50 protein-coding genes, 1 tRNA gene and 1 pseudogene (2 of these 52 running past the window's edge) are annotated in these 56,074 nt (G+C 70.0%); 17 read left to right on the forward strand and 35 right to left on the reverse strand.

From position 1 onward, the window contains the following. From ACE101_RS26490 to ACE101_RS26520, 7 genes and pseudogenes are all read right to left on the reverse strand, one after another. Positions 1–228: the 5' end (the start) of a hypothetical protein gene (locus ACE101_RS26490; protein ID WP_379136133.1), read on the reverse strand. Its footprint begins 1,548 nt before the window's first position; 228 of the gene's 1,776 nt are visible here — the first part of the coding sequence; the start codon lies at positions 226–228; the stop codon falls past the left edge of the window. 975 nt (positions 229–1,203) lie between these two features. Further along, positions 1,204–1,491: a hypothetical protein gene (locus tag ACE101_RS26495; RefSeq protein WP_379136135.1), complete on the reverse strand. Its 288-nt coding sequence runs from the start codon at positions 1,489–1,491 to the stop codon at positions 1,204–1,206. 337 nt (positions 1,492–1,828) lie between these two features. After that, positions 1,829–2,482 (reverse strand): annotated as a pseudogene (locus ACE101_RS26500) (recombinase family protein); the annotation flags it as partial. A gap of 725 nt (positions 2,483–3,207) precedes the next feature. Continuing rightward, the gene (locus ACE101_RS26505; protein ID WP_379136138.1) at positions 3,208–4,125 is read right to left on the reverse strand and encodes a Rha family transcriptional regulator; all 918 of its coding nucleotides are present in this window, start codon (positions 4,123–4,125) and stop codon (positions 3,208–3,210) included. Positions 4,126–4,519: 394 nt separating this feature from the next. Further along, positions 4,520–4,948, reverse strand: coding sequence for a hypothetical protein (locus tag ACE101_RS26510; RefSeq protein WP_379136141.1), 429 nt, complete (start codon positions 4,946–4,948; stop codon positions 4,520–4,522). A gap of 391 nt (positions 4,949–5,339) precedes the next feature. Further along, positions 5,340–5,555, reverse strand: coding sequence for a hypothetical protein (locus ACE101_RS26515; protein ID WP_379136144.1), 216 nt, complete (start codon positions 5,553–5,555; stop codon positions 5,340–5,342). Positions 5,556–5,719: 164 nt separating this feature from the next. Beyond that, positions 5,720–6,043 (reverse strand): hypothetical protein, encoded by a 324-nt coding sequence (locus ACE101_RS26520; RefSeq protein WP_379136147.1) that lies wholly within the window; start codon positions 6,041–6,043, stop codon positions 5,720–5,722. A 217-nt stretch (positions 6,044–6,260) separates the two neighbouring features. On the opposite strand from ACE101_RS26520, the gene ACE101_RS26525 reads away from it, so the two are divergent. Then, positions 6,261–7,805, forward strand: coding sequence for a trypsin-like peptidase domain-containing protein (locus ACE101_RS26525; protein ID WP_379136149.1), 1,545 nt, complete (start codon positions 6,261–6,263; stop codon positions 7,803–7,805). Between the two features lie 82 nt (positions 7,806–7,887). Here ACE101_RS26525 and ACE101_RS26530 read toward each other — a convergent pair whose 3' ends face one another. Both ACE101_RS26530 and ACE101_RS26535 read right to left on the reverse strand, forming a co-directional pair. Then, on the reverse strand, positions 7,888–9,591 hold the full coding sequence (locus ACE101_RS26530; protein ID WP_379136152.1) for a DUF6538 domain-containing protein: 1,704 nt from the start codon (positions 9,589–9,591) through the stop codon (positions 7,888–7,890). Positions 9,592–9,689: 98 nt separating this feature from the next. Beyond that, positions 9,690–9,779, reverse strand: a tRNA-Ser gene (locus ACE101_RS26535). 120 nt (positions 9,780–9,899) lie between these two features. Between ACE101_RS26535 and ACE101_RS26540 the strand changes: the two genes are divergently transcribed. After that, positions 9,900–10,277 carry a hypothetical protein gene (locus tag ACE101_RS26540; RefSeq protein ID WP_379136155.1) on the forward strand — a complete coding sequence of 126 codons (378 nt, stop codon included), beginning with the start codon at positions 9,900–9,902 and terminating at the stop codon, positions 10,275–10,277. Between the two features lie 43 nt (positions 10,278–10,320). On the opposite strand, the gene ACE101_RS26545 is transcribed toward ACE101_RS26540, so the two are convergent. Further along, on the reverse strand, positions 10,321–10,971 hold the full coding sequence (locus ACE101_RS26545; RefSeq protein ID WP_379136158.1) for a TetR/AcrR family transcriptional regulator: 651 nt from the start codon (positions 10,969–10,971) through the stop codon (positions 10,321–10,323). Between the two features lie 77 nt (positions 10,972–11,048). Between ACE101_RS26545 and ACE101_RS26550 the strand changes: the two genes are divergently transcribed. From ACE101_RS26550 to dxs, 5 genes are all read left to right on the forward strand, one after another. Then, positions 11,049–12,587, forward strand: coding sequence for an FAD-dependent monooxygenase (locus tag ACE101_RS26550; RefSeq protein ID WP_379136161.1), 1,539 nt, complete (start codon positions 11,049–11,051; stop codon positions 12,585–12,587). An 84-nt stretch (positions 12,588–12,671) separates the two neighbouring features. Next, positions 12,672–13,844 (forward strand): phosphoserine transaminase, encoded by a 1,173-nt coding sequence (locus tag ACE101_RS26555; RefSeq protein WP_379136164.1) that lies wholly within the window; start codon positions 12,672–12,674, stop codon positions 13,842–13,844. Positions 13,845–14,143: 299 nt separating this feature from the next. Then, complete coding sequence (gene serA / locus ACE101_RS26560; RefSeq protein WP_379136166.1) at positions 14,144–15,739, forward strand: phosphoglycerate dehydrogenase; 1,596 nt, start codon at positions 14,144–14,146, stop codon at positions 15,737–15,739. A 179-nt stretch (positions 15,740–15,918) separates the two neighbouring features. Then, positions 15,919–16,203, forward strand: coding sequence for an exodeoxyribonuclease VII small subunit (locus ACE101_RS26565; RefSeq protein WP_379136169.1), 285 nt, complete (start codon positions 15,919–15,921; stop codon positions 16,201–16,203). An 83-nt stretch (positions 16,204–16,286) separates the two neighbouring features. Beyond that, positions 16,287–18,287, forward strand: coding sequence for a 1-deoxy-D-xylulose-5-phosphate synthase (dxs, locus tag ACE101_RS26570; protein ID WP_379136170.1), 2,001 nt, complete (start codon positions 16,287–16,289; stop codon positions 18,285–18,287). Positions 18,288–18,446: 159 nt separating this feature from the next. Here the strand turns inward: dxs and ACE101_RS26575 are convergent, their stop codons facing one another. Then, positions 18,447–19,253, reverse strand: a complete 807-nt coding sequence (locus tag ACE101_RS26575) for a tetratricopeptide repeat protein (RefSeq protein ID WP_379136172.1) — start codon at positions 19,251–19,253, stop codon at positions 18,447–18,449. 108 nt (positions 19,254–19,361) lie between these two features. Between ACE101_RS26575 and ACE101_RS26580 the strand changes: the two genes are divergently transcribed. Continuing rightward, positions 19,362–20,741 carry a leucyl aminopeptidase family protein gene (locus ACE101_RS26580; RefSeq protein ID WP_379136175.1) on the forward strand — a complete coding sequence of 460 codons (1,380 nt, stop codon included), beginning with the start codon at positions 19,362–19,364 and terminating at the stop codon, positions 20,739–20,741. Positions 20,742–20,853: 112 nt separating this feature from the next. On the opposite strand, the gene ACE101_RS26585 is transcribed toward ACE101_RS26580, so the two are convergent. Both ACE101_RS26585 and ACE101_RS26590 read right to left on the reverse strand, forming a co-directional pair. After that, positions 20,854–20,994: a TFIIS helical bundle-like domain containing protein gene (locus tag ACE101_RS26585; RefSeq protein ID WP_379136178.1), complete on the reverse strand. Its 141-nt coding sequence runs from the start codon at positions 20,992–20,994 to the stop codon at positions 20,854–20,856. Between the two features lie 89 nt (positions 20,995–21,083). Then, positions 21,084–21,980 carry a histone deacetylase family protein gene (locus ACE101_RS26590; RefSeq protein ID WP_379136181.1) on the reverse strand — a complete coding sequence of 299 codons (897 nt, stop codon included), beginning with the start codon at positions 21,978–21,980 and terminating at the stop codon, positions 21,084–21,086. Between the two features lie 413 nt (positions 21,981–22,393). Between ACE101_RS26590 and ACE101_RS26595 the strand changes: the two genes are divergently transcribed. Both ACE101_RS26595 and ACE101_RS26600 read left to right on the forward strand, forming a co-directional pair. Further along, entirely contained in the window at positions 22,394–24,388 is a 1,995-nt protein-coding gene (locus ACE101_RS26595) for an autotransporter assembly complex protein TamA (RefSeq protein WP_379136184.1), read from the forward strand. Then, on the forward strand, positions 24,388–28,743 hold the full coding sequence (locus ACE101_RS26600) for a translocation/assembly module TamB domain-containing protein (protein WP_379136187.1): 4,356 nt from the start codon (positions 24,388–24,390) through the stop codon (positions 28,741–28,743). The genes ACE101_RS26595 and ACE101_RS26600 overlap by 1 nt, the downstream gene beginning before the upstream one ends. A gap of 111 nt (positions 28,744–28,854) precedes the next feature. Here ACE101_RS26600 and ACE101_RS26605 read toward each other — a convergent pair whose 3' ends face one another. The 7 genes from ACE101_RS26605 to ACE101_RS26635 all read right to left on the reverse strand — a co-directional run bounded on the left by ACE101_RS26605 (position 28,855) and on the right by ACE101_RS26635 (position 35,817). Further along, on the reverse strand, positions 28,855–29,637 hold the full coding sequence (locus ACE101_RS26605; RefSeq protein WP_379136190.1) for an ABC transporter permease: 783 nt from the start codon (positions 29,635–29,637) through the stop codon (positions 28,855–28,857). Continuing rightward, complete coding sequence (locus ACE101_RS26610; RefSeq protein ID WP_379136192.1) at positions 29,634–30,545, reverse strand: ABC transporter permease subunit; 912 nt, start codon at positions 30,543–30,545, stop codon at positions 29,634–29,636. Before ACE101_RS26610 ends, ACE101_RS26605 begins: the two co-directional genes overlap by 4 nt. Further along, positions 30,545–31,636, reverse strand: a complete 1,092-nt coding sequence (locus tag ACE101_RS26615; protein WP_379136195.1) for an ABC transporter ATP-binding protein — start codon at positions 31,634–31,636, stop codon at positions 30,545–30,547. Before ACE101_RS26615 ends, ACE101_RS26610 begins: the two co-directional genes overlap by 1 nt. A gap of 92 nt (positions 31,637–31,728) precedes the next feature. After that, the gene (locus ACE101_RS26620) at positions 31,729–32,049 is read right to left on the reverse strand and encodes a GYD domain-containing protein (RefSeq protein ID WP_379136198.1); all 321 of its coding nucleotides are present in this window, start codon (positions 32,047–32,049) and stop codon (positions 31,729–31,731) included. 100 nt (positions 32,050–32,149) lie between these two features. Next, positions 32,150–32,515 carry a hypothetical protein gene (locus tag ACE101_RS26625; protein ID WP_379136201.1) on the reverse strand — a complete coding sequence of 122 codons (366 nt, stop codon included), beginning with the start codon at positions 32,513–32,515 and terminating at the stop codon, positions 32,150–32,152. 516 nt (positions 32,516–33,031) lie between these two features. After that, positions 33,032–34,606 carry a DHA2 family efflux MFS transporter permease subunit gene (locus tag ACE101_RS26630; protein ID WP_379138951.1) on the reverse strand — a complete coding sequence of 525 codons (1,575 nt, stop codon included), beginning with the start codon at positions 34,604–34,606 and terminating at the stop codon, positions 33,032–33,034. Positions 34,607–34,632: 26 nt separating this feature from the next. Continuing rightward, positions 34,633–35,817, reverse strand: coding sequence for an HlyD family secretion protein (locus ACE101_RS26635; RefSeq protein WP_379136203.1), 1,185 nt, complete (start codon positions 35,815–35,817; stop codon positions 34,633–34,635). 156 nt (positions 35,818–35,973) lie between these two features. Here ACE101_RS26635 and ACE101_RS26640 point away from each other — a divergent pair, with 156 nt between their 5' ends. Next, the gene (locus ACE101_RS26640; protein WP_379136205.1) at positions 35,974–36,627 is read left to right on the forward strand and encodes a TetR/AcrR family transcriptional regulator; all 654 of its coding nucleotides are present in this window, start codon (positions 35,974–35,976) and stop codon (positions 36,625–36,627) included. Here ACE101_RS26640 and ACE101_RS26645 read toward each other — a convergent pair. From ACE101_RS26645 to ACE101_RS26685, 9 genes are all read right to left on the reverse strand, one after another. Then, positions 36,582–37,625 (reverse strand): ATP-binding protein, encoded by a 1,044-nt coding sequence (locus tag ACE101_RS26645; RefSeq protein WP_379136207.1) that lies wholly within the window; start codon positions 37,623–37,625, stop codon positions 36,582–36,584. The genes ACE101_RS26640 and ACE101_RS26645 overlap by 46 nt on opposite strands. Further along, complete coding sequence (locus ACE101_RS26650) at positions 37,622–38,200, reverse strand: SpoIIE family protein phosphatase (RefSeq protein ID WP_379136209.1); 579 nt, start codon at positions 38,198–38,200, stop codon at positions 37,622–37,624. The genes ACE101_RS26645 and ACE101_RS26650 overlap by 4 nt, the downstream gene beginning before the upstream one ends. After that, complete coding sequence (locus tag ACE101_RS26655) at positions 38,197–38,610, reverse strand: ATP-binding protein (protein ID WP_379136211.1); 414 nt, start codon at positions 38,608–38,610, stop codon at positions 38,197–38,199. Before ACE101_RS26655 ends, ACE101_RS26650 begins: the two co-directional genes overlap by 4 nt. Continuing rightward, complete coding sequence (locus tag ACE101_RS26660) at positions 38,607–39,071, reverse strand: ATP-binding protein (protein WP_379136213.1); 465 nt, start codon at positions 39,069–39,071, stop codon at positions 38,607–38,609. Before ACE101_RS26660 ends, ACE101_RS26655 begins: the two co-directional genes overlap by 4 nt. Continuing rightward, positions 39,049–39,438 carry an STAS domain-containing protein gene (locus ACE101_RS26665; RefSeq protein ID WP_379136216.1) on the reverse strand — a complete coding sequence of 130 codons (390 nt, stop codon included), beginning with the start codon at positions 39,436–39,438 and terminating at the stop codon, positions 39,049–39,051. Before ACE101_RS26665 ends, ACE101_RS26660 begins: the two co-directional genes overlap by 23 nt. After that, positions 39,438–40,298 carry an STAS domain-containing protein gene (locus tag ACE101_RS26670; RefSeq protein ID WP_379136219.1) on the reverse strand — a complete coding sequence of 287 codons (861 nt, stop codon included), beginning with the start codon at positions 40,296–40,298 and terminating at the stop codon, positions 39,438–39,440. Before ACE101_RS26670 ends, ACE101_RS26665 begins: the two co-directional genes overlap by 1 nt. 14 nt (positions 40,299–40,312) lie before the next feature. Further along, entirely contained in the window at positions 40,313–40,687 is a 375-nt protein-coding gene (locus ACE101_RS26675) for a response regulator (protein WP_379136222.1), read from the reverse strand. A gap of 121 nt (positions 40,688–40,808) precedes the next feature. Further along, positions 40,809–42,014, reverse strand: coding sequence for a methyl-accepting chemotaxis protein (locus ACE101_RS26680; RefSeq protein WP_379136225.1), 1,206 nt, complete (start codon positions 42,012–42,014; stop codon positions 40,809–40,811). A 481-nt stretch (positions 42,015–42,495) separates the two neighbouring features. Then, positions 42,496–43,182: a Crp/Fnr family transcriptional regulator gene (locus ACE101_RS26685; RefSeq protein WP_379136228.1), complete on the reverse strand. Its 687-nt coding sequence runs from the start codon at positions 43,180–43,182 to the stop codon at positions 42,496–42,498. A 186-nt stretch (positions 43,183–43,368) separates the two neighbouring features. Between ACE101_RS26685 and ACE101_RS26690 the strand changes: the two genes are divergently transcribed. Continuing rightward, a complete protein-coding gene (locus ACE101_RS26690) occupies positions 43,369–44,085 on the forward strand; it encodes an MgtC/SapB family protein (RefSeq protein WP_379136231.1) in 717 nt (238 codons plus the stop codon). On the opposite strand, the gene ACE101_RS26695 is transcribed toward ACE101_RS26690, so the two are convergent. The 3 genes from ACE101_RS26695 to ACE101_RS26705 all read right to left on the reverse strand — a co-directional run bounded on the left by ACE101_RS26695 (position 44,082) and on the right by ACE101_RS26705 (position 47,955). Next, positions 44,082–45,110 (reverse strand): DMT family transporter, encoded by a 1,029-nt coding sequence (locus tag ACE101_RS26695; protein ID WP_379136234.1) that lies wholly within the window; start codon positions 45,108–45,110, stop codon positions 44,082–44,084. The genes ACE101_RS26690 and ACE101_RS26695 overlap by 4 nt on opposite strands. 106 nt (positions 45,111–45,216) lie before the next feature. Continuing rightward, on the reverse strand, positions 45,217–46,545 hold the full coding sequence (locus tag ACE101_RS26700) for a nucleotide sugar dehydrogenase (protein WP_379136237.1): 1,329 nt from the start codon (positions 46,543–46,545) through the stop codon (positions 45,217–45,219). 132 nt (positions 46,546–46,677) lie between these two features. Further along, a complete protein-coding gene (locus ACE101_RS26705; RefSeq protein WP_379136239.1) occupies positions 46,678–47,955 on the reverse strand; it encodes an SIR2 family protein in 1,278 nt (425 codons plus the stop codon). Between the two features lie 302 nt (positions 47,956–48,257). Here ACE101_RS26705 and ACE101_RS26710 point away from each other — a divergent pair, with 302 nt between their 5' ends. Continuing rightward, the gene (locus tag ACE101_RS26710; protein WP_379136242.1) at positions 48,258–50,129 is read left to right on the forward strand and encodes an ABC-F family ATP-binding cassette domain-containing protein; all 1,872 of its coding nucleotides are present in this window, start codon (positions 48,258–48,260) and stop codon (positions 50,127–50,129) included. A gap of 346 nt (positions 50,130–50,475) precedes the next feature. Here ACE101_RS26710 and ACE101_RS26715 read toward each other — a convergent pair whose 3' ends face one another. Next, entirely contained in the window at positions 50,476–51,405 is a 930-nt protein-coding gene (locus ACE101_RS26715) for an oxidoreductase (protein ID WP_379136245.1), read from the reverse strand. A 132-nt stretch (positions 51,406–51,537) separates the two neighbouring features. Between ACE101_RS26715 and ACE101_RS26720 the strand changes: the two genes are divergently transcribed. The 3 genes from ACE101_RS26720 to ACE101_RS26730 all read left to right on the forward strand — a co-directional run bounded on the left by ACE101_RS26720 (position 51,538) and on the right by ACE101_RS26730 (position 53,363). Further along, positions 51,538–51,738, forward strand: coding sequence for a ribosome modulation factor (locus ACE101_RS26720; protein ID WP_379136247.1), 201 nt, complete (start codon positions 51,538–51,540; stop codon positions 51,736–51,738). A 55-nt stretch (positions 51,739–51,793) separates the two neighbouring features. Next, the gene (locus ACE101_RS26725) at positions 51,794–52,165 is read left to right on the forward strand and encodes a hypothetical protein (protein ID WP_379136250.1); all 372 of its coding nucleotides are present in this window, start codon (positions 51,794–51,796) and stop codon (positions 52,163–52,165) included. A gap of 175 nt (positions 52,166–52,340) precedes the next feature. Next, positions 52,341–53,363, forward strand: a complete 1,023-nt coding sequence (locus ACE101_RS26730; protein WP_379136252.1) for a DUF808 domain-containing protein — start codon at positions 52,341–52,343, stop codon at positions 53,361–53,363. A gap of 46 nt (positions 53,364–53,409) precedes the next feature. Here the strand turns inward: ACE101_RS26730 and ACE101_RS26735 are convergent, their stop codons facing one another. Further along, positions 53,410–54,543, reverse strand: a complete 1,134-nt coding sequence (locus ACE101_RS26735; RefSeq protein ID WP_379136255.1) for a carboxylate-amine ligase — start codon at positions 54,541–54,543, stop codon at positions 53,410–53,412. 20 nt (positions 54,544–54,563) lie between these two features. Beyond that, positions 54,564–54,983, reverse strand: coding sequence for an RNA polymerase sigma factor region1.1 domain-containing protein (locus ACE101_RS26740; RefSeq protein ID WP_379136258.1), 420 nt, complete (start codon positions 54,981–54,983; stop codon positions 54,564–54,566). 197 nt (positions 54,984–55,180) lie between these two features. Between ACE101_RS26740 and ACE101_RS26745 the strand changes: the two genes are divergently transcribed. Further along, a protein-coding gene (locus ACE101_RS26745) for a cytochrome P450 (RefSeq protein ID WP_379136261.1) crosses the window boundary here: on the forward strand, positions 55,181–56,074 show its 5' portion. 501 nt of this gene lie beyond the right edge of the window; only the first 894 of its 1,395 coding nucleotides appear in the window; it begins with the start codon at positions 55,181–55,183; its stop codon lies off the right edge, out of view.

The following is a 56,074-nucleotide window of genomic DNA, read 5'->3' on the forward strand; positions in this document are numbered from 1 at the left end:
AAGGGCAGGATTGAGGGAGGCAAGGCCCTCCGCGAGCATCTTCAGGCTGTTGTCGATAGGAGCCTGTTCAGGACGTGCGAAGTTGTCGTAGGGCTTCGCCTGAGGCTTGAGGGCAACGAAGGGGGAAGAGTCGTCACGAACAAGGTCACGCGAACGCTGCTGAACGATCTCTGGACGTGAACCCTCGGTTTCACCTTCGATGGGCGATAAGCCGGATTGTAGAGGCATTGATATGTAAGTTCCTGCGATGTTGTTTGGTGTGAGAAGATGCGACGCTGTTGTTGTGAAGTGCTGAAATAAACGCACGAAAAGCCTCAGGCGAAGCCAGGGCCTTTGTATCGTCTTGCGATGCAGATTTCGGGGGGGTGAGGTAGGGGAACCTGCCAGTAAGCTAGGCTTATAAAGCTTTGCTGATTGCCGGGAAAGATCGATCAGGTGTATTGCTAAGCTGGAACAGCGTCATGAATGACGCGTTTGCTCATTGTCATGCCTTGGTGCAATTAGGCGTGACTGTTAAGTGAAGGATCGACACTCATTACGGCCTTAAGCACGCACAGGCGCCCGGTAACGGTCCTAACCCCTTGCCGGGCGCTCTGCTGTGCAGCCTCCGGGCATCGTCAGGACAGCCTTGCCCTCTTCCTTAGTGGCTCACCCCCACGTCCAGCCTCATGATAGAGGTTCGATCGGCGGAGGTTCAGGCCGTCTCCATCCTTGAACCTGACGGCCAACCCTTGGATGTCACCAGCAATCAAACGACTGATATAAACGGAGCGCTTCTTAGGGCGAGATGTCCTGAGAAAGACGTAGCATCGACCAAACCCATTGCAACGCGTGGTCCAAGCACAGATGCCGTACTCAGATATGATGCGATCGTAATCTGATCTGTTGAGCCATGCATGGGTGTCTGAGTTGTTGATGTGTACGCCTACAACGGCTGTGCCATCTGTGTCCGTTTCGTGTAGAAGATCATGCGTAATCTGTTTCGACATTGGTCCATTTAGCTCGATGGTTCGACTCGCCATGCCAAGCGCCATCGCCCCTATTCGAAAGGGTGATCACGGCTTCGCGTGGGTGTTGGGAGAGATGGTCTGAAGAAGTTCGGTGAGGTGGTCGCCTAGAACGGCCGTTTATGACCGGAGAGGTACTGACCCACTCGGGAATAGAGAACGGCCGTTTATGACGGGTATGTCTACAGCGAAAAGGCTAATCTCCGCCGTGTGGGTCCTCGAAGCTCGAATAGGGAGCTAAGCGAGGCCCGACGCTGGCGTTCTCAGTCACCGTGAGGCCCGCAGCGATGCCTACAGTGGAACGCAGGGTGATCGCATCGGACCCCTCATGACGCATCGCAAGAGGGGTACTGGGATCGATGCCCTCACTCAGCAGCTTGCGGGCTGCACTGAGGAAAGGGGTACGGGCAGAGTTCAGAATGGTCCGGTCATCGAGGCGCACATCATAGCGGCCCTTGGATGCCGGAGTGACAGTGATGATCATTGGTTAGGGTACATCCGTATGACTAAAAACAAAGGCCCCGTCCCAGTGTTTCAGGGAGGAGCCTCATGGTGGTCGTTTAGTGTTAAACCAGGTGTGCATACGAATAAAAATTAGACGTACTACACCATATATGACACAGACGAGACAGCATTTCAGGCGTTTATTGCCTGAAGTGCAAGAGAATGATGATTACTGAGGAACCTAAGAAACTCTGATCTTACTCAGCCAGCTAGGCGACTGGTGAGGTTGATGACGGAACGAGCCGTCCACTTGCCTCCGCGAGGGGTTGCGATGTGGCGCGTCAACAGCGCACTTGTGGCAGAACCCTTGAGGGCAGTCAGGCACGCCCCTCACTCAGGACGCGATGTACACTTCCGACCCCAATGCCGAGGTGAGTGGCGATCTTCGCCATGCTGAGGCCCTGAGAGGCGAGCGCCTTGATCTCATCAGCCTTGGCCCTGGCGGTCGGCTTGCGGCCCTTGTAGGCCCCTTCAGCCTTCGCCTTGGCGATCCCCTCGCGCTGCCTTTCGAGCATCATCTCACGCTCGAACTGAGCCACGCCAGCAAGGACGTTGAGCATCAGCTTGCCGGTAGGCGTTGAGGTATCGACCCCAAGGTTGAGGATGCGCAGGGCTACACCCTTGCCCTCCAGCGTCTCGATGATCTTGCCGAGGTGGGTGACAGAGCGGGCAAGGCGATCAAGCTTGGTGACCACCAGCGTGTCCCCGGAGCGAGAGCAGCGCCCGATCACGCTGCCATCGGGCACGGCTCCAGGAGTTTGATTTTACAGCATTTTCTGCGACGAACCGGTATCCGCTTCGTCGGAAGATGCTCGAGCGAAGTCCAAGGCTGCTTCGAGGTTCGGCCGTGAGGCGACGGACGACACCTGCTCCTTGAACAGCTTCTCGCAGCCAAGGGCGGTCAACTCTCTCACCTGTGCATCGAAACCGGCTTCCTGCTCCAGGGTCGAGGTACGAGCGTAGCCGATGAGCATGGCGGGCCATCCATTCCACTGATGTCTTAAACATGGAAGCAGAGTGCATTCCAGAACGCAAGACCATTTATGTGGAATAGGTATCAGCCGAGCTTGGAATGTTCCACACGAGCAAGCCCTATTGGAATGACATGCACGGAAGCAGTGGTTGGCCCTTAGCATCGACCACTCTGGATAATTCCCAGGGTAGGTGTTTGGCCTCAGAGAATTCTCAGACCAGCCACCTCAGTGAAACCGAAGGGGGGCACGGGGGGACTTCCGGCGTGTTCGATCTGTCGATGTCCACTCACATTTTTCTGGTGAACTTTTAGGACCGCCTTAAGTGCTACCGAGAATAAATGGATGCCATCCTAGTGAGGCATTGGTGATCAGGGAAATGAAGGCAGCAGCATTATGGACAGCCATTGTGTTGGCCGTAAGCCTTGGCATCACCATCATCACCCATACAAGACACTCTGAGGAGTATTTTGTTGGGGTGGTGTTCCTCCTAGGCTCAGTCGCTCTGACCATCTGGAGGCTCAGGAGAGGTCACATTAAGTGACACTTCAACGATCCCTATAAGGGCACTCTCAGTCCACTTATAGATACACCTTAAATACAATCATTATTAACAACTCTATTAAACACTTTATATACAACTTTATATAAACTGTTTTTCTCGTTATTCCTAGTGGTGGTGGTAATTGCCCCTCAGGGCACTTTTCTCTTTGTGTCGTAGGGCTTTAGCCCATCCTAAGAGTGGCCTTCAGGCGCTCATAGGCCACCTGACGAGCCTCGTACTCCTCAGCCCACGCACGAGCCGCAGCAGCAGGGTTTGAGAAGTCAGGGAGGGACGAAGCCTGCTTGGACTCAAGCTCCTGCCAGTGGTCCACGATGCGGGCTCTAAGGGCCACGCTGTAGCCCGAGACGAGGATGAGGCATTCCCGCTTGGGGAGCCGGAAGATCGGGTAGCTCTGCCCATTCTGTGGGTTGCGATGGGTCTGCTCAAAACTGAGCACACCCCCCTCCCCGTGTAGCTCCTCCAGCATCACGCGAATGTCTCGCATCACGTTCCGGTGCTCTTTCCCAGTCAGGTCAGCAATCTCAAGGCTGCTCATGGTGGGCTCAGTGGCCCCGTGGTTCGTGAGCGTCGTCAGCATGTTCATTGGATGGGTCTCCTTCACGAGCCTTGAGGCGGGCTCCTGAACGTCCCTGCTTCGTGATGATGACTTCATGACCGCGTTCTCGGCCGAGAGGCGTTCCACCTTGGCCTGTAGGAGCGTCACAGCCTTGAGGATCAGTTCGTCCTCAGACATCTCCCCGGTGACCACCTTCTCCTCACCCTGCACGTACATGCCATCCTTGCGGATCGCAGGGAGGACCGTCTTGGTGACCCAATCTTGGAACTCAGCAACCGCAGGCTTCCGCTTCCTGGCCCGCATAACGAGGCGGTACAGCCCTGCCTCGGTGATGAGGTTGGTAAGGCGGTGCCCTAAGTTGAACTGAGCCTTCTCCTCAGCAGGCAAGCTGCGGAGCGCCATCGTGACATTGCCGTGCTCCGTGAAGGCGCACACGTCAGCAGCCACGAACCACAGGCGATCGCCGCGCATCTCACACCGGAGGTCCAGGCCGGCGAACTTGAAGGTCTTGGTATCGGTCATTGTCAGGGCCACGAAGGGGCATGCACGCCGGACATGCATGGGCCAGGGCTCGCTGTACGATACGACAAACCTCCACATTGACGGCTGACAAAGAGATGCCGGCCGCGGTTGAAGCCAGGGCCGGCAGTCAGGGTCTACATGGTGTGCGGATGGGGGAAATCGCGCACGTTGGATAGACGGCTCAAGGTGACCTTCTAATCCCGGAAGGGCTGCGGAGGGGGCCTTCTCAGCAATCTGGGTCAGGGAGGTGAGCAAGGATGTCCAATCTTCGTTCCTGGCTAGGGTAGTAGCCGGAGCACCCTAAACGGCCGCTGGTGACGACCCCCTGCGCCTCTAAAGAGCATTCTATTGGCAGAGGGCTCTCTGGTTGCCGTCCCGCGCCAAGTATGATGCCTCACATCCCCCACTTCTTCAGAACGTTATCGGCCCATGAGGGGTCGAGACGGATGTGCTCAACAACCTTCTTGTTCACGTTCAGGACGCGAGCAATCTCAGTCGCAGCCATTCCCTTCTTCGACAGGGCCAAGACAGCAGGGATGTCGTCTCGTTGGAACGTAGGCTTGCGTCCCCGGGGTCCTGTCCTGATCGCCTCAAAGACGTCATCTTCGTGCTGCACTACCTCTTGGCGCTTGGCAGGAGCAGCTTTGGATGACCGACGTGCTTCCGCTCGTTGGGTTGGCGTAGATACTGGCTTGAACTGCACAGCCTGCATCTGCACGAGGTTCTGAAGGATATCCGCGATGGCTGCGAGAGGTCCGACAACGGGAGCAAGGAACTGCTCAGAGTGGATATTGCCAACGAGTTGATTGCTATCTGCCGACACGTTGTCATATCTCCAGAGCTTAAAGGTACATGATTGCGCTTGGACCCGGGCACGCGCAGCGAGAACAGAAGCAGTCAGGGAGTTCTAGACTGCGTCCATTGCTGCGCTGCCGGCATCGAGGGTGTGTGTACTTAACAGCACGGAACCCTGTAGAGCGTCAATGGACCTGAACGCTAAACAGGATGCCACTAGATTTTCTGTCTCGTGCTGTCGCCAATCTGTTCAGTCACTTGTTGCTGAGTGTGGCGGTAGGAAAAAGTTTTGTGGCGGCTTGTAAACAAAGGTGCCGCTGAGGAGATGCTGGGGGTGGCGCAGGACGGTCGTTGAGAGTTCTAGCTAGGCAGGTAGCGGAGTGAGACTGAACGGCCGTCCTTGGTAACCCCCTGCTCCTCTAAACGGCATCTCGCTCGGTGATGTCCTCCTGGTGCTCTTGCCCCAGCGGGCTCACCTGCTTGCGGAAGGGACCTTTATCGATGGTCCAACCCTGACCACGGGTCCAGAAACCTTCCCACCGATCATAACGGCCGAAGGATAGGCCAACCTCATCCAACTGGAAGAAGAACGAGCCGCAAGCGATCGCGATACCGTAATCGGTCTGAAGGTGCATTTGCGTGGAGCCTTGGATGTCTCGCTTCCACTGTAGAGCGGACGCAGGACGGTATCCATGCAGACATTCCAGACATCAACTAGGCCGAAAGGCTTAAATCTATGCATATGTGGGTAGATATTATGATCTTATTGTACTCAAACCATTGACCCGACTCAAGCAAACTATGCATGTGTGGGTATGTTTTCCAGCCACACCTTAAAGATACGTGCTTGCCTCTCCCGAGTGCGTGCCAAGAGACCACCCAGAGCCTCCCGCGAGACAACAACCATCGCCACTTGGCCGCGCTTGGTTGGGATGAGGCTGTAGCCCCACTCGTCACCCGTGAGGGCTTCCTGTCTGCGGTGCCTTGAGGTGTCAGGGTGCCACCCGATGGCCTCCCCTGCGTCCTGCTCTACGAGCCAGAGGTGACCCTTCTCGACCACTGCCCGGACCGTGAAGGCTTTCCTGAGCCCCCTGATGCCAGGACTGAACTTGAGGGTGAGCACGCGATGGGGTTCGCTCTCGCACCCTTCACGATTCATGTTGTTCTCTCTGAGTGTTGATCGCTGGTTATAGCGAGACGAGAAAGGCGCCAGTGCAGGCGGCTAATACGAATGAGTGTGCAACACCCATCCACTGAAACCACGAGTGGATACATTTCTGGTTTGACAACCTAGTCGCTGGGCGCGAACGTGCAATGAGATGTCTCGGGGCGGCCCTTCGATGCGCGGGATTGCGTTTGCTCTTGTTGCTGGATTATCTGTCTGCCCTGCGGCTGCTCAAGTGCGGACACCAGAGTTCACTCGGGCTGAGACCGCTTTCAACGAGGGAAACGACCTCAGGTCCCGAGTAATCGCTCAAGTGCTATTGATTGCAATTGGGCATCAGAATTCTGTTCCGACTGAGAACTTCAGCCTGCGCACCTTTAGCGCGATCAAGAGATTTCAAGAGCAGAACGGTCTCTGGCCTGACGGCGTGCTTACCAAGGCCACCTCTGATCGGATGTTTACGGCAGCAGCGCCGATGCTGAGCATGTGGAACTTCAAGCTGCTATCGCATCCCTGGCGTGGTCACCCGATCTGGATGCCTCAGGGCTTATCTCTTCATCCTGCGCCTAACAAGAACGGCCTCGCGTTTGACGATTCCCTTGGTCGCCTGAACGTCAAGTACAATTACTTTCCATCTATAAGTATTGATCTTGTTTATTCAGATACGCTCGAAAGGAAGAGGCGCAATCGATACACCATCAACTATTCAGTTATCAAAGATGGATGGTTCGTTATCTCCGCCTCTTCTCCAGAGGATAGGGACGAGTATTTGCGGTATCATCAGGACGGAGATGGGGTGCTCGGCTTCTCACTCTTCTGGAACAACGCAAACGGAAACGTTAGCGGCGAGCGCATTGCCATTCTGATGTCGGCCTCCCTCGGGTCGGTGATGAATGGGCGGCCTATGGTCGAGCCACCCGGAGCCACGCAGACGGCTCCTCAGGTCGCCAACACACCGCCGCTGTACGTGCCGGTTCCTGCCCAGCCAGTGGCACGAGAGAACCCGCCTACTCCTTCGGCGGTACCTCCATCCACTGCCGTTGCGCCTCCTGCTCCCGCGCCTCCTCCGCCAATGAAGGCTGAAGAGAAGAGCTTCTCAACGGGTTCCGGCTTCTTCGTAGACGCAAATGGCAACTTCATCACCAACGCTCATGTGATCAAAGATTGCAAGATCGTTGTGGTGAAGCTCAATGATGGCAAGTCGCCTCATAAAGCACGAATTGTTGCGACGGATAACAGCAACGACTTGGCCCTTCTGTCGATAGAAGACGCCAAGGGAGGCAAGTTTGCACCTCTAAGGATGGGCACAAGGCTGGGTGAGGGTGTCGCTGCTTTCGGGTATCCTCATGCCGACATCCTGGCGAGTTCTGGTAACTTCACGCTGGGAAACGTGACGGCTTTGTCGGGCTTAAATGATGACAGTCGGTACTATCAGATATCGGCACCTGTGCAACAGGGCAACTCTGGTGGACCGTTACTGGACAATTATGGGAATGCTGTAGGGGTTGTTGCTGCGAAGTTGAACGTGCTTAAGGTGGCTATCGCTTCTGGCGACTTCCCTCAGAACATCAACTTCGCCATCAAGAGCACGATGCTCGCGACGTTCTTGGAGTCGAACCAGATCACGACCCAACCCGGCACGACTACAGGAACCAAGCTCGATCCCGCGGACCTTGCTGATACTGCCAAGGCTATGAGTGGGTTCGTGTCCTGCCAGTGACAGCGCCTGGACCAACGGTGACTTCATCCAATCATTGCCCGTGATGGGCTAGTGATCTTGAGTGATGCTGGCCTTGATTGCCTCAGTTATGCAGGTGCGTGAGTGTCAGCCCCGGGTAGCGAACCTTCTCAATCTCCCGATACAAGGTCGCAGCCTTCAATCCCTTACCATAGATCGACTCCTCACCTTCGCTATCTCGTCTCCACCCACCAAGTGCCCTCACCCGCTCAAGGCCGATCTCTGCCTCTCGAAGGGCATCCCGATAGTTGTGCCTGAAGCTGTGGAACGACACGCCTGTACCAGCCATGCCGAGCTTGCCTAGGAAGCGGCGCTTATCGTTGAACCACTTCGAGAACGTGCCGGACAGGTAGCCCATCGAGTCGGGCTTGATCTCCGGGAATAGGCGCTTCTCTCCTCTGCCCCGCTTAGCCTCCACGAACTTGAGGAAGCCGATACGCTGAAGCTCAGGATGGACAGGGACGAACCTCTTGCCCGCCTCTGTCTTCACCCGTTTCTTGTCGGCTTCGTCGCCTCCTGGCTCCTCATCGTCGTTGATGAGGATGACAGGTACGCCCTCGTACTCGGTCACATCCTCAACCCGTAGCTGGCAGCATTCCCCCAGCCTCATGCCCGTCCAGAGGGACAGCAGGGGGACCCAGAAGCGCCCTCGACGTGGCACGTTCGGTCCAGGCTTGGCGTACCCTTCTTCGTCATCCTGACAGCCGGTGTAGAGCGGTGCCGTGAAGATGGCCTGAAGCTGGGCGATGCTGAAGGGGTGGCGTAGGTCTCGCTCATCGCGATCATCAGGAAGGGCAAGCCCCTGAGCCGGGTTGCGCGTCACACGCCACGTGTTCACGCCCCATTTGAACAGGGCTGAGAGGTTGTGGAGGTAGTTGTTGACCGCTGACACCCCCAACCGCTCCAGCTTCTCCGCATCGGCTACCTTGGCTGCATCCTCAAGGGACAGGTCAGGGAATCGCTGAGAGGCGTTCTTTGGGAGCCGCATGATGACATTGCGGATGCGCTCGCAGTCCGTCCGGTGGATGCTGTCCACGGGAGTGTCAGGCCCAAGAAGCTCCCTCATCGCCCGGAAGACGGTCTGATAGGTCTTGAGCGTGCCAGGAGTGCGCCTCCTCGTCGGGTCGTTGAGGTACGCGGTGATGAGGTCTTCAACGGTGCAGGAGCGGGGCGTAGAGGCTGCTTTAGGCGGCTGAGGGGTATCGACCAGTTCGCCGTCATTGCGAAGCTGGAAAGCATCGTTCGCCTTCTTGCAAGCCTTCAGGAACTCGTAGGCGATCCGCTTCCAAGACTCTGAGCCGGGTCTGGCGATCACTCCCTGCTCAATCAGGAAGCCTGAAAGGCCGAAGTCGCCATACGGCCCATCTGTGCTGCCGGTAGCGACAGCCTGCCGAAGGTACGCTTCGGTGTGCTTGAGGTTGAGGCGGTCATCCTCAAGCGCCCTGGGATCGATCCCCGATCGCCTATCGTCTTCATCCGCTGCTAACTCACGGCTCAGCCACAGCGCCGCCAACCGTGCTGCTTCAGAGTGGGAGATGACATCCTCCTCACCACGAAGCTGGCGCCTTGCAGTCTCAAGCTCCCTGTCGAACTCCACGGACTTCAGGCGAGCGCGACGGACCGCCTCAGCACGATCAGCGGTCCCGAGAGCAATCCACTTCTGCCCGCTACGGCCACCAGGGATGGCCTCTCGCAACTCGGGAGGGACGTACCCACGGAATGCGTAGGTGCCGTTCTTACGGCGGACAAGGCGGGTCTCAAGGCCCATCGCGAGGGGGTGACCTGTAGCAACAACCTGTAGCACAGGTGCCGCCTAACCCCTTGTCTGTCAACGCTTCTCAGTGGGCCAGATACTTAGAAGAGCCCTGGCGGAAGGGGTGGGATTCGAACCCACGGTGGGGTTGCCCCCACGGCGGTTTTCAAGACCGCTGCCTTAAACCACTCGGCCACCCTTCCGCAGCGTGGCATCCGTCATTGGACCGGCGCCCGGTCCCCGTCAATCCCGATGGCGATGCTCTGCCGAAGGCCATGGCTCCCGCTCTTTAAGAACAAAGGCCGAACACCTATATCAACACCATGAGTGAGAACAGCTTTTCCGGATCGGTCGAGCGCCAGGACGGCGCTTGGCGGGTGCTGCCGATCGAAGGCCGGTTCGAGCTCGTGTACGAGGATGGCAAGGGCGCCTGGACGGTGCGTCATCTCGCGGCCCACGAGCTCAAGATCGGACCCGGCAAGGTGCTGGTCGGCGGGACCGACCGGGACCGCGATGCCTATCGGGGCTTCCGCGCCGACCGCATCCATCGCTTGACCGACCGCGATTCCGGCGAGCGCGTCGAGCGCAACATTCTCGACTGGCTCGTGCGACGCGCCGAGCGTCTCCGGCGCAGCCGCACCGCGGCCCTGCGGCGCTCCGCGCCCGCGGGGAAACCCGGCCGCCACGCCGTCCCGGCGTGAGATCGGTCAAGATCTTCGGGGACGGCATCGTTCCGGCGGGGGCTCAGGCCCGATCCGCCGGTGCCGCCGGCAGCACCCAGTCCAGGAAGGCCTCCACCACGGCGCCCGTGTCGAGGGGCTCCTCGGCTCCGTAGAGGCCGTTCCAGATCGTGGCGAGCACCCCGGGCGCCGCGAGCAGCATCGGGAAGCGCACCAGCGCGTCGCCGGACAATTCACCCCGCGCCGCCGCCGCCTGCGCGTGCCGCCGGATCGCCCCCATCGCCGGGTCGATCACGACGCGGCGATAGGCGGCCGCCACGTCCGGGAAGCGTCCCCCCTCCGCCACCACGAGACGGATCAGGTCCGCGCGGCGCGACGTCTCGAGGCTGCGGAAGGCCGGCAGCAGCGTGCGGCGCAGGAAGTCCCGCAGGGTCTCGCCCGGTGCCGGACCCTGAAGGCTCAAGCCGCCGACGAGATCGGCCATCACCTCCTGCAGAACGCCCTCGAACAGGGCCTCCTTGTCCCGGAAATACAGGTAGAGCGTGCCCTTCGCCACGCCCGCCCGCTCCGCCACGTCGATCATCCGGGTGCCGGAGAAGCCGCGCTCCACGAACACCACGAGGGCCGCCGCCACGATCGCGCCGCGCGTGCGGGCAGTCTTGTCCGGGCTCGGGCCGCGGCGGACCCGCCCGGCGCCCGGCCGTCCGCCCGTCACCCCGCCCTCGCTGCGGCGGCAGCCCGGATTGCAAAAATGACCCTCCGGTCATATCGTGTCTCCCGGAGGGTCCGACCATGTCCGCTTCCGCACATTCCCCGATCCTGCCCCCGATCCTGATCGTCGGCGCCGGTCCCACGGGCCTCGTCCTCGCCCTGCGGCTCGCCCGCCACGGCGTGCCGGTGCGGATCATCGACCGGGGCCAGGGTCCCGGCGAGGCCTCCCGCGCCGTGGTGGTCCATGCCCGGACCCTGGAATTCTACCAGCAGCTCGGCTTCGCCGACGAGGTGGTGGCCGGCGGCATCCGCATGGGCGGGGTTCATCTGCGCGAGGACGGGGTGGAGGTGGCCTCCGTCCGCTTCGACGATCTCGGCGCGGGCATCAGCCCCTTTCCCTTCATGCTGTGCTTTCCCCAGGACGATCACGAGCGCTTCCTGCTCGCCCGGCTCGCGGAAGCCGGCGTCGCGGTGGAATACGGCACCGAACTCGTCGCCGTCTCGCAGGAGGCGGAGGGCGTGCGCGCCCTCGTCGACCGGGCGGGCCGGCGGGAGAGCTGCACGGTCGCCTATCTGTGCGGCTGCGACGGCGCGCGCAGCCGGGTGCGGCAGGCCCTCGGGCTGGAATTCCCGGGTGGCACCTACGCGCAGGTCTTCTTCGTCGCCGACGTGCGCCTGAGCGACCCGCCCGGCGAGGACGTGTTCGTCAATCTCGGCGCCGACGCCCTCGGCCTCGTCCTGCCCGTGCGCTCCAGCGGCATGCACCGGCTGATCGGCATCGTGCCGCCGGATCTCGCCGGGCGCGACGGGCTGACCTTCGCCGATCTCCAGCCCCGGGCCGAGCGGCTCCTCGGCCTGCGCGTCGCGGCGGTGAACTGGTTCTCGACCTACCATGTCCACCACCGGGTGGCGGCGCAGTTCCGCCAGGGGCGCTGCTTCATCGCGGGGGATGCCGGCCACATCCACAGCCCGGCGGGCGGCCAGGGCATGAATACCGGCATCGGCGATGCCGTGAACCTGGCCTGGAAGCTCGCCGCGGTGCTGCGCGGCCGGGCCGGTCCCGCCCTCCTCGACACCTACGAGCCGGAGCGCATCGCCTTCGCGCGCCGGCTCGTCGCCTCCACCGACCGGGCCTTCGAGGCGGCGATCGGCCGGGGCCTGCGCCATCAGCTCCTGCGCACCTGGCTGCTGCCGCACCTGATGCCCCTGCTCTGGGGCTTCGCGGCGACCCGCCGGATGATGTTCGACATCGTCTCGCAGGTGCGCATCGCCTATCCGGACAGCCCTCTCAGCCGCGGCCGGGCGGGGGCGGTCAGGGGCGGCGACCGGCTGCCCTGGATCGCGACGCCGGAGGGCGACAACTTCGCCGCCCTGCGCAGCCTCGACTGGCAGCTCCACGTCTACGGCACCGCGCGGCCGGCCCTCGCGGAGGCCGCCGCGTCGCGCGGCCTTCCCCTGCACGCCTTCCCGCACGGGCCGGCCGCGGCGGCGGCGGGGCTGCCGCAGGATGCCGCCCTCCTGGTGCGGCCCGACGCGCACGTGGCCCTCGCCCTGCCCGACCAGGATGCGGCCGGCCTCGCCGCCTATGCGGGCGAGCACGGCCTGCGATTCGCCGCTTGACGTCCGCCTGCCGTTTCGTCATTCCCGGCAGCGGGACACCTCTCCCCACCGAGAGGCGCCCATCTGGAAGGATGGACTGACAGCATGACGACCCGGCCCGACGCGCGTCCGCGCGCACCCTTCTTCTCGTCCGGCCCCTGCGCCAAGCGCCCCGGCTGGACCCCCGCCGCCCTCTCCGATGCGGCTCTCGGCCGCTCCCACCGCGCGAAGCTCGGCAAGGCCAAGCTGAAGGAGGCGATCGACCTCACCCGCGCCGTGCTGGAAGTGCCGGACGATTACCGTATCGGCATCGTGCCGGCCTCGGATACGGGCGCCGTCGAGATGGCCATGTGGTCGCTGCTCGGGCCGCGCCCGGTCGAGATGCTGGCCTGGGAATCCTTCGGCGAGGGCTGGGTCACCGACGCGGTCAAGCAGCTCAAGCTCGATGCCCGCATCACCACGGCCCCGTACGGCCGGCTGCCCGACCTCTCCGCCATCGACACCAAGCACCACGACGTGGTGTTCACCTGGAACGGCACCACCTCGGGCGTGCGCGTGCCGGATGCGGACTGGATCGCCGCCGACCGCGAGGGCGTGGTGATCTGCGACGCCACCTCGGCGGCCTTCGCGCAGGGGCTCGACTGGGCCAAGCTCGATGTCGTCACCTTCTCCTGGCAGAAGGTGCTGGGGGGCGAGGCCGCGCACGGCATGCTGATCCTCTCGCCCCGCGCGGTGGCGCGGCTGGAGAGCCACACGCCGGCCTGGCCCATGCCGAAGCTCTTCCGCATGACCAAGGGCGGCAAGCTCATCGAGGGCATCTTCCAGGGCGAGACCATCAACACGCCCTCCATGCTCGCGGTCGAGGACTACATCGATGCCCTGCGCTGGGCGGAGGGACTCGGCGGCCTGCCGGCTCTGCGCGCCCGGGCGGATGCCAATGCCCGCGTGATCACCGACTGGGCGGCGCGCACCCCCTGGGTCGCCAACCTCGCGGCCGAGCCGGGCATCGCCTCGAACACCAGCGTCTGCCTCGTGATCGCCGATCCGGAGGTGACGGGCCGCGGGGCCGAGGCGGTGGCGGCGCTCGCCAAGGGCATCGCCGCGAGTCTCGAGCGCGAGGGCGTCGCCTTCGACATCGGCTCCTACCGGGACGCACCGGCGGGCCTGCGGATCTGGTGCGGGGCCACCGTCGAGCGGTCGGACCTCGACGCGCTCACCCCCTGGCTCGACTGGGCCTTCGCGCAAGAGAAGGCCCGCCTGCTCCAGCAGGCCGCCTGACGCCGCCCGGATTCCGCCTCGCCTTGCCGGCCGGGGCGTGGGCGCGCGGGGGTTCCGTTCCGTGGCGTCCTCGCGGATTCACAAGGGGCGCCGGTCGCGCGACGGCTCCGACAAGAGCGCGGGATCCCCTTCTCCCGCCCGGGAGCGGGGGAATCGCGCGATCCCGGAGCGTCGGCTCTGATCGGCACCGGTGACATCCGCAAGGCCCCCACGGATGCGGGATGTCCCGGCGCCGCCCGCGTCCGGCCCGGCACCTGCGCCCCCGGCGGATCCGGCCCCCCGCATCCGGAGCCCATCCCATGACCAGCCCCAAGCGCGTCCTCATTTCCGATTCCCTCTCCCCGGCCGCCGTCGCGATCTTCCGCGAGCGCGGCCTCGTCGCCGACCTGCGTCCCGACCTCGGCAAGGACAAGGAGGCGCTGGCCGCCGTGATCGGCGACTATGACGGCCTCGCCATCCGCTCGACCACCAAGGTCACGGCGGCCCTCCTCGACAAGGCCGGGCGCCTGCAGGTGGTGGGCCGGGCCGGCATCGGCGTCGACAACGTCGACGTGCCGGCCGCCACCGCCCGCGGCGTCATCGTGATGAACACGCCGCACGGCAACGCGGTCACCACCGCCGAGCACGCCATCGCCATGATGCTGGCGCTCGCCCGCGAGATCCCGCAGGCCGACGCCGCGACGCAAGCAGGCCGCTGGGAGAAGAACCGCTTCCTCGGCATCGAACTCACCGCCAAGACCCTCGGGGTGATCGGCTGCGGCAATATCGGCGCCATCGTGGCCGATCGCGGCATCGGCCTGCGCATGCGGGTGATCGCCTACGATCCGTTCCTGACGCCGGAGCGCGCCGTCGAGATCGGGGTCGAGAAGGTGGAGTTCGACGAGCTGCTGCGCCGCTCGGACGTCATCACCCTGCACGTGCCGCTCACCGAGAAGACCCGCAACATCCTCTCGGCCGAGGCGCTCGCCCGCACCAAGCCGGGCGTGCGCATCGTCAACTGCGCCCGCGGCGGCCTCGTGGACGAGGCGGCCCTGCGCGCGGCCCTCGACAGCGGCCACGTGGCGGGGGCGGCCTTCGACGTCTTCTCGGTGGAGCCCGCCACCGAGAACGTGCTGTTCGGCCACCCGAACGTGATCTGCACGCCGCATCTCGGCGCCTCGACCCGCGAGGCGCAGGAGAACGTCGCCCTGCAGGTCGCCGAGCAGATGGCCGACCATCTCCTGCATGGGGCGATCCGCAACGCGGTCAACTTCCCGTCGATCTCCGCCGAGGAGGCGCCGCGCCTGCGGCCCTTCGTGACGCTCGCCGAGCAGCTCGGCTCCTTCCTGGGCCAGCTCACCGAGGCGCCGATCCGCGGCATCCGCATCGCCTACGAGGGCGAGGTGGCCTCCATGAACCTGAAGGCTCTCACGGCGGCGGCCGTGGCCGGCGCGCTCCGGCCCTTCCTCGAGGGCGTCAACATGGTCTCGGCCACCGAGGTCGCCCGCCAGCGCGGCATCGTGGTCGAGACGACCACCCGCACCGGCAGTGCCCGCAATTACGCCTCGGTGGTGCACGTCACCGTGGAGGCGGAGGACATGCCCCGCGACGCGGCCGGCACGGTGTTCCAGGACGGGGTGCCGCGCACGGTCGAGATCCGCTCGATCCCCCTGGAGGCCGCCTTCGCGCCGCACATGCTCTACGTGCGCAACGCCGACCAGCCGGGCTTCATCGGCCGCTTCGGCACCCTGCTCGGCGAGGCGGGGGTCAACGTCGCGACCTTCCATCTCGGCCGCGACCGGCCGGGGGGCGACGCGATCTGCTTCGTGGCCGTCGACGAGCCGGTCTCGCCCGCCCTGCTGCGGCAGATCGAGGCGATCCCCCAGGTCAAGCGCGCCCGCGCCGTGCGCTTCTGAGCCGCCGCGCCCCGGACGGAATCGGGCCCGTCCGGGGCAGCTTCGACTTGTATTAAGAGTGTGGCTCAAACGCAGCCCTCCTCGGAGAATAGTCCGGTCTCCCCGGGCGCGGGCCGCAGAAGGGTTGTTTTGAGGCAGGCGCGCGGCCATAAACCTTCGCTCGCTGGGAGCTTGAAGGGATGACCGCAGCCCGGTCCGATGCCGCGTCGACCGCCCCCTCGTCCGGCCCGGCCGTGACGGGGGATCTGCCGTTCGAGACAGCGCTCGAGGAACTCGAGGGCATCGTGCAGCGCCTCGAGCAGGGCAACGTGCCGCTCGACGAATCGGTCGCGATCTACGAGCGCGGCGAGGCGCTCAAGCGCCATTGCGAGCAGCTGCTCCAGCGCGCCGAGGCGCGCATCCAGCGCATCACCCTGGGGGCGGACGGCAACCCCGTCGGCACGGCACCGCTCGATGTCGCCTGAGGCGACCGCCCTGCCCTGCATCCGTCCGCGGCCTTCGCGCGCTCACGCGGCGCGCTTCCCTTTCCGGACATGAGGATCGTTCGGTGTCACCGCTCAGCCTTCCCCTCCTCGACCGTGTCCGTGACGCGACGGATCTTCGCACCCTTCCGGAGAGCGACCTTGCGCAGCTCGCCGAGGAACTGCGCGCCGAGACGATCGACGCCGTCTCGGTCACCGGCGGCCATCTCGGCGCCGGGCTGGGCGTCATCGAGCTGACGGTCGCCCTCCACTACGTCTTCAACACCCCCGACGACCGCCTGATCTGGGACGTCGGCCACCAGGCCTATCCGCACAAGATCCTCACCGGGCGCCGCGACCGCATCCGCACCCTGCGCCAGGGCGGCGGCCTCTCCGGCTTCACCAAGCGCGCCGAGAGCCCCTACGATCCCTTCGGCGCGGCCCATTCCTCCACCTCGATCTCCGCCGGGCTCGGCATGGCCATCGCCCGCGACCTGCGCGACGCCGCCGCCCGGGCCCGCGGCGAGACGCCCGAGCGGCGCAACGTGGTGGCGGTGATCGGCGACGGCTCGATCTCCGCCGGCATGGCCTACGAGGCCATGAACAATGCCGGCGCGCTGCGCTCGCGCCTGATCGTGATCCTCAACGACAACGACATGTCGATCGCGCCCCCGGTCGGCGCCATGTCGGCCTACCTCGCGCGGCTGGTCTCGGGCGACACCTACCGGAGCTTGCGCGACACCGCCAAGCAGTTCGGCCGGCTCTTGCCCAAGGCCCTGTACGACACTGCGGCGCGTGCCGAGGAATACGCCCGCGGCATCCTGGCGGGCGGCGGCACGATGTTCGAGGAACTCGGCTTCCACTATGTCGGGCCGATCGACGGACACAACCTCGACCACCTGCTGCCGGTGCTCAAGAACGTGCGCGACGCGCCCGAGGGCCCGGTGCTGGTGCACGTGGTGACCCAGAAGGGCAAGGGCTACGCCCCGGCGGAAGCGGCGGCCGACCGCGGTCACGCGGTGGTGAAGTTCGACGTGGTCTCGGGCCAGCAGGTGAAGGCCAAGCCGAACGCGCCGAGCTACACCAAGGTGTTCGGCGACAGCCTGGTTCGGGCGGCGAACGGGGACGACAAGGTGGTGGCGATCACCGCGGCGATGCCCTCGGGCACGGGGGTGGACATCTTCGCCAAGGCGCATCCGGACCGCACCTTCGACGTGGGCATCGCCGAGCAGCACGCGGTGACGTTCGCGGCGGGCTTGGCGGCGGAGGGCTACCGGCCGTTCTGCGCGATCTACTCGACGTTCCTGCAGCGGGCCTACGATCAGGTGGTGCACGACGTGGCGCTGCAGAACTTGGCCGTGCGGTTTGCGCTGGACCGGGCGGGTCTGGTGGGGGCGGACGGGGCGACGCATGCGGGGGCGTTCGACCTGGCCTACCTGTGCTGCCTGCCGAACATGGTGGTGATGGCGGCGGCCGACGAGGCGGAGCTGGTGCACATGGTGGCGACGGCGCACGCGCACGATGCGGGCCCGATCGCGTTCCGCTACCCGCGGGGCGAGGGCGTGGGCGTTGAGCTGCCGGAGGTGGGCGAGGTGCTGGCGCTCGGCAAGGGGCGGGTGCTGCGTCGTCCGGAGGGGGCGCGGGTGGCGGTTCTGAGCCTGGGGACGCGGCTGGCGGAGGCGCTGAAGGCGGCGGACCAGCTGGAGGATGCGGGGCTGGGTGTGACGGTGGCGGATGCGCGGTTCGCCAAGCCGTTGGACGAGGCGCTGATCCTGGATCTGGCGGGGAGCCACGAGGTTCTGGTGACGGTGGAGGAGGGCTCGACGGGGGGCTTCGGGGCGATGGTGCTGCACCTGCTGTCGGCGCGGGGCGCGCTGGACGGGGGGAGCGTGCGGGTCCGGACGCTGACGCTTCCGGACGAGTACCAGGACCACGACACGCCGGCGCGGATGTACGCGCAGGCGGGCCTGGACGCGGCGGCGATCGTCAGGACCATCCGCGACGTCCTGCCCGAGCAGCCCCGCACCGCCGCCAAGCGCCCCGAGCGCGACGGCAACGTCGTCAGCGTCTCCCGCCGGCCGCGCTGATCCGGCGCGGCGGGGGGCGCCGGCCTGTCGGCCTCGCCCGCCTCCGGGAGCGTCTCATACGGTTTCCGGATGATCGCTTCGCGATGCGGAAACCGGCCTCGCTCAGGCGCCGCGCGGGCTCGTGATACGGTTTCCGAAAGTGATCGTCCGGAAACCGTATCAGCCCGCGGGCTTGCGCTTGCGGGCATCCGCCGAGCGGATCGCCTGCCAGCCGTTGGGCTGGGACATGAAGGCCCGCAGGGCCGCGGCGTTCTGCGCGGCCTCGGCCGGTCCGAGATCGCGGCGCAGGACCTCCTCCGCCTCGGCGGTGCGGCCCGCGAGGCCGAGCACCAGCGCGAGGTTCTGGCGCACCCGCGCATCCGCCCGCGGATCGGCCGCCGCCTGCCGCAGCACCTGCTCGGCCTCGCCGAGGCGCTTGGCGAGGGCGTAGGACAGGCCGAGATTCGAGAGGACGCTCGGCTCGCCCGGGACGATCTTCAGCGCCGCCTCGTAGTAGCGCTGGGCCTGGACATGGTCGCCCATCTGGTCGGCGACGGCGCCCTGGGCGGAGAGCACCCGCCAGTCCGGGTTCGCCGGCGAATGCGCGTTCTGCAGCACTTCCGCCGCCTCGCCGTAGCGCCCGGCCTCCGCCAGAGTCTTGCCGTAGGCGGCGAGCACGATCGTGTTCTTGGGATTGCGCAGGGCGGTCTGCTGCAGGACCGCGACGGCCTGGGCCGTCTGGTCGGTGGCGCGCAGCGCGTTGGCATAGGCGATGGCGGTGCCGACTTCGCCCGGATTGCCGTTGTAGCGCGAGGCCAGCCGGCCGATGTCCCGGCGGGCCTGCGCCTCGCCCGCCCCGGTGCCGGCCTCGATCGAGCCCGTGGTCATGGGAGCGCGCGACAGGCATCCCGACGCCAGCAGCGCCACCGCGCCCGCCGCCAGCAGGCGCCGCAGGGCGGAGCGCGACACAACCACGACGGGACCCATCCGCTGCTCCTCATCCGAGCTCGTTGACCGGTGGCTTCTCGCTGCCGGTAGCCCGGTGATAGAGCGTTAACCCTAATCGCCCGTTAACCTTACAGCCTCGGAGCGCCCGTGACCGTCCTTCTGCCCGCCGCCGATGCCGCGTCCGCCTGCCCGATCTGGTGCGTCACGGCCGAGGATTGGCCCGCCCTTGCCGAGACCCTGGCCGAGACCCTGCCCGGTCCGGCCGCCGCCTTCGCCCGGGCGACCGGTTTCAAGGCGAAGCCCGGCACGCATGCCCTGCTGCCCGATGCGGCGGGCGGGCTCGCCGGCGTGGTGGCGGGGCTCGATCCGAAGGGCGATCCCTTCGCGACGGCGAAGCTCGCCGATAGCCTGCCCGAGGGCAGCTACCGCTTCGCCGCTCCGCCGCCGCAGCCGGCCCTCGCGGCCCTCGCGTGGCGGCTCTCCGCCTACCGCTTCGCGCGCTACCGCGACCGCCCGGCGCCCGGCGCCCGGCTCGTCCTGCCGGAGGGCGTGGATCCGGCCGAGATCGGGCGCATCGCGGATGCCGTCGCGGCCGGGCGCGACCTCGTCAACACGCCCGCCAACGACCTCGGCCCGGCCGAGATCGAGACCGCTTCCCGTTCGCTCGCCGAGCGCTCCGGCGCGGCCTGCGCGGTCGTCTCGGGGGAGGCGCTGGAGCGCGACTTCCCGATGATCGCCGCGGTCGGGCGAGCCTCGGAGCGGGCGCCGCGCCTCATCGATCTCACCTGGGGCGACGGCGCCGCCCCGAAGGTCACGCTCGTCGGCAAGGGCGTCGCCTTCGATACCGGCGGCCTCGACATCAAGCCCTCCGCGGCGATGCTGCTGATGAAGAAGGACATGGCGGGCGCCGCCGCCGCGCTGGCCGCCGCCGAGATGGTGATGGGGGCGGGCCTGCGGGTGCGGCTGCGGGTGCTGATCCCCACGGTCGAGAACGCCATCTCGGGCAGCGCCTTCCGGCCCGGCGACGTGCTGCGCAGCCGCAAGGGCCTGACCGTCGAGATCGGCAACACCGATGCGGAGGGCCGCCTGATCCTCGCCGACGCCCTGGCGCTCGCCGACGAGGAGAGCCCGGACCTCGTCATCGATTTCGCGACGCTGACGGGCGCCGCCCGGGTGGCGCTGGGCCCGGACCTGCCGGCCCTGTTCACGGAGGACGATGCGCTCGCCTCCGCCATGGCCGAGGCGGGCCGCGCGGTGAACGATCCGGTCTGGCGCATGCCCCTGTGGGCGCCCTATGCGAGCCTGCTGGATTCGAAGATCGCCGACATCAACCACGTCTCGGGCGGGCCCTTCGCCGGGGCGGTGACCGCCGCCCTGTTCCTGCGCCGCTTCGCGCCGACCGCGAAGGCCCACGCGCATCTCGACCTCTACGGCTGGAACCCGAGCACCAAGCCCGGCCGGCCGGAGGGCGGCGAGGTGCAGACGGCGCGGCTGGTCTACGAGCTGCTGAAGCGCCGCTACGGCTGAGCGGGGGCGGTTCGCGCCGAGGCTTGTGAGCGCCTCTCCCCGCGAGCGGGGAGAGGCGAAACCAGCGCCGCGCTGTCCGGATCTCCCCGGACGGCCGGACGGACGATGCCGCTCAGCGGCGCAGGAGCTTGGTGACGATGCGGCCGACGAGGGTGCTCGAATCCGCGTTTCGGGTGTCGTAGCGGTCGCCCGGGCGGTAGTTCGGGTCGTCGTTGCCGAGGATCTTGGTGACGATGCGGCCGATCAGGCTCATGGCGGTCCCCTTCCGGATGGCGGGCGCGCGAGCACCCTCTCTGACCATCTCAACGAGGGACAGGCTCAGCCGTTCCGCATCCGCGGGGCTCAGATCCATTCCGCCATGGCCTCGAAGACCAGGGCGTGGCGGGCCGCGAGCGCGTCGATATCCGCCGCGTAGCCGCCGCCGATCACCGCGGCGAGGGGGATGCCGCGGCGGCGCACCTCGCCGACCACGTGGCGGTCGCGGGCGAGCAGGCCCGCATCGCTGAGTGCGAGGCGCCCGAGCCGGTCATCCCGGTGCGGATCGACCCCGGCATTGTAGAAGACGAGGTCGGGGCGGAGCGCGTCGAGGAGACGCGGCACGTGCCGGCGCAGCTCGGCGAGGTAGCCCTCGTCCTCGAGCCCGTCCGGCAGGCCGATGTCGAGGTCCCCCGGCACCTTGTCGGTGGGGTAGTTCTTCTCGCCGTGCATGGAGAAGGTGAAGAGATCGGGCTCGGCCGACAGGCAATCGGCGGTGCCGTCGCCCTGATGCACGTCGAGGTCGATGATCAGCGCCCGCCGGATCGCCCCCTCGCGGTGGAGCTTGAGCGCCGCCACCGCCACGTCGTTGAAGACGCAGAACCCCCCGCCCCCGGCCCGCCGCCCGTGATGGCTGCCGCCCGCGGTGCTGCCCGCGAGCCCGCCCGCCAGCGCCAGCCGCGCCGCGAGCAGCGTGCCCCCCGCCGAGGCGAGGGAGCGCCGGGCCACCCCCGCATCCACCGGCAGGCCGATCGCCTTCTCGACGGCGCGCGGCACGGTCGCGGTCAGCACCTGCTCGACGTAGAGCGGGTCATGCGCGAGCGCCACCGTCCCGGCATCGGCGGGCTCCGGGCGCACGAAGCCGCGGGGCACGAGTCCCCGCTCAGCCAGGATCTCGGCGAGCCGCCCGTACTTGCGCATCGGAAAGCGGTGGCCGTCCGGCAGTGCGGCCTCGTAGGCCGGATGGAACACGACCGGCAGCATGGGATCTCCTCTCCACAGGCATATGGGCGCGGGATCCGCCCCTGAAGCGCGACCGCACGCCGCAAGCAGGCGAACCCCAAGGGACCGTTCGCCAACCTGTTGTGCCGTCCGGGCGGGGCGGCATCCCGCAACTCTGCTTAGCGTCTTGTTCCCTCATCGCTTTCCACGCCGGGCCGGTGACCGCCTCGGCGAAGGATGACCGGGGTTCGGGGGAGCGCCGGCGGCTGTCCGGGGTGCCTGCGGGCCGCCGTTCCGGCCCCGTTGCCGGGCCCGGGGTTGAGTCGCCGCCACGTTTCCTTCCACAATGGCACGCGTTGCGCTCCGGCGTGGACACGGTTTGAACACGAACCCCGCCAACCCTTGCGGCAGGAGGCCGACCTGCGGGAAGGCGGGGGCAACGAGCAGCCGGGGGCATGCCGGATCAGGGTCGGATCGCGCGCGCGCAGGCAACGCGCCGCTGGGGAGTGAGAGGCAGGCCGGGGGCGCTCGCCCTCGTCGCCTGCCTGCTGGGCGCGCCCGAGGCGCGGGCCTTCGATGTCTTCGGGCTGTTCGGCTCCGAGGAGGCGCCGCCTGCCCCGCGCCCGGATGCCGTGGCCTACGCGGTGCGCATCCAGGGTGCCGAGGACGACGACCTGCTCTCCGCCCTTCAGGACGCCTCGACCCTCTACCGCCTGCGGACCGAGCCGCCCCCGGACGGCGAGGGCCTGCTGCGCCGGGCCGAGGCCGACGCCACCCGGCTCGTCGATGCCCTCTGGGGCTTCGGCTACTACTCCGGCACCGTCGCCTTCCGCATCGAGGATGTGGTGCTGGGCGGGGATGCGGCGGCCCGGGCGGCGGTCCGTGCCGCCGAGGCGACGCGCAACCGGCGGCTCGCGGCGGTCCGCATCAGCGTCGAGCAGGGGCCGCTCTACCATCTGCGCACCATCACGGTCCGGGACGTCTCCGGCCTCCCCCTCGACCTGCCCGCCCGCCTCACCCGGGTCGGCGACGACGTGCCCGCGCGCTCGGCCACCGTGCTCGCCCGCGAGGCGCGGATCGTCGACGCCCTGCGTGCGCAGGGCCATCCCTTCGCCAAGGTGGTGCGGCGCGAGCCGGTGGTGGATCACGCCGCCCGCGCCATGGACGTGGCCTTCACGGTCGATCCGGGGCCGGAGGCGGCGATCGGCGCCGTCACGGTGCGCGGCACCCGGGACCTCGACCCGGCGGTGGTGCGCTCCTTCATCTACGCCGAGCCGGGCGATCCCTACTCGCCCGAGGCGATCGCGGGCATCCGCCGCTCGGTGACCCGGGTCGAGGCCATCGGCGGCGTGCGGGTGCGCGAGGCCGAGGCCCTGGCGCCGGACGGGACGCTGCCGATCTTCGTCGACGTCACCGAGCGGGCGCCGAACCTGCTCGGCGTCTCGGCGCGCTACTCCACCGTCGACGGGCCGGGGGTGCGCGGCTACTGGGCCAACCGCAACCTGTTCGGCGGCGGCGAATCCCTGCGCATCGACGCGGATCTCTCCTATCTGGGTCTCGGCCAGGATTACTACGCGCGCCGCCGCAAGCTCGCCGGCATCGAGACCAACGGCCTCGGCGGGCGGCTCGCCGCGACCTTCGTCAAGCCCGCCCTGTTCGGCACGCGCAACGATCTCCTGGCCGGCGCCTTCATCGGCCGCGAGGTGCAGCAATCCTACCTGAGCGACGCGGTCGGCGGCACGGTCGCGGTGCGCCACCGCTTCAGCGACACCTTCTCGGTGCAGGCCGGCGTCGAGGGGCAGATCGGCTATGCCCGGGACGCCCTCGGCAAGGTCGATTACCGGCTGATCGGCCTGCCGGTCTCGGTCTCCTACGATTCCACCGACAACCTGCTCGACCCGAGCCGGGGCGTCCGCCTCACCGCCTCGGCGACGCCCTATCCGAGCTTCCTCGGCTCGGATCCGGGGATCTTCGTCGCCAAGGCGCAGGGCTCGACCTACTACGCCCTCGACGACGAGGCGAACACGATCCTCGCCGCCCGGCTCGGCTTCGGCTCGATCACGGGGGCGAGCCTCGCCGAGATCCCGGCCTCCATCCGGTTCTTCGCGGGCGGCGGCGGCTCGATCCGCGGCTATGCCTACCGCACGGTGGGGCCGATCGGCCCGTACCAGCTGCCGATCGGCGGGCGCTCGCTCCTCGAAGGCTCGCTGGAGGCGCGCATCAAGGTCACGGACACGATCGGCCTCGTGCCGTTCCTCGATGCGGGCACCGCCTTCGCGTCGAGCCTGCCGGATTTCGACGAGCCCATCCGCTACGCGGCGGGTCTGGGCCTGCGCTACTACACCGGCATCGGCCCGATCCGCGTCGATCTCGCGGTGCCGCTGAACCCCGACAAGGCGCTCAAGCAGCCGCCGGTCGCCCTCTACATCAGCATCGGGCAGGCCTTCTGATGATGAACCAGACGGGCCGCAGAGCCATCCTGCCGCGCCGCCCGCGCCTGCGGCGGACCGGGTCCGCTTCGCTCGCCGCGGCCTGCGCCCTGCTCCTCCTCGGCCTCGTCTGGCTCGGCCAGGGCACGGCCGGCCTCGCGGCCGAGGGCGAGACCACGGTCCTCGGCGACCTCCTCTCCCGCGCGCTCTCCACCCCGGCCTCGCGGGTCTCGATCGGCGCCGTCGACGGCGCGCTCTCCTCCGACGCCACCATCCGGGACGTGTCCATCGCCGACCGCGAGGGGGTGTGGCTGCGCCTCGACCGGGCGCGGCTGATCTGGCGGCGCACCGCCCTGCTCTCCCGCCGCCTGGAGATCGACCGGCTCGAGATCGGCCGCCTGGAGGTGCTGCGCCGCCCCCTGCCCAACCCCGTCGCCACCACCGCGACGAACGAGCCGCTGCTGCCCGACCTGCCCGTGAAGGTCGAGATGAAGGCCTTCACCCTCGGCGAACTCGCCCTCGGCGAGCCGGTGCTGGGGCAGGAGGCCCGCCTCGCCGGGGCGGGGCAGGCCAAGCTCGGCGACCCGGGCGAGGGGCTCGACCTCGCGCTCGGCATCCGCCGGCTCGACCGGCCCGGCACCGTCACGCTCAAGCTCGCCTACGTGCCCGAGGGCCAGAAGCTGGAGCTGAAGCTCGCCCACGACGAGCCCGAGGGCGGCCTCGTCGCCCGGGCGATGAACCTCCCCGGCCTGCCGCCCGTCACCCTCGACCTCGACGGGCGCGGCCCCCTCGACGCCTTCGCGGCGAGCCTCGCCTTCCGGGCCGGCGACGACATCGGCGCCGAGGGCAAGGCGCGCATCGAGCGGGCGGGGCGGGAGCGCCGGATGAATCTCGATCTCGCCTCGCGGATCGAGGGGCTGGTGCCGGGGCCGGCCGCCGCGATCTTCGCCGGCACCACCCGCCTCGACGGCGCCCTGCGCTTCGGCGACGACGGCGCCTCTCGCTTCGAGCGCTTCGACCTGACCTCGCGCACGGCGAAGCTCACCCTTGCGGGCGGGCTCGACGCCGCCGGCCGGGCCGACCTCACCGTCACGGCCCGGGCCCTGCCCACCGAGGGCGGCGTCACCCGCACCGGCGCGGGCGCGGTCGAGGCGCTGACCTTCGACGGCGGCGTCACCGGCCCCCTCGCCGCGCCGCGGGTGGTCGGTACCCTGCGGGCCGCGGGCCTCAGCGCCGCCGACAGCCGGCTTGCCCGGGTGAGCGCCGATCTCGCGGTCGAGCCGCTGGCGAAGGTCGCGGAGGGCCAGCCCTTCCGCCTGTCCGCCGATGCCGCCTTCGAGGGGCTGCACCTCGCCGATCCGGCCCTGCGGCGGGCTGTCGGCCCGGAGGCGCGCTTCACCCTGCGCGGGCAGTTGCGGCCGGATGGGATCGCCGACCTCTCGGACGTCACCCTCGACGCGCCGCAGGCCGGCCTGCACTATGCCGGCCGTCTCGGCCGCACGGAGGTGGCGGGCACCCTGCGGGCGGAGCTGCGCGACCTCGCGGCCTTCTCGCTCCTCGCCGGCCGGCCGCTCTCCGGGCGCCTCGCCGCCTCCGCGCTGCTCAGCGGCGATCCCACCCGCTCGGGCGTCGCCGCGGAGGTCGAGGCTGCGGGCGAGCGGCTCGATCTCGACACGCCCGCCCTCGACCGCACCCTCGGTCCGAGCCCCCGCTTCGCCGGGCGGCTGACCCGCCTGCCGGACGGCTACGCGGTGGAGCGCGCCCGCTTCACCGGCGCGGCCGTGACCGGCAGCGCGGAGGGCCGCGCCACCCTGGCCCAGGCCGATCTCGCGGCGCGCCTCGACCTGTCGGACCTCGCCAGCCTCGATCCCGCCCTCGCCGGGCGCGCGAGCCTGAACGCCCGGCTCACTGGCTCCCTGGAGCGTCCGGATCTCGCCCTCACCCTGGCCGCCCCCGAGGCGAAGGCGCTCGGCCGCCCGCTCCGCGACCTCGCCGCCGAGGCGGCGCTGAAGGACGTGACCGGGCATCTCGACGGGACCGTGAACCTGTCCGGCCGGGTCGACGGCAAGCCGCTCACCGGCGGGGCGCATCTCGCCCGGGCGCGGGCCGACTGGGTGCTCGACCGGCTCGCCTTCGGGCTCGGCTCGGTGGCGCTCCAGGGCTCGGCGGCCGTGGCGCGGGAGAGCGGCCTCGCCGAGGCCGACCTCACCCTGCGCGCCGGCAACCTCGACGACCTCTCGGCGCTCGCCCTGACCCGGCTCGCCGGCCGGCTCGACGCGGCCATCGCCCTCGACCGCCGGGACGGCCGGCAGGGCGCGCGGATCCGGGCGACCGGCGAGGGCCTGCGCGGGGCCGGCCTCGCCCTGGCGCGGCTCGAGGCCGATCTCGCGGGCAGCGATCTGCGCGCAGCCCCGCGCCTTCAGGGGCGCTTCGCCGCCGAGCGGGTGGCGGTGGCGGGCGAGACCATCGACTCGATCCGCTTCGACGCGACGCCCGCGGAGGGCGCGAGCGACCTCACCCTCCAGGCCCGCGCCCGGGGTTTCTCGCTCGACGGCGCCGGGCGGCTGGTGGCGGGCGCCCGCCCGCGCCTCGACCTCGCCCGGTTCAGCGCCGTGCGGGGCGCCGACCGCCTCGCGCTCGCGGGCCCGGCGAGCCTCACCCTCGACGGGCGCGACCTCGTGGTCGAGCGCCTCGCCATCGCGGCGGGGGCGGGACGGGCGAGCCTCGACGGCCGCCTCGGCTCCCGGCTCGATCTGCGGCTCGCCCTCGTCAAGCTGCCGCTCTCCCTGGCGCGGATCGCGGATCCCCGCCTCGCCCTCTCGGGCACCCTCGACGGCGAGGCCTCGCTGTCGGGCGCCCTCGACAGCCCCGAGGGGCGCTACGCCCTCCAGGTGAGCCGGCTCGTCACGCCCGAGACCCGCTCGGCCGGCCTGCCGCCCATCGACGCGAAGCTTCAGGGCCCGATCCGCGACGGGCGCGCCGGCCTCGACGGCACGGTCTCGGCGGGGCGCGGGATGCAGCTCACCCTCGGCGGCACGGTGCCGGTGGAGCCCGGCGGCCCCCTCGGGCTGACGGCCCGCGGCACGATCGATGCCGCGCTCGCCAACACGGTCCTGTCCACCTCCGGCCAGCGCCTCGCCGGCCGCCTCGCCGTCGACGGGGAGGTTGCGGGCACGCTCGCCGCCCCGCGGGTCGGCGGCAGCGCCACCCTCACGGGGGGCAGCTTCAGCGATCCGCTCCAGGGCATCCGCCTCACCGACATCCAGGGCCGGGTGAGCGGCCGGGGCGACACGCTGGTGATCGAGCGCCTCACCGCCGCGACCCGCAACGGCGGCAGCCTGCGGGTGGAGGGCCGGGTCGCGGTGGCGCCCGCGCAGGGCTTCCCGGGCTCGCTCACCATCCGGGCGGACCGGGCCGAGCTGGTCTCGAGCCCGCTGATGACCGCGGTGACGGGCCTCGACCTCGCCCTCGCGGGGCCGCTCGCGCGCACGCCGCGCATCAGCGGCCGGGTCGACGTGGTCTCGCTGGAGGTCGGCATCCCCGACCGGCTGCCCGCCACCGTCCAGCCCCTGCCGGGGATCCGCCACGTCAACGTGCCGGAGGCCGAGCGCCGGCGCCTCGCCGCGCGGGCCCGTCAGCAGGCGGGGACCGGCCGCAAGGGCGCCCCCTTCGACGCCACCCTCGACATCGCCGTGAACGCCCCGGGCCGGATCGTGGTGCGCGGCCGCGGCGTCGATGCCGAGCTCGGCGGGTCCCTGCGGCTCACCGGCACCTCGCGGGCCCCGGTGGCGAATGGCGGTTTCGCGATGCGCCGCGGGCGCATCCAGATCGTCGGCCAGCGCCTCGACTTCAACCGCGGCCGCCTGACCTTCGCGGGGGACCTGACGGCGCCGGACCTCGACTTCGAGGCCCAGACCCAGGCCGGCGACGTGACCGCGCGCATCGCCGTCAACGGCCCGGCCGACCGGCCGGCCTTCGTGCTCAATTCCGAGCCGCCGCTGCCGCAGGACGAGGTGCTCTCGCGCCTGCTGTTCAAGAAGGCCTCGGGCGGCCTCTCGCCGTTCCAGGCCCTCCAGCTGGCGCAGGGCGTGGCGCAGCTCGCCGGCAATGCGGGCGGGCCCGACGTGTTCGAGAGCGCCCGCAAGGGGCTCGGCCTCGACAGCCTGGACGTGCAGGCCGGCGCGAAGGGCGGCGCGGCTTTGGGATTGTCGCGGGCGCTCGGCGACCGGCTCTCGGTGGGCGTGCGGGCCGGCGCCCGCCCGGAGGACAGCGCCGCCACCCTCACCTACGACGTGACCGGTCGCATCAAGGTGCAGGGCGAGGCCGGTGCGAACGGCGCCACCGCGATCGGGGTCGGGGCGGAGTGGGAGTATTGATACCAACGGTCCCGTCGATCTCGGGCAGGCCCGAGATCGAGAGAGGATGCGCCGGCATCCTGGGGCCCGGCATCTTGGTCCCCAGCATCTTGGGCCGTTGTATGCGGTCGCTCACCCCTCCCGCCGCGCCGTCGCCAGCGAGGCGATCAGCACGCTGAGCGCCACCGTGGCGATCAGCAGGGTCGAGATCGCGTTGATCTCCGGCGTCACGCCGAGGCGCACTTGGCTGTAGAGGCGCATCGGCAGGGTGGTGGCGCCGGGGCCCGACACGAAGCTCGCGATCACGAGATCGTCCATCGAGAGGGTGAAGGCGAGGAGGAACCCCGCCACGATCGCTGGCAATAGCAGCGGCAGCGTCACGGTGCGGAACACCGTGACGGGCGGGGCGCCGAGATCGGCGGCGGCTTCGATCAGGCTGCGGTCGAGCCCCTTGAGCCGGGCCTGCACCACCACGGCGACGAAGCAGAGCGTGAAGGTCGTGTGCGCGGCGACGATGGTCCAGAAGCCGCGATCGATCCCGAGCCCGACGAAGAGCAGCAGCAGGGCGAGGCCGATGATCACCTCCGGCATCACCATCGGGGCGACGAGGAGGCCCGAGAACAGGGTGCGGCCCGGAAAGCCCCCGCGCCGGTCGAGGGCGAGCGCCGCCAGGGTGCCGAGCACGGTCGCGAGGCTCGCCGAGGCGAGCGCCACCTTGAGCGTGGTCAGCGTCGCTGCGACGAGGGGGGCGTTCGCCGCGAGGCCCGCGTACCAGCGGGTCGAGAACCCGCCCCAGACCGTGACGAGCCGGGATTCGTTGAAGGAATAGACGACCAGGACGAGGATCGGCCCGTACAGGAAGACGAAGCCGAGGACGAGCGCGGCGAGCGCCAGCGGGTGGAGGCGCGCGCTCACCGGGGCCGCTCCATCTGGCGGGCCTCGGCCTCGCGGAAGAACACCACCGGCCCGGCCACGATCAGCAGCATCAGCACCGCCACCGCGGAGGCGAGCGGCCAGTCGCGGTTCGCGAAGAACTCGCTCCACAGGACCCGTCCGAGCATCAGGGTGTCGGGGCCGCCGAGGAGGTCGGGCACGATGAACTCGCCGATGATCGGGATGAAGCAGAGCAGGGCCCCCGCCACCAGCCCCGGCCAGGACAGGGGCAGCGTGACGGTGAGGAAGGCCGAGAGCCGGCTCGCCCCGAGGTCGCGGGCGGCCTCGATCAGGCCGCGGTCGAGGCGCTCCAGCACCGCGTAGAGCGGCAGCACCATGAAGGGCAGATAGGCGTAGACGAGGCCGATCAGCACCGCGGCGGGCGTGTTGAGGATGGCGAGCGGCCGCGCGATCAGGCCGAGGCTCAGGAGCGCGTGGTTGAGGAGCCCGTCGCCCTTCAGGATCCCGATCCAGGCGTAGACCCGGATCAGGAAGCTCGTCCAGAACGGGATCACCATCAGGGCCACGAGGAGCGGTTGCAGGCGTTTGGGCGCCCGCGCCATGCCGTAGGCGATCGGATAGCCGACGAGGATCAGGAGCGCCGTGGCGGACAGCCCGATGCCGAGCGAGGTGAGCGCCGCGTCGAGGTAGAGCGGGTCGGCGGTGAGCGTGCGGTAGTTCTCGAAGTCGAGGGCGGCCAGGAAGTCGGACCACGCGGCGACGCCCCCGCCCCAGTCGAGCACCGGCGTGTAGGGCGGCAGCGCGGTGGCCGGATCCGACAGGCTGATCTTGAGGACGATCAGGAAGGGCAGGCCGAAGAACAGGAGGAGCCACGCGAAGGGCACGCCCGGTAGGGCCGCCCGGCGCAGGCGCTCGGCGAGGCGGCGCATCAGGCGGGCACCAGGGCGGCGGCTTCGGGGGCGAAGCCGAGCCCGACCACGGCACCGGGGGCGAGCGCGGCCGCCCCCGCCGGGAGCGCGGCCCGCAGCTCCCGCCCATCCGCCAGACGGGCGCGGTAGAGGGTCTTCTCGCCGAGATAGACCGCGTCGGTCACGGTGGCGGGCAGCCCCTCCGCGTCGGTGCGCAGGACCACCCGCTCGGGGCGCAGGACGAGCACGGCCGCCGCGCCCTCCGCTCCGGCACCGTGATGGTCGGTGGCGGTGAGCGGGCCGAGGGGCGTGTCGAGGCGGCGCCTTGCCCCGGCGCCGCCGGGGCCGAGGCGGCCCTCGATCAGGTTCGCGTCCCCGAGGAGGCCGGCCACGTAGCGGGTCGCCGGGCGCTCGTAGAGCTGGGCGGCCGGCCCGACCTGGATCAGGCGCCCGCGATCCATCACGCCGATGCGGTCGGCGAGCACCATCGCCTCGGCCGGGTCGTGGGTGACCACCACGAAGGTGGTGCCGAGCTGGCGCTGGATCCCCCGCAGCTCACCCTGCGTGGCCTCGCGCAGCGAGCGGTCGAGGGCGCCCAGCGGCTCGTCGAGGAGGAGCACCCGGGGCCGCTTGGCGAGCGCCCGGGCGAGCGCCACCCGCTGGCGCTGGCCGCCCGAGAGCCAGTCGGGCCGGCGGCCCGCGAAGGTGTCGAGCTGGACGAGGCGCAGCATCGCGGCGACGCGCCCGGCGATCTCGGCCTTGGGCAATCCTTCCCGGCGCAGGCCGTAGGCGATGTTGTCCGCCACGCTCATGTGCGGGAAGAGCGCGTAGGACTGGAACATCATGTTCACGGGCCGGCGATGCGGCGGCACCCCGCCGAGATCCTGCCCGTCGAGGAGGATGCGGCCGCGGCTCGGCTCCTCGAAGCCCGCCAGCATCCGCAGCAGGGTGGACTTGCCGCAGCCCGAGGGGCCGAGCAGGCAGAAGAACTCCCCCGCCGCGAGATCGAGGCTCACGTCCTCGACCGCCGGGGTCGCCCCGAATCGTTTCGTCACGCCCTCGAAGCGGAGATGGCCGGGCGGTGGGGAGGGAGCGGCTGTGGCGGGCGACAAGGCGGCGGCGGGTTCGCGTCCAGGGTGCGGTGCCCCTTACACGCAAGAACCCGGCCGCCCGTCAAGGCGCCGCCGGCCCATCCGCCCGGCCCTCAAGCCCGCCAGCGCGGCGGCTCCTCGTAGGAGAGCGACTGCACGATCTGCCGGTAGGCCGCCTCCGGGAAGGCCTTCAGGGTCTCGGCCCGGAGATTGCCGAGCATGCCGAGCTGGAGGCTGAACCGCGCCGCCACCGCATCGTCGGGCGCCTCGTAGATCGCCACGAAGTCGTAGGGGCCCATCGTGAGGAAGAAGTGCTGGAAATGCCCGCCCATGGCCGAGAGCAGCGCCTTGGCCGCGTCCAGCCGCTGCGGCGAGTCGCGCACCGCGCGTGCGCCCTGATCGGTCCAGTTCGCCAGAACGATGTAGGTGGTCATCGCAAGCCTCCGGATCAGAGGGTGACCGGGCCGCGATGGTACTCCGACCGCACAGGATGTCGATCGTCCTGGGGCGAGGGTGCCGGATTTCTCCAGAGATCTACCCGCCGCCGCAATGCGCCGCGATGATCCTGTCGAAGATGGTGATCGGATTGCCCGATACGTCGAAGGGCGAGAAGACGATCTGCTGCTCGGGCACGGCCGAGAAGGGGCGGAACTCCGTCGGCACGCCGAGCGGGCCGCCGACGCTGATCTCCCCGCACAGGATGACGGGCGGTCCCGCGGCACGGCGCAGGTTGCGCAGGCGGATCGCGGAGGGCGCGTGCGATTCGCCGTTGAGGTTGCGCAGGACCATCGCGAGTTCGTCGCGCGGGAGGCCCTCGCCCGAGCGGTCCGCCACCGTCTGGGCCCGGCCCCCGGCGGCGCCGAGGCCGAGACAGACGAGAGCCGTCAGGATCCTGCGCATGCGGCGGTCTCCGGAACGCATCCGTCAATGCGCCGCCGCGCGGAGCGGATGCAACGCGTCACGACAAATTTTGCGCCAAAGTCTCGGACCAAGGTGGGGGGCGCCCACGCCTTGTCCGAGGGCCCTGGAAGAGCGTATTCAGAAGGTGACACGCGACGATTCCGCATCGCTTTTCCTCGATCACTGCGGAATCCGCACTCTCCTCCCGAGACGTGTCGCGACTTGGCGTCTCTCTCCCGCGCATCGGCGCGGAGAGAGACGCCCTCTCAACCGGCATCACTGTTGGCAGCGCTTGCGCTCGCGGCGATGCTTCCGTTGTGGCAGCTCCCGCGCGATCGTGCTTGTCTGATATCCCGGTGCACGACCCGATCCCGCGGGGCGTCCCCGGGGCCGATCGCGGTCGGCGGCGCCGCTCTCGGATTCGGGCGTCGCATCGGGTCGATCGCCGGGTGGTCACCGGAGGCGCAGGGCGGCTGAGATCCCCACGTCCCGGCCGGCCCTCGTCCGGGCCGTGTCTCAGTGGCCGCCCCCGCTGGCCCCCGCCCGCGGCCGGCGGATCAGCGGCGTCGCGCAGGCCATGGCCAGGAACAGCCCGGTGAGCATCAGGAACACGTCCGAGAAGCTCATCAGCAGGCCCTGCGTCCGCACGGTGCCCATCATCGCCTTCAGGGCCATCCGGTCGGGATCGCCCGCGAGGCCCGCGAAACCGCGCGCCATCGCGTCGAGGCGCTCCAGCACCATCGGGTTCGTCCAGGTGAAGCGCTCGTGCAGGCGCGCGAGGTGCAGGTCCCAGCGGTCGTTCAGCGCCGTGTTGATCAGCGCGAGGCCGACCGCCCCGCCCAGGTTGCGCGTCAGGTTGTAGAGGCCCGAGGCGTTCTTCATCCGGGCCGGCGGCAGGGTGCCGAGCGCGATGTTGTTGATCGGGATCATGCACAGCATGAGCGAGCAGCCGCGCAGCACCTGCGGCAGCAGCAGCTCCCAGAAGTCCCAGTCCTTGGTGATGCCGGTGACGATCCAGGTGCCGGCCGCGAAGCCCGTGAAGCCGATCGCCATCATGATCCGCGGATCGACCCGGCCCGAGAACCGGCCGGCGATGGGGGCGGTGGCGAACATGCAGAGCCCCGAGACGAACATCGTCTCGCCGATCTGCAACGCCGAGTAGCCCCGCACGCGGCCGAGATAGACCGGATAGAGGTAGGTCAGCCCGTAGAGGCCGATGCCGAGCACGAAGCTGAAGACGCAGCCCCCCGCGAAGTTGCGGTCCGAGAAGGCGCGCAGGTCCACGATCGGCTGCGCCGCCGTGAAGGCCCGCCAGAAGAACAGCACCCCCGACACCGCGCAGACGATCGCGGCGAGGAACACCGCCTCCTCCTGGAACCAGTCGTGCAGGGGGCCCTCCTCCAGCACGTATTCGAGGCAGCCGAGGAAGGCCGCCATGAAGCCGAGGCCGGCCCAGTCGAAGCGCTTCAGGAGGTCGAGGTTCGGCTGGTCGAAATCGACCAGCGCCCAGGTCGAAACCGTGACGAACAGGCCCGGCACGATGTTGACCAGGAACAGCCAGTGCCAGTTGAACAGGTCGGTGAGGTAGCCACCGACCGTCGGCCCGATGGTGGGCGCGAGGGTGGCCACGAGGCCGATCATCGGCGAGACGATGCTGCGCTTCGAGGGCGGGAAGATCGTGAAGGCCGAGGCGAAGACGGTCGGGATCATGCCGCCGCCGATGAAGCCCTGCAGGGCGCGCCACAGGATCATCTCGCCGATCGAGGACGAGGTGGCGCACATCAGGCTCATCAGGGTGAAGCCGCCCGCCGAGATCACGAACATCCAGCGGGTCGAGAGCACCCGCGAGAGCATGCCCGAGAGCGGGATCGAGATCACCTCGGCGATCAGGTAGCTCGTCTGAACCCAGGGGATCTCGTCCGCGGAGGCCGAGAGGCCGGCCTGGATCTCGGCGAGGGAGGCCGAGACGATCTGGATGTCCAGGATCGCCATGAACATCCCGAACACCATGCAGACGAACGCCACCATGCGGCGGCGGTCGAGGGGCGGCTCGGCCGCCGCCGGAGCGGCGGCTTGCATGGTGGCTTGCATGGCGGCTTGGGCGGCGGCCACCGGCCCTACTCCCGGGCGCCCGCGGTGCGCACCGGGGCCACCCGCGAGATCAGGGTGCGGTCGGGCGTCGCCGTCTCGGAGGGGCCGCGCGTGTCGACGCGGGCCACCACCGAGAGGCCGGGGCGCAGCAGCCCCTCGCGGGCGACCTCGGCCGGCACCCGCACCCGCACGGGCAGGCGCTGGACGATCTTGGTGAAGTTGCCGGTGGCGTTGTCGGGCGGCAGCAGGCTGAAGACCGAGCCCGAGGCCGGCGAGAAGCTCTCCACCGTGCCGACGATGTCGCGGTCGGGCCAGGCATCGACCCGGATGTGGACCGGCTGGCCGACCCGCATGCGGGCGAGCTGCGTCTCCTTGAAGTTCGCGTCGATCCGCACGCTGTCGAGGGGCACCAGCGCGGCGACGCGCGAGCCCGGGGCCACGTAGGCCCCCGCCTCCACGGCCTTGTTGCCGACCACCCCGTCGAAGGGCGCCCGCAGCACCGTGAAGGAGAGGTCGCGCGCGGCGCGGTCGACGGCGGTCCTGAGTTCGGCGGCGAGGCTCTCGGCCTCCTTGCCCTGCGCCTCCAGCACCGCGACGTTGGCCCGGGCGGCGAGGAGGCCCGCCTCCGCGGCCTTGACGTTGGCGTCCGAGCGGTCCCGGTCGGCCCGCGCCTGCTCCAGCCGCGCCCGGGCGGCGAATTCCACCTGCGCGAGCTGCATCTGGCGCTGGTGGTCGGCCGCCGCGCGCACCTGATCGGCGCGGGCCGCCGCGATCTGCGCCTCGGCCTGGGCCACCTGGGCGCGCGCCGCCTCGACCTGCCGGGCGATGCGCGCCATCGTGCTCGTCTGGGTGGCGAGCTTGTCCTCCGCGGCGCGCAGCGCGAGGCGGTAGTCGCCGTCGTCGATGCGCGCGATCACCTCGCCCGCCCTGACCGCCTGCCCGTTCACCACCGGGACGGCGGCGAGGTAGCCGGAGACCTTGGCGGCGAGCGTGGCGATGTCGGCCTGCACGTAGGCGTCGTCGGTGCCGATGATGAAGCGGCCCGTCGTGTACCAGTCGTAGCCGAAGGAGCCGCCCGCCCCGAGGGCGGCGAGCAGCACGAGGGGCAGCACGATCCGGCGCAGGCGGCGGGGCTTGGCGGGCTTTGCCGCCTCCGCGGCCTCGCCCGGCGCGACGGCCCGTCCCTGCGCGTAGTCGTCCCGAAAGGCCATGGCTGGATTCCCGACAGGCCGGCGCGGTTGACCGCCGCCGCTGGTCATCGGTATAGATTGACCGAACGGTTCGGTCAACGCGGCGCGCGGGTGACCGGCCGAGAGCGGCGAAAGGCCGGATTGACCGGCCCGGCCGTCGCCCGGATGGTTTTCGGCATGACAGACGCCCCCACCCTCGACGCCTCGGAAAGCGACAAGCGCCGGCAGATCCTCGACGGGGCCCGCGAGGTCTTCCTCGCCTGCGGCTTCGACGGGGCGAGCATGGGCGGCATCGCCAAGGCGGCCGGCGTCTCGAAGGGCACGCTCTACGTCTACTTCGACAGCAAGGAGGCGCTGTTCGAGGCGCTGACCATCGAGGAGAAGTGCGGGCTGGCCGAGAACCTGTTCCGGCTCGACACCGACGACCCGGACGTGCCGGCGGTGCTGCGCCGCCTCGGCCTCAGCTTCGTCGACGCGATGTCCCGGCCCGAGCACATCGCCTCGGTCCGGATGGTGATCGGGGCCTCGGAGAAGTTCCCGCGCTTCGGCCGGGCCTTCTACGAGGCGGGCCCCGTGCAGGGGACCGAGCGGCTGCGGGTCTATCTCGACGCGCAGGTGGCGGCGGGGCGCCTGCGCCCGGCCGACACCAAGCTCGCGGCGCGCCACTTCCTCGATCTCTGCGCGAGCGGCACCCTGCGCCGGCTGCTCTTCGCGGTGGGCGATCCGCCGACCGCGGCGGAGAAATCCTACCTGATCGGCGAGGCGGTGCGGGTGTTCTTCGCGGCCTACGGGCCGGAGCCGGCGCCCGGCCCGAGCGCCACCGGCAGGTAGATCGCGACGCTCGTGCCCGCGCCCGGCCGCGAGGTGATCTCCATCTCCCCGGACCAGTCGGCGACGATGCCCCGGACGATGGCGAGGCCGAGCCCGGTCCCCTGCCCCGGCGGCTTCGTCGTGAAGAACGGATCGGCCGCGCGGGCGGCGACCTCGGGGGGCATGCCGCGCCCGTCATCCGTCACCGAGAGCCGCAGGCACGGCATGGGCGGGTCGCCGCCGGCGCGGCCGGGGGCGATCCAGGGCCGCTCCCAGCCCTCGACCCGGACCGTGATCCGGGCCGCCTCCGCCTGCATGGCGTTCCGCACGAGGTTCATCAGGATCTGGGTGAGTTCCCCCTCCGCGGCCAGGACCGGGGAGGTCCGGTCGGCGATGGTGACGGCGAGGGGCTGGCGCAGCATCGACTGGAGGAAGTCGCAGGCGGCCGACACCGCGGCGCCGAGGGCGATGCGGCGCGGCGGGCTCGTCTCGCGCCGGACATAGGCGAGGATGCTCCGGATCACCGTCACGGCTTGGCCCGCGCAGTCCAGCACGATCTCGAGGTCCGCCCGCTCGGGCGGTCGCGCGTCGAGGTCGGCCAGCATGATCTCGGTCAGCCCGTGCACGGGCTGGAGCAGGTTGTTGAGTTCGTGCGCGACGGAGCCGACCAGCGTGCCGAGGCTCTCCAGGCGCTGCCGCTCCCGCTCGCTCCGCCGATGCTCCTCCAACCGCTGCCGTGCGAGCAGGTCGAGGGCCGTGCGGTAGGCGACGGCCGCCGAGATGGTGAGCGCGCTCAGGCAGGCCGACATGCGCCGGATGATCGCCGGCTCGCCCATCGGCACGCCCGTCTCCGCCAGCGCCAGGGCCGCTGCCTCGTGCAGCTCCGCGATCTCCTCCAGGGAGCGGTTCTCGGCGATCGCCGTGCGGCCGAGTTCCTCGATCTCGACGAGGGCCGCCTCCGCCTCCGTCGCGACGTAGCGGGCCATCCCGTCCGCGTAGCGGTCGAGGAGCGCCCTCATCCGGGGCCGTCCGCGAAGTCGATGCAGAGGACGGCGCAGTCGTCGCCTTCCGTCCCGAAGCGGGCGAGCAGCAGGGCGGCGAGCCGGTCGGGATCGCGCCGATGCCGCCGGGCGGACTCGTCCAGATCCACGGGCCGCAGGCCGTCCGTCCACAGCACCAGCAGGTCCGCCGCGGCGTAGGGCAGGTCGAGGGACCCGACCTGCCGCAGGCCTGCCCCGACGATGCCCGCCGCACCCTCGAAGCGCCGGGTGCGCGGGCCGAACAGCGCGCCCTGGACGTTGCCGGTCGCCGCGACCGTCAGGGTCATCGGGCCGGGATCGATCCGCACCAGGATGGCGGCGGCGCCGCGGGTGTGCCGCACGGCCCGGTCGATCTGCCGGAGCCGCTCCGCGGGATCGCCGGCGCATTCCTGCGCCACCGCGGCGACGGAGCGCGCCGCCCGGTGCGCCTCCGGCCCGTGGCCGAGCCCGTCGGCGATGCAGGCCAGGGTCGCCGCGCCCTCGCGCCACCAGCCCATCACGTCACCGCAGACCGTCTCGCCCGGGAAGGCCCGCCACGCCGCGCCGATCCTCATGCCCGCCACATGCTGCCGTCGACGCGGGTGCCACCGCCCGGCCGCGACGCGATCGAGAATTCATCGACGAGCCGGCGCGTGCCGGGCAGGCCGCAGCCCAGGCCCCCGCCCGTCGAATAGCCGTCCCGCATGGCGAGGTCCGTGTCCGGGATGCCCGGGCCGTCATCCTCCGCCGTCACGCCGATGAGCATCCGGCCCGCATCCTGCCGGACCGCGAGATGGATGGTGCCGCCGCGGCGGGCGTGCAGAACGAGGTTCATCGCCAGTTCCGAAACGGCGGTGGCGAAGGCGTGGGCCCGGACCTTGCCGAAGCCGTGGTGCTCGGCGAGCCGGCGGGCCGCCTGCCGCGCCTCGACGACGTCGATCTCGGCGGTCACCCGGAAGCTTCGGGACTCGATGGCCCGGCTCATCGACGTCGTGCCATCCTGGCGGTGATCCGGGTGAAGCCCGGCCGCGTCTCGAAGGACACGTCGTCCATCAGCTTCTGCACGGCCGGCAATCCGAGACCGAGGCTCCCTCCGGTCGAATAGCCGGGCATCAACGCTGCCGCGACGTTATCGATCCCCGGGCCGTCATCCTCGACCTCGATCAGGATCGCCTGTTCGGAGCCGGTCGTGTGGGTGAAGATGCGGCACTGCCCGCCGCCGGCGTAGCGCAGCGCGTTGCGCACCAGCTCGGAAATCGCCGTGGCGAGGCGCGTCTGGTCGGCGGTGCCGAGGCCGAGGCCCCGGGCGGCCTCGCGCCCGGCTTGCCGGGCCGTCAGAATATCGTCCTGGCGCCGGATCATCACGCGGGCCGCCAGCGCTCCGCGGAGGCCGGCGCCGCCGGCCGGGCTCCTGGCCTGTCCGTCAGGCGGCGTGAGGGTCGTCACGGCGACCTCCACGGGCGGCCATCACGCGCCTGACCGCCGCGACGCCGCCTTCCAGGTCGAAGGCCGTCTCCATCCGGATCAGGTCCTTGCCCATCTCGACCAGCGTCAGGGCCACGGCCGGCCGCATGCCGACGAGGACCGCGACGCCGCCCATGATCCCGACCATCCGGGCGGTCTCCGAGAGGATGCGGGCCATGTAGGAATCGATCACGTCCACCGCCGTGACGTCGATCACGAGACCGTCCGCCCGCCCGTCCCTGAGCAGGGCGAGCGCGTCGATCTGCAGGTCCATCACCTGCTGGTCGGTGAGATCGGCCGGGACCGAGGTCAGCAGGACGCGGCCGAGGCGAAGGATGGGGACGCGCATCAGGCGGCCGCCTCGGAGGCCCGGGCCGCGTGCTCGGTGCGCAGGAGGCGGAAGGCCTCGGCGAGGCCGGCCCGCAGGGTTCCCCGGGTGACCATGCGCGACAGGTCGACGTCGAGCTTCACGAGGGTCTGCGCGGCTTCCGGGCTGATGCCGGTGACGACGACCTGCGCGCCGAGAAGCCGCGCCGCCTCGACGGTCTTGGCGAGGTGCAGCGCGACGCGGCTGTCGATCACCGGGACGCCGGTCACGTCGAGGATCGCGACATGCGCCTCCTCGCGCGCCAGCGCGTCGAGGAGCCACTCCATGATCTGACGCGCGCGCTGCGTGTCGACGATGCCGACGAGCGGCATCAGCACGATGTGGCGCCAGATCGGCAGGACCGGCGTGGCGAGGTCGAGCAGGGCCCGGCTCTGGCGCTCGATGAGCCGCTCCCGCGTCTCGACATAGGCCGCGAAGCTCACCAGCGCCAAGCGGTCGACGACCGTGTTCAGGGAGTCCAGCCATGCGCCGGGATCCGCCGCCGAGGCGGCGCTCTCCCGCCGGATGACCTCTCCGGCGGCGGATTTGAGCGACATGATCAGGGTCGCCGTTTCCGTCGGCGTGAACCCGTCTCCGGCCCGGGCCGCGCTGATCGCGGCGGCCTGCGCCTCGACGGCCCTGAAGCTCGCCCCGGCCGGATCGAGATCTTCGCCCGAGAGATATTCTGTCAGAGCCGCGAGAAAGCTCGCCAGCTCCATCCGGAGCAGACGGTGCGAGGCCGCCCGCGGCGCTCCGGCGCCTTCGGCCTCGCGCAGGCGGTCGATCCACGCGTCGAGCACGTGGTCCTGCTGCCGCGCCAGGATCCGGCCGAGACTGTGCATGACGCCGCTCCGCCTCAGCCGCGCCCGACCAGATCGGAGACGCAGGACAGGATCTCCTGCATGCCGACGGGCTTCATCAGCACGCGGTCGGCCCCGGCCCGGGCGGCCTCCTCGATCGAGACGCGCTGCGGGGAGCGCGGTGCGCCGCCGGTGATCGCGATCACCGGCGTGGCGCGATGGCGGCGCTTCATGCGGTCGATCAGGGCCAGCCCATCCTCGCCGGGCATCCAGAGATCCGTCACGACGACGTCGAAGGATCGGGCGCGCAGCCTCTCCTCTGCCTCCTGGACCGACCCGCATTCCTCGACGCCGTGGCCTCCGCGCTCCAGGAACTTGCGGACGGTCAACCGCACCACCGGAATGTCGTCGATGAGGAGGATCGATGCCATGGCTGTTTCGTCACCCGTGTTCCGCGGCACTGATTCGACACGGAGCGCGCGTGACCCTCGGTTAGCATGGAACGGAAGGCCGTGCATCCGGATCTCATCCCGCCGGTCCCTGCGTCAGGCCTCAGAAGAGTTCGATGTCGTTGGCGGAGGAGGACGGATCGCGCGGCGGGGCCGGTCCGTCGGACATGGCGGCGGCGGCGAGGGGCTCGGGCTCGGGCCAGGGCTCGTTCGCATTCGCGGCCCGGGTCAGCGAACCAAGGTTCTCCCGCGCGGCCGAGAAGATCGTCTCCAGATGCTCGAGCCGCTGGCGCGTCACGTCCTGGAACTGGATCGAGGCGATGAGCGCGATGATCGGCTCGGAGATGCGGGTGCTCTCGTTCTGCACCTTCACCAGCGTGTCGCGCTGGTGGGAGACGAGGCGCTCCATGTTCTCCGTGAGCTGCGCGATGGCGGTGGAGATCTGGGACAGTTCCGCGCGCTCGCCCTCGATGCGCTGCGTGACCAGCGCCACGAGATTGCTGCGGATGGAATCGCGCAGGGTCGCGAGGCCCTGGTTGATGCGGGCCGCGGCCTGATCGGATTCCTGGGAGAGGTGCTTGACCTCCGAGGCGACGATCCGGAAGCCGGCGCCGAACTGGCCGGCCCGGGACGCCTCGATGGCTGCGTTGAGCGCGAGCAGGTTCGTCCGGTGCGCGAGGCCGCGGATGCCCTCCACGGCGGTGGTCAGGTGATCGGTCGCCGCTTCGATTTCGCCGAGGCGCGTGCGGCAATCCGCGACGTCCCGGTCGCGCCGCGCGAGGAAGTCGGCGATCAGCCGGCGGTTGGCGACGAGTTGCCGGTCGGTCTCATCGACGATCTCGATCACCCGGCTGTTCGAGCCCGAGGCTTCGAGGAAGGCGAGCAGGTCCGTCATCGCCCCGTCCACCGTCCGCAGGCTCTCCAGGATCCGGAACGCCGCGGCCTCCGTCTCGGCGGTGACCGACGCCGTATCCCGGTGGGCCCGCTCGAACAGCGTGTCGTAGACGCCGAAATGCCGGATCAGCCCTTCGGGCGGCGGGGGCGGCGGGGGCGGCACGGGTTCCGCCACCGCCGCGGCGGCCGGCGGCGCGGCTGGAGCGGGCGGTGCCGACGCTTCCGGCGGCCGCAGCGAGAGGCGCGTGGCCGTGGCCGCGAACCATGCCACGGTGCATCCGGCGGCCGCGACGGCGATCAGACTCGGCGTCGGGCCGATCGTCGGCAGCCCGATGGCCGCGGCCGACAGGGCGGCCAAGCCCACGGAGAGCGGCGCGATCCGCTCCGGAGAGAGGTGCAGCACGTCCGGCAGCATCGGTCAGGCTTCCCGGCGGCGCGGGCCATGCCCGGTCGCGGCGTCGCGCGCGGTGTCCGGCCGCAGGGGTGACGTGCGGCTCGCCGTTGACATCGCCAAGGCCATGATCTGCGTCCTGTTCTGGTCATCCGGTGCCCGTGCGCAGCAATGCTGCTCCCGGAAGGCGCTCAATGAAAGAAGATGCCTCGAATTCTTGAGCTGATTCCTCAGCGCGACCGCCGATAGATGGCGCCGGTATATTATGTTTCCTGTCGGTAATACAGAGTGGTCGAAAAAGTATAATTATTGGCTAACGCTGAGGAAGAAAGTGTCTGCTCGAAATGTGCTCGGCCATACTGGAATGACGCGCAGGGCCGGAGGGCGTACCCCGCCCCCGCGGCATCGACCGCCCGCGGCACGGCCCGACGCGCCCGGCGACCGGCGGAGCAGCCGGCCTCGGAAGATGTCGGACGCCGATCGCACGCCGCCGGCCGAGCGGAGATCAGCCGTCCTCGCGCAAAGCCTCGGCGACGCGGGCTTCCAGCAGGTCCGGCCGGCGCAGGATCAGCGCGCCGCGGGTGCGGTCGACGAGCCCTTCTTGGGCCATGACCGTGAATTCGCGCGTCACCTGCTCGCGGCGGCAGCCGATCCGGGCGGCGAGCACGTGGTGATAGGGCGGCGGGCTGACGACGCGCTCGCCGTCCGAGCCCATCCGCGGCGAGGAGAGCCGCAGCAGTTCCGCGTAGAGCCGGTGGCGCAGGTCGAGGACCGCATGCTCCATCAGGCGGCTGTTGAGCGCGCGGACCCGCTTGGCGAGGAGGCGCAGCAGGCGGTCGGCGATGGGCGGGGCCGCGAAGACGATCTGGCGGAAGACGGGAGCCGGCACGACGCAGAGTTCGCCGCGGGTGAGTGCCGTCACGTTGGCGGAGCGGCTGACGCCGTCGATCGCCGCGAGTTCGCCGAAGAATTCACCGCCGCGCATCTCCCCCAGGATCACTTCCTTGCCCGATTGCGTGCGGTTGAGGATCCGCACTTCGCCAGTGGCCAGGAAGTAGACGTCGGTCGAGGCGTCGTCGAAGTCGACCAGCACCTCGTTGGGCTCGAAGCGGCGCCAGATGCAGCGGGTCTCGTAGGGGACGAGGTCGACGCCCGCCTCCTTGAAAAACGGAAAAACCCCCAGACGACCCATGGCGATACCTCGACCCGCGCGCGGATGTCGTTCTTGCCACGATGCGGCCGGGCTTGCCAGGGTTGGGGATAACTTTGGGAATGCGTCCGGAAGCGGCCGTCCCCGGCGCAGCCGCCTTCCGCTCCGGCGTGTCGCCGGGTAAGAGCCGCCGGCCTTCTCGGCGGCGGGGGATTCGGTATGGCGAGCATGGCGGCTTTTCAGGCCTTCCAGCCGGGGGCCTTCCTCGATTCCGCCGTCAGTCTCGTCGTCGCCTTCCTGCTCGGCACCCTGATCGGGGCCGAGCGGCAGTACCGCCAGCGCACGGCGGGCCTGCGCACCACGGTCCTGGTGGCGGTGGGCGCCGCCGCCTTCGTCGATCTCGGCATGCGCCTGAGCGGTGCGGACGGGGGCGTGCGCGTCACCGCCTACGTGGTCTCGGGCGTCGGCTTCCTCGGCGCGGGCGTGATCATGAAGGAGGGCATGAACGTGCGCGGCCTCAACACGGCGGCGACTTTGTGGGGCTCGGCCGCGGTCGGCGCCTTCGCGGGGGCGGATCTCGTCGGCGAGGCCGTGCTCGTCGCCCTCTGCGTGCTCGCCGGCAACACCCTGCTGCGCCCGCTGGTGAACGCGATCAACCGCATCCCGATCGACGAGCGGGCGACCGAGGCGACCTACGAGGTGCGCCTGACCACGGATGGCGAGAGCCTCGGGCGCAACCGCGACCTCCTGACCGAGCGGCTGGAGGCCGCCGACTACCCGGTGAGCGACATCGCGGTGGAGGAGCCGGCCGAGGGCGAGATCGAGCTCGTGGCGACGCTGGTGAGCACGGCGGTGGAGCCGGGCGAGCTCGACGCGGTGGTCAGCGGCCTGGAGCGCGCCCCGGGCGTGCGCCACGCGACCTGGACGGCGCGGACGACGGATTAGAGCCTCTTCCGACGCCGTGGATTACCGGTTCGTCGCAGACAACGCGGCACAGTCGAAGACCTGGAGCAGCGTCCGGTTGCAGCGTGATCGGGCGCTGCTCTGGCGGGCCGCCGCCGCAGGCGGTCGAGCAGCCGGCCGTCGATGGCGGCGAGGCCCGCCGCGACGAGCCCCATGCCCGCAGAGTGCCGCGGGTCGAGGTGCTCGCCCAGCACGAGGGCTCCGAGGATGATCGCCCAGACGGGAATGAGGAAGGTCACCAGGGCGAGGTTCGTCGCCCCCGCGCTCGCCAGGAGGCGGAAGAACAGCACGTAGGCGAGCGCGGTGGAGAGCGCCGCGAGGCCGAGCACCGCGCCCCAGACCGGCAGACCCGGCGGCATCAGCGTCCAGGGACGGTCGAGGGCGAGCGCGAGCGGCGCGAGCAGCAGGCTGGAGGCCGTCACCTGCCCGGCCGCGGTGACGAGAGGCGGCACGCCCATCCGGGCGAAGCGGCGGCCGAACACGCCCGCGACGGCGTAGGACATGGCCGCGGCCAGGATGGCGCCCTGCGCGAGGCCGTCGGTCCCGAGGCCGCCGAGCACCGCCGGGCCGACCATCACGGCGACGCCGCAAAGGCCGATCAGCACGCCCGCGAGCCGCCGCCCGGTCATGCGCTCGTCCGTCGTGAGGCCGTGGGCGACGATCACGGTCCAGAGCGGCGTCGTGGCGTTGAGGATCGCGGCGAGGCCCGAGGCGATGTGGGTCTGGCCCCAGACGATCAGCGAGAACGGGACGGCGTTGTTGAGGAGCCTCATTCCCAGGAAGGCGGCCCAGATCCGCCGGTCGCGCGGCAGGCGCCCGCCCTGCCCGCGCACGACGAGCGTCAGCAGGAGCGCGGCGAGGCCGACCCGCAGGGTCACCAGGGTCAGCGGCGGCAGGGCCTGGAGCGCCACCCGGTTGAAGAAGAAGGAGCCGCCCCAGAGCACGGAGAGGCCGACGAGCAGGCCCCATTCGGCGCCCGTCATGGTGCGGTTCACGGCGGGCGGCATCGGCGGTCCTCCGGCTGTCCTGTCGGGGGCCCGTCACGCGACGGTCCCCGCGCCGTCATGCGACGGGTCCCGCGATCACGCGTCCCGTTTCTTGCGGGCGATGCGCTCAGGCCTTCAGGATTCCCGGCCCGGACAGCCCGTGCCGCGCCATCACGTTGCGGGTGTCGACGATGAGGCGCGCGTGCTCGGCCACCCGGGCGTAGTCGACCCCGTCGTGGTCGGTGGCGATCAGCACCGCGTCGACCGCGCCCAGGGTCTCGGCGTCGAGGGGCTGCGAGCGGCGCCCGGCGAGGTCCGGGTGCTCGCGGGTCGGCGGCAGAACCGGCACCAGGGGGTCGTGGTAGAGGGCGCTCGCGCCCCGCGCCTCGATGAGCCGCATCAGGCGCAGCGACGGGCTCTCGCGGGTATCGTCGATGTTGCGCTTGTAGGCGAGGCCGAGCACCAGGATCCGGGCCCCCGAGAAGGGCCGGCCGGTCCGGTCCACCGCCGCCGCGAGCCGCTCGACCACGTGGTAGGGCATACGGGTGTTGACCTCGCCCGCCAGTTCGATGAAGCGGGCCGGCACGTCGAATTCCCGCGCCTTCCAGGCAAGATAGAACGGATCGATCGGGATGCAGTGCCCGCCGAGGCCGGGCCCGGGCCAGAACGGCATGAAGCCGAAGGGCTTGGTGGCGGCGGCCTGGATCACCTCCCAGACGTCGATGCCCATGGCGTCGTAGACGAGCTTCAGCTCGTTCACGAGGGCGATGTTGACGGAACGGAAGATGTTCTCGGTGAGCTTGACCGCCTCCGCGGCGGCGGCGCTCGACACCGGAACGGTGGCGACGGTGAGCGCGTCGTAGAGGGCGCAGGCGAGCCGCCGCGAGGCGGGATCGTCCGCCCCCACCACCTTGGGGATCTCCGCGGTGGAGAGGGCGTTGCCCGGATCCTCGCGCTCGGGCGAGTAGGCGAGGAAGATGTCCCGCCCGACCGCGAGGCCCCCGGCCTCCAGGATCGGCCGCATCACCTCCGCGGTGGTGCCCGGATAGGTGGTGGATTCGAGCACGACGAGCTGGCCCGGCCGCAGGGCGGCCGCGATGGCCCGCGCGGTCGCCTCGACGTAGGAGAGGTCGGGCTCGCGGTGGCGGGTGAGCGGCGTCGGCACGCAGATCAGTACCGCGTCGGGCTCGGCCAGCCGCGCCATGTCGCCGGTGGCCGCGAAGCGGCCGGCCCGCAGCGCCTCCGCCAGGGCCTCGCCGGGAATGTGGTGGAAGCTGCCCGCCCCGCGGTTGAGCGCCGCCACCCGCTCCGGATTGGTGTCGAAGCCGAGCACGGAGAAGCCCGTGCGCAGGGCCGCGAGGGCCAGCGGCAGCCCGACATAGCCGAGGCCGACGATGCCGATCAGCGCCCGGCGCTCACGGAGACCCCTGTCCAGATCTTCGCCGAGCGGCGTCATCGCACCTGAAGCCCTGCCTTACGCGTTAGCGAGCCCGCATAGGCTGAGCCGGCCCCAGGTTGTCAACCTGGCGATTCCCTTGAGCCGCGCATCGGGATCGGTGCGCTTCCATGTCAGGCCGGACCGGCGGTCTCACCGCTCACGGAACCATTGTGGGAACGCGGGCACCTCGCTCAGGTCGAGTTCGAGACGATTGGCGCCCGCAGGATCCCGCTCGATGACCACACCAACCGTGAACGCACCGTAAGCGACGTCGATCCGGAACTTGGCGCTCCCGTTCCTGGCCGTCTCCGTATAGCACTTCCGTGGGAAGGTCGGATGCAGATGAAACTGCACGCGCCCTGTCAGCCGCGGTTCGCCCGGCTTGCTCTCGACGATCAGCGTGAAGGCGAGGTACTCCCGTCCGCCGATCTCCTCGATATCCGCGACGCGCAGCCGGCGATGCACCGTCTCGGGCAAGCCTCCGAACCGGCCCTTGTTCGGATCGAGAGGATCCACATCGTTAATCTTGTCCTTTGCAAGGGGGAGCGCCGCCTCGACCTCCGGCACGAACGGCGCGGCCTCGGCTCCCCCGCCCTCATCCAATGCGCGACCGTCGCGGATCCGATCCAGCAGAGCGATCAGTCCAGAATGGTCCTCGTATTCCAGGTTCGTCGTATCGATCCGGTAGAAGACAGCCCGCAGGCCGAACTTGGCCTCCATCCGCCGAGCGATCAGCTCCTTCTCGTGCTCCGTTCGATATCCGAATATACCGTAATGCTGAGTGGCCTCGTCCCCGAGATTTGCACGGACGACCCGCAGGATCTGGCTCAATTCGGGATCTTGCATTGAGAAGCCAATAAACACCACCGGCTGCGTCATGAAGACGGCAATCATCCGGCGCTGAAATATATCGTTGAGATAAGAGCGAGCGTATGATGACTCTGTCAAGACGATATGTTCCGGTTTGTCATAACGACCATGAAGATATACAATGCATGATTGCGCTGTTGTGTCGGACAATGAGAAGAAGAATTTTCTGACGTCGGCTGGATCGGACCAGTGGATCGGCATGAATGGCAGATTGGCCTGCTTCATCGCGATTTCGATACATGGATCGTAGTTCGTCGTGAGGACGTGACGAAAGCCGAGACGGGCAATGCGGTGATGCGGCTCTCTGAGCGCGAGCGGGGCCTGAAACGTCTCGGTGATGAAGGTTGCGAAATCGCCTGGATCCATCCGCCTGCAAAGCTCTTCGGCTTGCCAAGCAGGATCGTTGATTGCTTCAAGGATGGGAGGTAATTTGGGCGGTAGAAGATTTTTATCTATCAGATTTTTTTGCATTTTCTCAAGCAGCTTCGGCCATGATGGGTATCCGGATGCGAGACTTGCTCCAGCGCCGACCAAAGCAAGAGGTCTGCTTGTGTTCATGACCCTCGAGAGATCTTTAAGATAATCTGACTCATCGTACAGTGGGAGTGGCATGGCGCACACCGTCGCTGAATATTGGTCATGATTCGCGAGTTATGGTAGCATGAAATGATGTTCTGCTTGACCGGATGAGACATTTGGCACTTGGTTAAGCAAGGGTGTTCGGGCTTCCCTGGCGGATCAGGCCGACAAGACAGTGAGCCGCCGGGCGGCAGAGAGGCAGACCCGCAGGAACGTCGCATCGGAGCGAGGATCGCTCTCTGCCCTTGCCACCGCCCGGCACAATCCGCACAAGACCGGCCATGCTCCGTGTCAACGACCTCACCTACCGGATCGGCGAGCGGCTGATCCTCGACCGCGCCGGCTTCTCCATCCCCGACCGCGCGCGGGTCGGCCTCGTCGGCCGCAACGGGGCGGGCAAGACCACCCTGTTCCGCCTGATCCAGGGCGAGATCGCCACGGAGGGCGGCACCATCTCGCTGCCGAAGGGCACCCGCATCGGCGGCGTCGCCCAGGAGGCGCCGGCCGGACCCGAGACCCTGCACGAGGTCGTGCTCGCCGCCGACACCGAGCGCAGCCGCCTGCTGGCGGAGGCCGAGACCGCCGACGGCCTGCGCCGGGCCGAGATCGAGACCCGCCTCGTCGACATCGACGCGCACTCGGCACCCGCGCGCGCCGCCGCGATCCTGCACGGCCTCGGCTTCGACGCGGCCGCGCAGGCGCGCCCCTGCTCGGCCTTCTCGGGGGGCTGGCGCATGCGCGTGGCTCTCGCCGCCGTGCTGTTCTCCGAGCCCGACCTGCTCCTTCTCGACGAGCCGACCAACTACCTCGATATCGAGGGCACGCTCTGGCTCTACGACTATCTGGAGCGCTACCCGCGCACCGCGATCATCATCAGCCACGATCGCGACCTGCTCGACACGAGCGTGGACCACATCCTCCACCTCGACCGCGGCCAGCTCGCCCTCTACCGGGGCGGCTACACCTCCTTCGCGCGCCAGCTCGCCGAGAAGCGCATCCTCCAGGTCAAGGCCCGGGCCAAGCAGGAAGCCGAGCGCGCCCACCTCCAGAGCTTCATCGACCGCTTCAAGGCCAAGGCCACCAAGGCGCGGCAGGCGCAGTCGCGCATGAAGCGCCTCGCCAAGATGGAGCCCATCGCCGCGCTCATCGAGGACGAGGCGCCGGTGATCCACCTGCCGAGCCCGCCGCGGCCGCTCTCGCCGCCCCTCGTCGCCATGGAGCGCGTGGCGGCGGGCTACGGCGAGCGCATCGTGCTGTCGGGCGTCAACCTGACGCTCGCCCCCGACGACCGCGTCGCCCTGCTCGGCGCCAACGGCAACGGCAAGTCGACCTTCTGCAAGCTGATCGGCGGGCGGCTCGCGCCCGTCTCGGGCGAGCTGCGCCGCTCCGGCAAGATGGAGGTCGCCTATTTCGCCCAGCACCAGCTCGACGAACTGCGCCCGGCCGAGAGCGCCTACGCGCATGTGCGCGACCTGATGCCGGATGCTCCCGAATCGAAGGTGCGGGCCGCCGCCGCCCGGCTCGGCTTCCCGGGCCAGAAATCCGACACGCCGGTGGCGCAGCTCTCGGGCGGCGAGAAGGCGTGCCTGCTGATGGGGCTCGCGGCCTTCGGCGGCCCCCATCTGCTGATCCTCGACGAGCCGACCAACCACCTCGACATCGAGAGCCGTCAGGCGCTCGTCGAGGCGATCAACGACTACGAGGGGGCGGTGATCCTGGTGAGCCACGACCGTTTCCTGGTCGAGGCCTGCGCCGACCGGCTCTGGCTGGTGTCGAACGGCAGCGTGAAGCCCTTCGACGGCGACATGGACGATTACCGCCGCTTGGTCCTCGCCGGGCCGGAGCCGGAGACGCCGCGCTCCACCGAGGCCACCGGCGGGGCGAGGGCCGTGGAGCGGCGCAGCAACGCCGAGCGGCGCGCGGCGCTCGCGCCCCTGCGCAAGCGGCTGGAGGCGGTGGAGGCGCGGATGGCCAAGCTCTCCGACGCCATCGCCAAGATCGACGCGGCGCTCGAGGACGGAACCGCCTTCCGCACCGACCCGGCCAAGGCCGGCGACCTCGCCCGGATGCGGGCCGAGGCCGCGACCGCGCTCGCCACCGCCGAGGAGGATTGGCTCGCCCTGAGCGGGGAGCTGGAGGCGGCCGAGGCGTGAGGGAGGTCCGGGCTCGCCGGACCGCTCGGGCGCCCTACCTGGGTTTGCCCAACCTCAAGGGAGCGCATCATGGCGACGAAAGCCCGGCGGCGGCCATCGTGGAAGAAGCCGAAGCCCAACAAGCCGAAGGTGGCGGGCAAGCCGGCCGCGCGCTGAGGCCGCCGGGGCCCTGCCCCCCGGGATGACGGCGAGCGGGCATGGTCCCGCTCCCGGCACGGATCATGCCAACGGCCCGGGATGCCGACGCCTCGGTCCGGTAGGCCATCTCGAATTCTCGACACCAAGTCAGAGACTTGGCGAAGGTCCGAGAACGCAACCGGCGGTCACTTGGACATGACCGCCGGTATCAGAACCCGTATGCGACGCCGGTCAGCTCCTCGGAGACCCGCCACAGCCGCTCCGCGGCCGCGCGGTCGAGGGCCTGCGGGGCGATGCGGGCCGGGGCCGGAGAACCCCGCGCCTCCCAGAGGCCGTCCGGGCCGTAATAGGCGCCGCCCTGCGCCATGCGGGCGGTCGCGCCGTAGAGGAGCGGCAGGGCGCCCTGCGCCGCGCTCTGGCCGATCAGCCCGAAGATGGCGCGACCGGCGAGCTGCTGCACGGCGCCCGCCCGGTCGCCGCGCCGGAAGATGTCGGTGCGGGCGATGCCGGGATGGACCGGGATCGCCTGGGCCGTCAGCCCGGCGGCGCTCAGGCGGCGGTCGAGTTCGAGCCCGAACATCAGCATGGCGAGCTTCGATTGCCGATAGGCATCCTGGCTGCCGTAGGAGCGGCGGCTCTGCAGGTCGTCGAAATGCAGGCGCGCCTGCCGGTGGGCGAGGCTCGCCACCGGGACGATCCGGGCGGCGGGCGCGGCCCGCAGCCAGGGCAGGAGCAGCCCCGTCAGGGCGAAGTGGCCGAGATAGTTGGTGGCGAGCTGGCGCTCGAACCCGTCGGTGGTCTCCTCCCGCTGCGGCACGGCGGCGATGCCGGCGTTCAGGAGAAGGATGTCGATGACGCCGCCCTCCTCCTGCCAGCGCCGGGCGAAGGCCCGGACGGCGGCGAGGCTCGCCGTGTCGAGGGGCCGGGCGACGAGGTCGGCGGCGGCGTGAACCCGGCGGATCGCCGCCATCGCGCGCTCCGCCTTGGCCGCGTCGCGGGCGGCGAGCACGACCCGCGCCCCGGCCCGCGCGAGGGCGAGGGCCGCCTCGTAGCCGATGCCGCTCGTGGCACCCGTGACGATGGCGAGCCGGCCGGCCTGGGGTGGGATGTCGGAGGCGGTCCAGCGAGGATGCGGCATGTTCGACCAATCGCCACGGGTGGCGGAGCGTTCCCCAGCCGGCACGATGCGGCGGTCGGCCGCCCGCAGGCGTTACCCGACCGTCCGCGGCCGGCGACGGCCCGCGGCCGACGAGACGCGAGGAGACCGACCATGCATGCCGTGCCGGACGATGCCATCGACCATTACGCCCTCGGCTACTACGCGCCGCGCAAGGGCCTCGCCCGCGAGGCCTGTCCCTACGCCGCCGACACCGAGGCCGGTGCCCAGTGGCTCGCCGGCTACGATGCCGCCCTCGCGGGCAAGCCGGAGCCGAGCCCGCCGGGCCGGGACGAGGGTGCGCCGGGGCGGTGACGCCTCGGGGATCCGGCCGCGGGAGGCTGGTCCGAAACCTGCTCGGGAGACCGGTATGGAGATGAAGCTCACCAGCCTGATCCGGGAGGCCGCCGCCGCGGCCCGGGAGCGGGCCGTCACCCATCCGGGCGTGCTGGAGCCCGACGCCCTGCCCTGGGCGGTGATCCGGGCCTGGGACGCGGATGTGCGCGGGCACGTGGAGCGGGATCCGCGGATCGAGGATGCGCGCGACCGGGTGCTGACCACGGCGGTCGACTTCGCCGAAACGCCGCCCGACACCGAACCCGAGCGGGTCGGGCCGGCCCGGGATCGCCTCCTCGCCGCCATCGACGACCTGGAGCGCACCACCCTCCGGCTCGGCATCGTGAACCGCCGGGCCGCCGCCCTCGGCTACGGCGAGGCCGGCCGGCGCCTCGACGGGAGCTGAGCGCGGCTTGCCCGCTGCCGCAGCGTGGCTTCCATCGGCCCCGCCCGGGCCCTATCTCGGTGATCTCTCACCCCGACCCCGGGCCTGCCGAACGCTTCGCCGCGCCGCGGGTTCTCGTCCGGCAACCGCTGCTGCGAAACCGGCGACCACGTTTGCGAAACCTGCTTGGGATCCCATGGCAACTGGCCTGATCGCTCTCCTCGACGACATCGCGGGCCTCGCCAAGCTGGCGGCGGCCTCGCTCGACGATGCCGCCTCGCAGGCCGCCCGCGCCGGCGCCAAGGCGGCCGGGGTGGTCATCGACGACACGGCGGTGACGCCCCGCTACGTCACGGGGCTCTCCGCCTCCCGGGAATTGCCGATCATCGGCAAGATCGCGCTCGGCTCCCTGCGCAACAAGCTCCTGTTCCTGCTGCCCGGCGCGCTGGTGCTGAGCTTCGTGGCGCCCTGGCTGGTCACGCCGCTTCTGATGGCCGGCGGGGTCTATCTCTGCTTCGAAGGGGCCGAGAAGGTGGTCGAGGCCCTCTGGCCGCATGCGGGCCACGGCGCGGCGGAGGAGCCTGCCCCGCGTGACCCGAGGGCTCTCGAGGACGCGAAGGTGGGCAGCGCCATCAAGACCGATTTCATCCTCTCGGCGGAGATCATGGCGCTCACCCTGGCGACGGTGGCGCAGGCCGGACTCTTCACGCAGATCTTCGTCCTCGCCGCGGTCGGCATCGGCATCACCGCCCTGGTCTACGGGGTGGTGGCGCTGATCGTGAAGGCGGACGATGTCGGGCTCGCTCTGGCGCGGCAGGGGCGCCCAGCCTCGTCGTGGTTCGGCCTGCGCACGCCCTCCGGTCCCGCGACCGGCCTCGACCGGGCCCTGTCGCCCCTGACCCGGGGGATCGGGCGCGGCCTGGTGCGCGGCACGCCGGTGCTCCTGCGCGCGCTGGGCGTCGTCGGCACGGCAGCGATGATCTGGGTCGGCGGCGGCATCATCGTGCACGGGCTGGAAGGCTTCGGCGTCACGATCCCCGGCCATGCGATCGCCCACGCGGCGCAGGTGGCCGCCGCGGCGGTGCCGGTGGCCGAGGCCGCGGTGGAGTGGATCGTGACGGCGGCCCTGTCGGGTGTGCTCGGCCTCGTGGTCGGGGCCCTCGTCATCCCGCTCGCGCACTACGTGGTGACGCCCGCGCTGGCGAGCCTGCGGGCGTGAGGCGGGCCTCAGGGCAAGCCCCGGTTCGCAGGCGGGGGATCGCCGGTCACGGCGCCTCCCGGCCCTCCGTCTCCCGGGCGAGCGCCGGCACGACGGCCGCCACCGCCTCCACCTCCGGCGCACCGCCCTCCCGCGCCGCCGCGTACAGCGCCCGCTGCCGGTCGGCGCTGGTGCCCTCGCGGAGGATCCGGCGCGGCCCGTCGAGGGCCTCCGGGCAGTGGAGGGCCTCCGCATCCTCGGCGACGAGGGCGAGGACCGCCTCGAGCGCCTCGGGGAACGGCACCGCGCGCTCCGCCGCCTCGTCGATCAGCGCGGCCGCGATCCCGTCCGCCTGCGCCCGCCACAGGTTCTCGCGGGCGAGGGCCCGCGAAACGCCGTCGAGATCGGCGTTGAGGTCCGGGCGGCGCTCGGTGCAGCGCACGAGGCAGCGGTAGAGGGCCGCGATGGCGAGCGCGTCCTCCAGCCGCGTGCAGCTGTCGCAGACGCGCAATTCGAGGGTCGGATAGCGCACCGAGGGGCGCAGGTGCCACCACAGGAAGCTCGCATCCGCGATCGCCCTGGCCTGCACCATCACCCGCACGTAGCGCTCATAGGCCTCCGGTCCGGAGAACAGGTCCGGCACCCCGGTCCGCGGCATCTCGCCGAAGGCGCTGAGGCGGTAGCCGGCGAGCCCGGTCGGGCGTCCCTGCCAGAACGGCGAGGAGACCGACAGCGCCAGCAGCACCGGCAGGAAGGGCGTGAGCCGGTTCATCAGCGCGACGCGCGCCTCCGGCCGCGCCACCTCCACGTGGACGTGCAGGCCGCTCACCACGCTGCGCCGCCCGACCATCCGCACCGCGTCGAGGATAGCCTCGTAGCGCGCGCCGTCGGTCGGCCGCTGGCGCTCCCAGGCGGCGGTGGGGTGCGTGCCGGCCCCGAAGACGAGGAGCCCGTGCACCCGCCCGATCTCGGCGAGTCCCCGGCGCAGGCCCCCGAGCGACGCGCGGGCCTCGGCGATCCCGGTGCTCGGCGGCGAGGCGATCTCGATCTGGCTCTGCAGCAATTCCCGCTCGGCGGCGGGGAGCAGGGCGCGGGCGGCGGCGTGGAAGCCCGCCATCGCCTCGCCCGGGGTGCCGCAGGTCCCCGCATCGGCGAGGAAGAACTCCTCCTCGATGCCGAAGCGATAGGCGGTGTCCGTCATGGGGGCTCCTCGCGGCGGGTTCAGTGGCCGAGCGCGACGGCGATGAGGAGCCCGACGGCCACGGCCACGATCCCCGCGAGGATGACGGCCTTGTCCGCTTCGGTGGCCGCGGGCGACGGCGCGGCGGCGCCATGCGCCGCGGTCGCGCTCGTGCTCGCGGTGGCGGCCGGCGGCGGCCCTGCGGCCGCTTCGCGCTGCCGCGGCAGGGCGGCGGCGGGCGGCAGCGCGGACCGCACCGGCCGGCCCGGCGCCAGCAGTTCCTCCTCCAGCTCCACCGGGACCCCGGCCTCCTCCAGTTCGACCAGCAGGAGCGCGATGGCGTCCGGGCTCATGCCGCTGATCGGCAGATCGCGGCGCAGGTCCTCCGTGGTCAGCTGGCCCTGCGCGCGGCCCCGGGCGATCAGGCGGTCGAGGCTCGCGCGGTCGATGGCGGGTTGCATGGCGGATCTCCGGGCGCCATCGGCGGCGCGGAGCATCAACGCCGCTTCGGGCCATCCGTTTCTCGGGTCCGGCCACGCTCCTGCCCAGGTCGCCCCCGATCCTGCGTCAAAGCCCGGAGGCCGCCCATCCTTGATGCCGGCCCGCGCCGTCCCGACCTTGGGAGCGCGCCGCTGGGCGCGGAAGGAACGGGCGAGGCATGAACGCGCATACGACGCTCCCGGTGGAGCGACCGACGACGGCGCGCCTGGTGCCGCCCGAGACGCCCCTGGGTCCCTTTCGCCTCATCCGCACCATCGTGCGCAATCCCATCGAGGCGTGGCCCCGGGCGGTCTACCGGGACCCGGTCTACACCTCCTCCTTCCTCGGCCGCGAGACCCTCTTCGTGATGGACCCGGCGCTGGTGCGCGCCGTGCTGGTCGATCAGGCGGAGTCCTTCGAGAAGTCCGAGGTGCTGCGGCGCGCGCTCTCGCCGGCGCTCGGCGACGCGATCCTGACCGCGGACGGGGCGCGCTGGCGCTGGCAGCGCCGGGCCGCGGCGCCGATCTTCCGCAACGAGCGCATCATGCGCTTCCTGCCGGCGATGATCGCGGCGGCCGAGCGCACCCGCGATGCCCTGGCGCGTGGCGCGCCACCGGAGGCCGAGACCGACCTCGCGCCCGTGATGATGCGCACCACCTTCGCGATCATCGTCGCCACGATGCTGTCGGGCGACGGCCGGATCGACGTGGCGCGGGTCGAGCAGGGCATCACCGATTATCTCGAATCCACGAGCTGGATCTTCGCGATGACGCTCCTGCGGGCGCCCGCCTGGATGCCCTTCCCGGGCCGGGCCCGCTCGGAGCGGGCCCGCACCTACCTGCGCGACGAACTCCTGCGCCTCGTGGCCGAGCGGCGGCGCATCGGCGTGGAGGGCCGCGACGACCTCCTGAGCCTCCTCGTCGCCGCCCGCGACCCGGAGACGGGACAGGCCATGGACGACCGCGACGTGGCCGACAACCTGCTGACCTTCGTCACCGCCGGGCACGAGACCACCGCCCTCGCCCTCGCCTGGACGCTCTACCTGCTCGCCCTGCACCCCTCGGTCGAGGCG

Source organism: Methylobacterium carpenticola (assembly GCF_042748905.1).
GTDB lineage: Bacteria > Pseudomonadota > Alphaproteobacteria > Rhizobiales > Beijerinckiaceae > Methylobacterium > Methylobacterium carpenticola.

What these genes read in the sequence shown, in the direction of transcription:
- ACE101_RS26685 (WP_379136228.1), bottom strand. Translation starts at nt 43,182, where the DNA reads ATGGGTCGTCTGGGGGTTTTTCCGTTTTTCAAGGAGGCGGGCGTCGAC.
- ACE101_RS26645 (WP_379136207.1), bottom strand. Translation starts at nt 37,625, where the DNA reads ATGAGGGCGCTCCTCGACCGCTACGCGGACGGGATGGCCCGCTACGTC.
- ACE101_RS26530 (WP_379136152.1), bottom strand. Translation starts at nt 9,591, where the DNA reads ATGGGCCTTGAGACCCGCCTTGTCCGCCGTAAGAACGGCACCTACGCA.
- ACE101_RS26635 (WP_379136203.1), bottom strand. Translation starts at nt 35,817, where the DNA reads ATGGCCTTTCGGGACGACTACGCGCAGGGACGGGCCGTCGCGCCGGGC.
- ACE101_RS26600 (WP_379136187.1), top strand. Translation starts at nt 24,388, where the DNA reads ATGATGAACCAGACGGGCCGCAGAGCCATCCTGCCGCGCCGCCCGCGC.
- ACE101_RS26705 (WP_379136239.1), bottom strand. Translation starts at nt 47,955, where the DNA reads ATGAACACAAGCAGACCTCTTGCTTTGGTCGGCGCTGGAGCAAGTCTC.
- ACE101_RS26670 (WP_379136219.1), bottom strand. Translation starts at nt 40,298, where the DNA reads ATGCACAGTCTCGGCCGGATCCTGGCGCGGCAGCAGGACCACGTGCTC.
- ACE101_RS26590 (WP_379136181.1), bottom strand. Translation starts at nt 21,980, where the DNA reads ATGCTGCCGGTCGTGTTCCATCCGGCCTACGAGGCCGCACTGCCGGAC.
- ACE101_RS26575 (WP_379136172.1), bottom strand. Translation starts at nt 19,253, where the DNA reads ATGGGTCCCGTCGTGGTTGTGTCGCGCTCCGCCCTGCGGCGCCTGCTG.
- ACE101_RS26610 (WP_379136192.1), bottom strand. Translation starts at nt 30,545, where the DNA reads ATGCGCCGCCTCGCCGAGCGCCTGCGCCGGGCGGCCCTACCGGGCGTG.
- ACE101_RS26675 (WP_379136222.1), bottom strand. Translation starts at nt 40,687, where the DNA reads ATGGCATCGATCCTCCTCATCGACGACATTCCGGTGGTGCGGTTGACC.
- ACE101_RS26505 (WP_379136138.1), bottom strand. Translation starts at nt 4,125, where the DNA reads ATGACCGATACCAAGACCTTCAAGTTCGCCGGCCTGGACCTCCGGTGT.
- ACE101_RS26540 (WP_379136155.1), top strand. Translation starts at nt 9,900, where the DNA reads ATGAGTGAGAACAGCTTTTCCGGATCGGTCGAGCGCCAGGACGGCGCT.
- ACE101_RS26715 (WP_379136245.1), bottom strand. Translation starts at nt 51,405, where the DNA reads ATGCCGCATCCTCGCTGGACCGCCTCCGACATCCCACCCCAGGCCGGC.
- ACE101_RS26720 (WP_379136247.1), top strand. Translation starts at nt 51,538, where the DNA reads ATGCATGCCGTGCCGGACGATGCCATCGACCATTACGCCCTCGGCTAC.
- ACE101_RS26625 (WP_379136201.1), bottom strand. Translation starts at nt 32,515, where the DNA reads ATGCGCAGGATCCTGACGGCTCTCGTCTGTCTCGGCCTCGGCGCCGCC.
- ACE101_RS26650 (WP_379136209.1), bottom strand. Translation starts at nt 38,200, where the DNA reads ATGAGGATCGGCGCGGCGTGGCGGGCCTTCCCGGGCGAGACGGTCTGC.
- ACE101_RS26695 (WP_379136234.1), bottom strand. Translation starts at nt 45,110, where the DNA reads ATGCCGCCCGCCGTGAACCGCACCATGACGGGCGCCGAATGGGGCCTG.
- ACE101_RS26710 (WP_379136242.1), top strand. Translation starts at nt 48,258, where the DNA reads ATGCTCCGTGTCAACGACCTCACCTACCGGATCGGCGAGCGGCTGATC.
- ACE101_RS26640 (WP_379136205.1), top strand. Translation starts at nt 35,974, where the DNA reads ATGACAGACGCCCCCACCCTCGACGCCTCGGAAAGCGACAAGCGCCGG.
- ACE101_RS26620 (WP_379136198.1), bottom strand. Translation starts at nt 32,049, where the DNA reads ATGACCACCTACATCGTTCTGGCGAACTGGACCGATCAGGGCGCACGC.
- ACE101_RS26655 (WP_379136211.1), bottom strand. Translation starts at nt 38,610, where the DNA reads ATGAGCCGGGCCATCGAGTCCCGAAGCTTCCGGGTGACCGCCGAGATC.
- ACE101_RS26525 (WP_379136149.1), top strand. Translation starts at nt 6,261, where the DNA reads ATGCGCGGGATTGCGTTTGCTCTTGTTGCTGGATTATCTGTCTGCCCT.
- ACE101_RS26515 (WP_379136144.1), bottom strand. Translation starts at nt 5,555, where the DNA reads ATGCACCTTCAGACCGATTACGGTATCGCGATCGCTTGCGGCTCGTTC.
- ACE101_RS26595 (WP_379136184.1), top strand. Translation starts at nt 22,394, where the DNA reads ATGCCGGATCAGGGTCGGATCGCGCGCGCGCAGGCAACGCGCCGCTGG.
- serA (WP_379136166.1), top strand. Translation starts at nt 14,144, where the DNA reads ATGACCAGCCCCAAGCGCGTCCTCATTTCCGATTCCCTCTCCCCGGCC.
- ACE101_RS26680 (WP_379136225.1), bottom strand. Translation starts at nt 42,014, where the DNA reads ATGCTGCCGGACGTGCTGCACCTCTCTCCGGAGCGGATCGCGCCGCTC.
- ACE101_RS26555 (WP_379136164.1), top strand. Translation starts at nt 12,672, where the DNA reads ATGACGACCCGGCCCGACGCGCGTCCGCGCGCACCCTTCTTCTCGTCC.
- ACE101_RS26495 (WP_379136135.1), bottom strand. Translation starts at nt 1,491, where the DNA reads ATGATCATCACTGTCACTCCGGCATCCAAGGGCCGCTATGATGTGCGC.
- ACE101_RS26725 (WP_379136250.1), top strand. Translation starts at nt 51,794, where the DNA reads ATGGAGATGAAGCTCACCAGCCTGATCCGGGAGGCCGCCGCCGCGGCC.
- ACE101_RS26630 (WP_379138951.1), bottom strand. Translation starts at nt 34,606, where the DNA reads ATGCAAGCCACCATGCAAGCCGCCGCTCCGGCGGCGGCCGAGCCGCCC.
- ACE101_RS26740 (WP_379136258.1), bottom strand. Translation starts at nt 54,983, where the DNA reads ATGCAACCCGCCATCGACCGCGCGAGCCTCGACCGCCTGATCGCCCGG.
- ACE101_RS26665 (WP_379136216.1), bottom strand. Translation starts at nt 39,438, where the DNA reads ATGCGCGTCCCCATCCTTCGCCTCGGCCGCGTCCTGCTGACCTCGGTC.
- ACE101_RS26735 (WP_379136255.1), bottom strand. Translation starts at nt 54,543, where the DNA reads ATGACGGACACCGCCTATCGCTTCGGCATCGAGGAGGAGTTCTTCCTC.
- ACE101_RS26550 (WP_379136161.1), top strand. Translation starts at nt 11,049, where the DNA reads ATGTCCGCTTCCGCACATTCCCCGATCCTGCCCCCGATCCTGATCGTC.
- ACE101_RS26700 (WP_379136237.1), bottom strand. Translation starts at nt 46,545, where the DNA reads ATGACGCCGCTCGGCGAAGATCTGGACAGGGGTCTCCGTGAGCGCCGG.
- ACE101_RS26585 (WP_379136178.1), bottom strand. Translation starts at nt 20,994, where the DNA reads ATGAGCCTGATCGGCCGCATCGTCACCAAGATCCTCGGCAACGACGAC.
- ACE101_RS26730 (WP_379136252.1), top strand. Translation starts at nt 52,341, where the DNA reads ATGGCAACTGGCCTGATCGCTCTCCTCGACGACATCGCGGGCCTCGCC.
- ACE101_RS26565 (WP_379136169.1), top strand. Translation starts at nt 15,919, where the DNA reads ATGACCGCAGCCCGGTCCGATGCCGCGTCGACCGCCCCCTCGTCCGGC.
- ACE101_RS26690 (WP_379136231.1), top strand. Translation starts at nt 43,369, where the DNA reads ATGGCGGCTTTTCAGGCCTTCCAGCCGGGGGCCTTCCTCGATTCCGCC.